50 protein-coding genes (2 of these 50 running past the window's edge) are annotated in these 57,671 nt (G+C 59.3%); 26 read left to right on the top strand and 24 right to left on the bottom strand.

Translation table 11 applies throughout. The features are described from left to right. Nucleotides 1-922: the 3' portion of a M20 aminoacylase family protein gene (locus V6R85_RS13600; protein ID WP_162695549.1), read on the top strand. 257 nt of this gene lie to the left of the window's left edge; the window shows 922 of its 1,179 coding nt (coding positions 258-1,179); its start codon lies off the left edge, out of view; the stop codon is at nt 920-922. Nucleotides 923-998: 76 nt separating this feature from the next. On the opposite strand, the gene V6R85_RS13595 is transcribed toward V6R85_RS13600, so the two are convergent. Then, the gene (locus V6R85_RS13595) at nt 999-1,142 is read right to left on the bottom strand and encodes a hypothetical protein (RefSeq protein ID WP_003505150.1); all 144 of its coding nucleotides are present in this window, start codon (nt 1,140-1,142) and stop codon (nt 999-1,001) included. A gap of 229 nt (nt 1,143-1,371) precedes the next feature. On the opposite strand from V6R85_RS13595, the gene V6R85_RS13590 reads away from it, so the two are divergent. Beyond that, the gene (locus V6R85_RS13590) at nt 1,372-2,475 is read left to right on the top strand and encodes an NAD(P)/FAD-dependent oxidoreductase (protein ID WP_003505153.1); all 1,104 of its coding nucleotides are present in this window, start codon (nt 1,372-1,374) and stop codon (nt 2,473-2,475) included. Between the two features lie 12 nt (nt 2,476-2,487). On the opposite strand, the gene V6R85_RS13585 is transcribed toward V6R85_RS13590, so the two are convergent. From V6R85_RS13585 to denD, 4 genes are all read right to left on the bottom strand, one after another. Continuing rightward, on the bottom strand, nt 2,488-3,462 hold the full coding sequence (locus V6R85_RS13585; protein ID WP_111834626.1) for a threonine ammonia-lyase: 975 nt from the start codon (nt 3,460-3,462) through the stop codon (nt 2,488-2,490). A 124-nt stretch (nt 3,463-3,586) separates the two neighbouring features. Further along, nucleotides 3,587-5,371: an IlvD/Edd family dehydratase gene (locus V6R85_RS13580; RefSeq protein WP_080864123.1), complete on the bottom strand. Its 1,785-nt coding sequence runs from the start codon at nt 5,369-5,371 to the stop codon at nt 3,587-3,589. A gap of 9 nt (nt 5,372-5,380) precedes the next feature. Beyond that, nucleotides 5,381-6,283 (bottom strand): NAD(P)-dependent oxidoreductase, encoded by a 903-nt coding sequence (locus V6R85_RS13575; protein WP_111834625.1) that lies wholly within the window; start codon nt 6,281-6,283, stop codon nt 5,381-5,383. Next, nucleotides 6,280-7,266 carry a D-erythronate dehydrogenase gene (denD, locus tag V6R85_RS13570; protein ID WP_111834624.1) on the bottom strand — a complete coding sequence of 329 codons (987 nt, stop codon included), beginning with the start codon at nt 7,264-7,266 and terminating at the stop codon, nt 6,280-6,282. Before denD ends, V6R85_RS13575 begins: the two co-directional genes overlap by 4 nt. A gap of 199 nt (nt 7,267-7,465) precedes the next feature. Between denD and V6R85_RS13565 the strand changes: the two genes are divergently transcribed. From V6R85_RS13565 to V6R85_RS13540, 6 genes are all read left to right on the top strand, one after another. Further along, nucleotides 7,466-8,911 (top strand): FAD-binding oxidoreductase, encoded by a 1,446-nt coding sequence (locus V6R85_RS13565; RefSeq protein WP_111834623.1) that lies wholly within the window; start codon nt 7,466-7,468, stop codon nt 8,909-8,911. Between the two features lie 117 nt (nt 8,912-9,028). Continuing rightward, complete coding sequence (locus V6R85_RS13560; RefSeq protein WP_003505172.1) at nt 9,029-9,745, top strand: FadR/GntR family transcriptional regulator; 717 nt, start codon at nt 9,029-9,031, stop codon at nt 9,743-9,745. Between the two features lie 203 nt (nt 9,746-9,948). Next, the gene (locus V6R85_RS13555) at nt 9,949-11,109 is read left to right on the top strand and encodes a fumarylacetoacetate hydrolase family protein (RefSeq protein ID WP_003505175.1); all 1,161 of its coding nucleotides are present in this window, start codon (nt 9,949-9,951) and stop codon (nt 11,107-11,109) included. 21 nt (nt 11,110-11,130) lie between these two features. Beyond that, nucleotides 11,131-11,661: a TRAP transporter small permease gene (locus V6R85_RS13550; protein ID WP_003505177.1), complete on the top strand. Its 531-nt coding sequence runs from the start codon at nt 11,131-11,133 to the stop codon at nt 11,659-11,661. Between the two features lie 4 nt (nt 11,662-11,665). Continuing rightward, nucleotides 11,666-12,943 carry a TRAP transporter large permease gene (locus V6R85_RS13545; RefSeq protein WP_003505178.1) on the top strand — a complete coding sequence of 426 codons (1,278 nt, stop codon included), beginning with the start codon at nt 11,666-11,668 and terminating at the stop codon, nt 12,941-12,943. Nucleotides 12,944-12,982: 39 nt separating this feature from the next. Beyond that, nucleotides 12,983-13,990 (top strand): TRAP transporter substrate-binding protein, encoded by a 1,008-nt coding sequence (locus tag V6R85_RS13540; protein ID WP_060727351.1) that lies wholly within the window; start codon nt 12,983-12,985, stop codon nt 13,988-13,990. A gap of 107 nt (nt 13,991-14,097) precedes the next feature. Here V6R85_RS13540 and acs read toward each other — a convergent pair whose 3' ends face one another. Beyond that, nucleotides 14,098-16,050 (bottom strand): acetate--CoA ligase, encoded by a 1,953-nt coding sequence (gene acs / locus V6R85_RS13535; RefSeq protein WP_111834622.1) that lies wholly within the window; start codon nt 16,048-16,050, stop codon nt 14,098-14,100. Nucleotides 16,051-16,283: 233 nt separating this feature from the next. Between acs and V6R85_RS13530 the strand changes: the two genes are divergently transcribed. Continuing rightward, a complete protein-coding gene (locus V6R85_RS13530; protein WP_026363744.1) occupies nt 16,284-16,985 on the top strand; it encodes a DUF1013 domain-containing protein in 702 nt (233 codons plus the stop codon). A 57-nt stretch (nt 16,986-17,042) separates the two neighbouring features. Here V6R85_RS13530 and V6R85_RS13525 read toward each other — a convergent pair whose 3' ends face one another. Continuing rightward, nucleotides 17,043-17,702 (bottom strand): YggS family pyridoxal phosphate-dependent enzyme, encoded by a 660-nt coding sequence (locus V6R85_RS13525; RefSeq protein ID WP_162691890.1) that lies wholly within the window; start codon nt 17,700-17,702, stop codon nt 17,043-17,045. A 193-nt stretch (nt 17,703-17,895) separates the two neighbouring features. On the opposite strand from V6R85_RS13525, the gene leuS reads away from it, so the two are divergent. Genes leuS through holA form a run of 3 tightly spaced genes read left to right on the top strand, consistent with a single transcriptional unit; the run spans nt 17,896 to nt 22,113 of the window. Further along, the gene (gene leuS, locus V6R85_RS13520; RefSeq protein WP_111834620.1) at nt 17,896-20,526 is read left to right on the top strand and encodes a leucine--tRNA ligase; all 2,631 of its coding nucleotides are present in this window, start codon (nt 17,896-17,898) and stop codon (nt 20,524-20,526) included. Beyond that, the gene (lptE, locus tag V6R85_RS13515) at nt 20,519-21,064 is read left to right on the top strand and encodes an LPS assembly lipoprotein LptE (protein WP_003505190.1); all 546 of its coding nucleotides are present in this window, start codon (nt 20,519-20,521) and stop codon (nt 21,062-21,064) included. Before leuS ends, lptE begins: the two co-directional genes overlap by 8 nt. Nucleotides 21,065-21,075: 11 nt before the next feature. Beyond that, complete coding sequence (gene holA / locus V6R85_RS13510) at nt 21,076-22,113, top strand: DNA polymerase III subunit delta (protein ID WP_111834619.1); 1,038 nt, start codon at nt 21,076-21,078, stop codon at nt 22,111-22,113. A gap of 71 nt (nt 22,114-22,184) precedes the next feature. On the opposite strand, the gene fdxA is transcribed toward holA, so the two are convergent. From fdxA to V6R85_RS13495, 3 genes are all read right to left on the bottom strand, one after another. Beyond that, complete coding sequence (gene fdxA, locus V6R85_RS13505) at nt 22,185-22,523, bottom strand: ferredoxin FdxA (RefSeq protein ID WP_003505193.1); 339 nt, start codon at nt 22,521-22,523, stop codon at nt 22,185-22,187. 158 nt (nt 22,524-22,681) lie between these two features. Beyond that, entirely contained in the window at nt 22,682-23,098 is a 417-nt protein-coding gene (locus V6R85_RS13500) for an RNA-binding S4 domain-containing protein (protein WP_003505195.1), read from the bottom strand. 4 nt (nt 23,099-23,102) lie between these two features. After that, on the bottom strand, nt 23,103-26,183 hold the full coding sequence (locus tag V6R85_RS13495; protein WP_003505197.1) for a helicase-related protein: 3,081 nt from the start codon (nt 26,181-26,183) through the stop codon (nt 23,103-23,105). Between V6R85_RS13495 and V6R85_RS13490 the strand changes: the two genes are divergently transcribed. Further along, nucleotides 26,182-26,529 (top strand): hypothetical protein, encoded by a 348-nt coding sequence (locus V6R85_RS13490; protein ID WP_020811742.1) that lies wholly within the window; start codon nt 26,182-26,184, stop codon nt 26,527-26,529. The genes V6R85_RS13495 and V6R85_RS13490 overlap by 2 nt on opposite strands. A gap of 112 nt (nt 26,530-26,641) precedes the next feature. On the opposite strand, the gene V6R85_RS13485 is transcribed toward V6R85_RS13490, so the two are convergent. Then, on the bottom strand, nt 26,642-27,967 hold the full coding sequence (locus tag V6R85_RS13485) for a ubiquinone biosynthesis hydroxylase (protein ID WP_423753527.1): 1,326 nt from the start codon (nt 27,965-27,967) through the stop codon (nt 26,642-26,644). Here V6R85_RS13485 and tesB point away from each other — a divergent pair. The 6 genes from tesB to V6R85_RS13455 all read left to right on the top strand — a co-directional run bounded on the left by tesB (nt 27,943) and on the right by V6R85_RS13455 (nt 35,389). Continuing rightward, on the top strand, nt 27,943-28,827 hold the full coding sequence (tesB, locus tag V6R85_RS13480; protein ID WP_003505201.1) for an acyl-CoA thioesterase II: 885 nt from the start codon (nt 27,943-27,945) through the stop codon (nt 28,825-28,827). The genes V6R85_RS13485 and tesB overlap by 25 nt on opposite strands. Nucleotides 28,828-29,039: 212 nt before the next feature. Continuing rightward, a complete protein-coding gene (locus tag V6R85_RS13475) occupies nt 29,040-29,390 on the top strand; it encodes a P-II family nitrogen regulator (RefSeq protein ID WP_004444057.1) in 351 nt (116 codons plus the stop codon). 29 nt (nt 29,391-29,419) lie between these two features. Further along, on the top strand, nt 29,420-30,766 hold the full coding sequence (locus V6R85_RS13470) for an ammonium transporter (RefSeq protein ID WP_020810586.1): 1,347 nt from the start codon (nt 29,420-29,422) through the stop codon (nt 30,764-30,766). Nucleotides 30,767-30,982: 216 nt separating this feature from the next. After that, complete coding sequence (locus V6R85_RS13465) at nt 30,983-33,649, top strand: FtsK/SpoIIIE family DNA translocase (RefSeq protein WP_162695548.1); 2,667 nt, start codon at nt 30,983-30,985, stop codon at nt 33,647-33,649. A gap of 50 nt (nt 33,650-33,699) precedes the next feature. After that, a complete protein-coding gene (locus V6R85_RS13460; RefSeq protein ID WP_161974148.1) occupies nt 33,700-34,425 on the top strand; it encodes an outer membrane lipoprotein carrier protein LolA in 726 nt (241 codons plus the stop codon). A 160-nt stretch (nt 34,426-34,585) separates the two neighbouring features. Beyond that, on the top strand, nt 34,586-35,389 hold the full coding sequence (locus V6R85_RS13455) for an exodeoxyribonuclease III (protein WP_003505210.1): 804 nt from the start codon (nt 34,586-34,588) through the stop codon (nt 35,387-35,389). A 21-nt stretch (nt 35,390-35,410) separates the two neighbouring features. Here V6R85_RS13455 and V6R85_RS13450 read toward each other — a convergent pair whose 3' ends face one another. Together V6R85_RS13450 and V6R85_RS13445 are read right to left on the bottom strand one after the other, a co-directional pair. Next, complete coding sequence (locus V6R85_RS13450) at nt 35,411-35,866, bottom strand: cyclic nucleotide-binding domain-containing protein (protein WP_031233965.1); 456 nt, start codon at nt 35,864-35,866, stop codon at nt 35,411-35,413. A gap of 151 nt (nt 35,867-36,017) precedes the next feature. Next, the gene (locus tag V6R85_RS13445) at nt 36,018-36,701 is read right to left on the bottom strand and encodes a response regulator transcription factor (protein WP_003505216.1); all 684 of its coding nucleotides are present in this window, start codon (nt 36,699-36,701) and stop codon (nt 36,018-36,020) included. A 286-nt stretch (nt 36,702-36,987) separates the two neighbouring features. Between V6R85_RS13445 and V6R85_RS13440 the strand changes: the two genes are divergently transcribed. Next, nucleotides 36,988-37,491 (top strand): L,D-transpeptidase family protein, encoded by a 504-nt coding sequence (locus V6R85_RS13440; RefSeq protein WP_031233964.1) that lies wholly within the window; start codon nt 36,988-36,990, stop codon nt 37,489-37,491. A 72-nt stretch (nt 37,492-37,563) separates the two neighbouring features. Here the strand turns inward: V6R85_RS13440 and V6R85_RS13435 are convergent, their stop codons facing one another. Further along, the gene (locus V6R85_RS13435; RefSeq protein WP_003505223.1) at nt 37,564-38,133 is read right to left on the bottom strand and encodes a CarD family transcriptional regulator; all 570 of its coding nucleotides are present in this window, start codon (nt 38,131-38,133) and stop codon (nt 37,564-37,566) included. 541 nt (nt 38,134-38,674) lie between these two features. Between V6R85_RS13435 and V6R85_RS13430 the strand changes: the two genes are divergently transcribed. Continuing rightward, a complete protein-coding gene (locus V6R85_RS13430) occupies nt 38,675-43,435 on the top strand; it encodes an NAD-glutamate dehydrogenase (protein ID WP_111834617.1) in 4,761 nt (1,586 codons plus the stop codon). A 109-nt stretch (nt 43,436-43,544) separates the two neighbouring features. Continuing rightward, on the top strand, nt 43,545-44,921 hold the full coding sequence (locus V6R85_RS13425; RefSeq protein WP_111834616.1) for an MFS transporter: 1,377 nt from the start codon (nt 43,545-43,547) through the stop codon (nt 44,919-44,921). A gap of 56 nt (nt 44,922-44,977) precedes the next feature. Here V6R85_RS13425 and phaR read toward each other — a convergent pair whose 3' ends face one another. Continuing rightward, complete coding sequence (gene phaR, locus V6R85_RS13420; RefSeq protein WP_003520279.1) at nt 44,978-45,553, bottom strand: polyhydroxyalkanoate synthesis repressor PhaR; 576 nt, start codon at nt 45,551-45,553, stop codon at nt 44,978-44,980. Nucleotides 45,554-45,796: 243 nt separating this feature from the next. Between phaR and V6R85_RS13415 the strand changes: the two genes are divergently transcribed. The 4 genes from V6R85_RS13415 (at nt 45,797) to bfr (ending at nt 48,906) form a co-directional block, all read left to right on the top strand. Further along, on the top strand, nt 45,797-46,978 hold the full coding sequence (locus V6R85_RS13415; protein WP_003505229.1) for an acetyl-CoA C-acetyltransferase: 1,182 nt from the start codon (nt 45,797-45,799) through the stop codon (nt 46,976-46,978). Between the two features lie 171 nt (nt 46,979-47,149). Continuing rightward, entirely contained in the window at nt 47,150-47,875 is a 726-nt protein-coding gene (phbB, locus tag V6R85_RS13410; protein ID WP_060725465.1) for an acetoacetyl-CoA reductase, read from the top strand. Nucleotides 47,876-48,143: 268 nt separating this feature from the next. Beyond that, nucleotides 48,144-48,455, top strand: coding sequence for a (2Fe-2S)-binding protein (locus V6R85_RS13405; RefSeq protein ID WP_003505234.1), 312 nt, complete (start codon nt 48,144-48,146; stop codon nt 48,453-48,455). Next, a complete protein-coding gene (gene bfr, locus V6R85_RS13400) occupies nt 48,421-48,906 on the top strand; it encodes a bacterioferritin (protein ID WP_003505236.1) in 486 nt (161 codons plus the stop codon). Before V6R85_RS13405 ends, bfr begins: the two co-directional genes overlap by 35 nt. Nucleotides 48,907-48,948: 42 nt before the next feature. On the opposite strand, the gene V6R85_RS13395 is transcribed toward bfr, so the two are convergent. The 9 genes from V6R85_RS13395 to proB all read right to left on the bottom strand — a co-directional run. Continuing rightward, on the bottom strand, nt 48,949-49,461 hold the full coding sequence (locus V6R85_RS13395) for an RNA pyrophosphohydrolase (protein ID WP_080570260.1): 513 nt from the start codon (nt 49,459-49,461) through the stop codon (nt 48,949-48,951). A gap of 46 nt (nt 49,462-49,507) precedes the next feature. Beyond that, nucleotides 49,508-50,707 carry a divergent polysaccharide deacetylase family protein gene (locus V6R85_RS13390; RefSeq protein WP_111834615.1) on the bottom strand — a complete coding sequence of 400 codons (1,200 nt, stop codon included), beginning with the start codon at nt 50,705-50,707 and terminating at the stop codon, nt 49,508-49,510. A 62-nt stretch (nt 50,708-50,769) separates the two neighbouring features. Next, the gene (locus tag V6R85_RS13385) at nt 50,770-52,098 is read right to left on the bottom strand and encodes a S41 family peptidase (RefSeq protein WP_003505242.1); all 1,329 of its coding nucleotides are present in this window, start codon (nt 52,096-52,098) and stop codon (nt 50,770-50,772) included. Further along, nucleotides 52,088-53,485, bottom strand: a complete 1,398-nt coding sequence (locus V6R85_RS13380) for a murein hydrolase activator EnvC family protein (protein WP_111834614.1) — start codon at nt 53,483-53,485, stop codon at nt 52,088-52,090. Before V6R85_RS13380 ends, V6R85_RS13385 begins: the two co-directional genes overlap by 11 nt. Nucleotides 53,486-53,644: 159 nt before the next feature. Next, nucleotides 53,645-54,127, bottom strand: a complete 483-nt coding sequence (rlmH, locus tag V6R85_RS13375) for a 23S rRNA (pseudouridine(1915)-N(3))-methyltransferase RlmH (protein WP_003505246.1) — start codon at nt 54,125-54,127, stop codon at nt 53,645-53,647. Between the two features lie 158 nt (nt 54,128-54,285). Continuing rightward, the gene (gene rsfS / locus V6R85_RS13370; RefSeq protein WP_003505248.1) at nt 54,286-54,774 is read right to left on the bottom strand and encodes a ribosome silencing factor; all 489 of its coding nucleotides are present in this window, start codon (nt 54,772-54,774) and stop codon (nt 54,286-54,288) included. A gap of 69 nt (nt 54,775-54,843) precedes the next feature. Further along, nucleotides 54,844-55,428, bottom strand: coding sequence for a nicotinate-nucleotide adenylyltransferase (locus tag V6R85_RS13365; protein WP_050816429.1), 585 nt, complete (start codon nt 55,426-55,428; stop codon nt 54,844-54,846). A 42-nt stretch (nt 55,429-55,470) separates the two neighbouring features. Then, nucleotides 55,471-56,757: a glutamate-5-semialdehyde dehydrogenase gene (locus V6R85_RS13360; protein ID WP_035212838.1), complete on the bottom strand. Its 1,287-nt coding sequence runs from the start codon at nt 56,755-56,757 to the stop codon at nt 55,471-55,473. Beyond that, nucleotides 56,750-57,671: the 3' portion of a glutamate 5-kinase gene (gene proB / locus V6R85_RS13355; RefSeq protein ID WP_060725331.1), read on the bottom strand. It continues 248 nt past the right edge of the window; only the last 922 of its 1,170 coding nucleotides appear in the window; the start codon falls outside the window, past its right edge; its stop codon occupies nt 56,750-56,752. The genes V6R85_RS13360 and proB overlap by 8 nt, the downstream gene beginning before the upstream one ends.

Genomic DNA, 57,671 nt, shown 5'->3' with positions numbered 1-57,671 from the left:
CCACGAAGAGACGGGGGCGGATTATGCAAGCGCCAATCAGGGCGTGATGCATGCCTGCGGCCACGATGGCCACACCGCCATGCTGCTCGGCGCGGCAAAGATCATCGCTGAGCGCAAGAATTTCGATGGAACCCTGCATCTGATCTTCCAGCCGGCGGAAGAAAATTTCGGCGGCGCCAGAATCATGATCGAGGACGGGCTATTCGAACGTTTTCCCTGCGATGCGGTTTTTGCCCTGCATAACGATCCCGGCCTGCCCTTCGGGCAATTCGTGCTGCGCGAGGGGCCGATTCTCGCCGCTGTCGACGAGTGCAAGATCACCGTCAACGGTTACGGCGGCCACGGCGCCGAGCCGCAGGACGCGGCCGACCCCATCGTTGCCGGCGCGAGCATCATCATGGCCTTGCAGACGGTGGTATCCCGCAATATCCATCCGCAATTGTCGGCGGTCGTCACCGTTGGCGCGTTCCATGCGGGTGCTGCCAGCAATGTGATTCCCGAGACGGCGGAAATGCTGCTGACCATCCGCTCCTTCGATCCGGGCGTGCGCGATGAGCTGGAAAAGCGCATCCGGGCGATAGCCGAAGGCCAGGCGGCCAGCTATGGCATGAGCGTCACCATCGATTACGAGCGCGGGTATAACGCAACGGTCAACCACAAGGCGGAAACGGATTATGTCGCCGATCTCGCCCGCCGCTTTGCCGGAACTGAAAGGGTGGCTGAGATGCAGCGCCCGTCGATGGGCGCGGAAGACTTCGCCTATATGCTGGAGAAGCGGCCCGGCTGTTATTTTTTCCTCGGCACCGCGCGCACCGACAACGACCCGCCGCTGCACCATCCGAAATTCGATTTCAACGACGATATCCTGCCGATCGGAACCGCTTTCTGGGTTGATCTGGCCGAGGATTACCTGAAGGCATGAATGGACATGAAAAAGGCCGGTCGGAGGAGCGACCGGCCTTTTGTTCTCAAATACCCTGATGAGAAAGTCGGGAGGATCAGGGAACGAGACCGAATATGACGGCAGCGACAAACGCCACGCAGACGCCGACAAGAGCCGCATGAACCGAATCTTTCCAGTTACGCGGCGACTGGGGCTGCGAGACAAAGTCTTTCACTTTTCCTGCCTTGGAATAAGACATTGTGCACTCCCTTCCTGCTCGGCCCTTCAAAGCGGGCATTGCTTATTTCACGTAGAGAATAGCTTTATTCCCCACTGTTTCAGTAGAGATAAAATTCCATAAGATTGGCGCATCGGGAAAAATACGGATTGCGACTTGCCCACCGGCAAGCATCAATCTACCCATTGCCCGGGATCAACGCGCTGGAGGGCATTTCCGTTCAAAACCAGCGGCGGGCACGGAAAAGACCATGACGGATATCGACGCCATCATCATCGGAGCCGGGGTGATCGGACTGGCGACAGCACGCGAGCTGGCGATGCGCGGCCTCTCCGTCATCATCCTCGAAAGCGAAAAGGAATTCGGCTCGGCCACTTCCTCCCGCAACAGCGAAGTCATTCACGCCGGGCTCTATTATCCGGCCGGAAGCCTCAAGGCCCGGCTTTGCGTGGAAGGCAAGGCGCGACTCTATGCTTTCTGTCAAAGCCACGGCGTCTCATATCGCCGCTGCGGCAAACTCATCGTCGCCGCGAGCGATGAAGAGACGGCCATGCTCACCACCCTCCGCGAAAAAGGCAAAGCCAACGGTTGCGACGACCTTGAGCTGATCGATGAGCGACAGGCAGTCTCGCTCGAACCCGCGCTCACCTGCGTCGCAGCCCTGACATCGCCCTCGACCGGTATCATCGACAGCCATGGTTATATGCTGGCGCTCCTTGGAGACGCGCAGGATCATGGCGCAGCCCTTGCCCTGAACGCACCCTTCGAAAAGGCAGAAGTGATCGGCGATGGTTTCCGGGTTCACGTCGGCGGCGCGGAGCCCACAAGCCTGACATGCCGGCTGCTCGTCAATTCCGCCGGACTTGTTGCGCCGATGGTGGCAAGAAAGATCGAAGGATTGTCGGAGGATTTGGTCCCGCAAGCGCGTTTTGCCAAAGGCAGCTATTTTTCGCTGGCCGGCAAGTCGCCCTTTTCACGGCTGATCTACCCCGCACCTCACACCCATGGCCTTGGCGTGCATCTCACTCTCGATCTTGCCGGCCAGGCCCGTTTCGGGCCGGATGTGGAATGGGTGGACACCATCGATTACGCCGTTGATCCCCGCCGCATGGAGGGTTTTGGCGACGCGATACGGCGTTATTGGCCGGGCCTTCCCGACCATGCGCTGATTCCGGCCTATTCCGGAATCCGGCCGAAGATTTCCGGTCCGGACGAACCGGCCATGGATTTCCGCATTGACGGGCCGGAAACCCACGGCGTTGCCGGCCTCGTCAATCTCTTCGGCATAGAAAGCCCCGGCCTGACCGCCTCGCTGGCGATTGCCAACGAGGTCGCGGCACGACTCGAGGCTTGATCTCAACCTCATTCAGCCGAAACGGGACAGCGCGCCCACCATGATGTCAGGATCGACATTGCCGCCGGAAGCCACTGCAATCGCCGTTTCGCTCTCCAGTTCATCGCCGTGGAAGAGGGCCGCCGCCAGCGCCACCGCACCACCGGGTTCGACGACGATCTTCAGCCGGTTGAAGGCGAGAACCATCGCCCGCAGCGCTTCCTCCTCGGTCACGGCAATGCCCTTTCCGCAAAGCTCCGCCATGATCGGGAAAGTAATGTTTCCGGGCTGTGGCGTGACGATCGCGTCGCAGATCGAACCCGAGGTCGTGGCGTTACGCTCGATCTTGCCCGAGGCAAGGGAGCGGGCCACATCGTCGAACCGCTCCGGTTCTGAAGTCCTGACCCTGTAGTTCTGAGCTTTCGCCGCAAGTGCAAGGGAGATGCCGGATGTGAGGCCACCGCCACCGCAAGGCACCAGAACCTCGGCTGCATCGATACCCAGCTCCGCGCCCTGTTCGGCAATCTCCAGCCCCACCGTCCCCTGCCCGGCAATAACCAGCGGTTCGTCATAGGGCCTGATCAGTGTCAGCCCACGCTCGCGCGAAATGCGATCTCCGATGGCATCGCGATCTTCGTTCGCCCGGTCGTAGAGCACCACGTCCGCACCATAGGCGCGGGTATTGTCGATTTTGATCTTCGGTGCATCCGACGGCATGATGATGACGGCGGGAACGCCGTGCAGGCGGGCTGCAAGGGCCACGCCCTGCGCATGGTTGCCGGAGGAAAAGGCGATAACACCCTTGCCGCGCACCTGCGCGGGCAGGCCGGAGACGGCCGACCAGCCGCCGCGAAACTTGAAGGAACCCGTCCTCTGCAGGCATTCGGCCTTTATGAACAGCTTTCGCCCGGCAATCTCATCCAGAAAAGGTGACGACAGCAATGGCGTCCGCACCGCGTGGTTGCCGATACGCTCGCGCGCGGCCTCTATCATCGAAATATCTGTCATGTCCTGCCCTCGATAATGCGGATGTAACGCGGATTCGCGGATACATTAGGAGGTCGCAATCAAATGCGAAACAGTCCGAAAGGAAAAATCCCCGGACGTGGCCGGGGATTTTTGTCAGGTGCGATCAATGATTGTGCCGGGGCATCTTCTCGGCGATCCGGCGGAAATCCGCAGCTCCTTCCAGAACCGCGCCGTCCGAAAGCTGGGTCACCGACTGACGATAAATGCGCTGCCAGGGCGTCGCATCCGCGGGAACAGCGGGAATGCCGTCAGCCTTGCGGGCCGCAAGCTCCTCATCCGGCACCAGCGCATTGCACTCGCCTTTGTTGAAGTCGATGCGGATCACATCGCCCGTGCGGAGCCATGCCAGCCCGCCGCCTGCGGCACTTTCCGGCGAGGCGTTGAGGATCGACGGGCTGTCCGCCGTTCCCGATTGCCGGCCATCGCCGATCGTCGGCAGGCTGGTGATGCCTTTTTTCAGGAGCGCATCCGGCGGCTGCATGTTCACGACCTCAGCCGAACCCGGCCAACCGAGCGGCCCCGCACCACGAATGACGAGAATGGTGCGTTCGTCGATATCGAGAGATGGATCATTGATGCGGGCGTGATAGTCTTCCGAACCATCGAACACCACACATTTGCCCTCGAAAATGCCCTCGCGGCCCGGCTCGCTCAGATAACGCTGACGGAATTCCGCCGAGATAACGCTCGTCTTCATGATGGCGAAATCAAACAGATTGCCCTTGAGGACGAGGAACCCGGCCCGTTCCTTGAGCGGCTTATCGTAAGGCAAGATCACGTCGCGGTCGGTCGATTCCCGCCCGTCCAGATTTTCCGCCACCGTTTTGCCGGTCACGGTCGGACAGCTTCCCTCGAGCTTGCCCGCTTGCAGAAGCTCCCACATGATGGCGGGCGTACCGCCGGCGCGGTGGTATTTCTCGCCCAACCATTTGCCGGCGGGCTGGACATTGGCAAGCAGCGGAATGTCGTAACCGTGGACCTGCCAGTCCTCTTCACGAAGCTCGACGCCTGCATGCTTGGCCATTGCTGCCAGATGCGGCTGGGCATTGGTCGATCCGCCGATTGCCGAATTGACGCGGATCGCGTTCAAAAACGCCTCGCGCGTCATGATGTCGGAAGGCTTGATATTCTCGACAACCAGTTCGACGGCGCGGCGGCCGGTGCGATAGGCCATCTGGCCGCGTTCGCGGTAAGCGGCCGGGATTGCGCCGCAGCCGGTCAGCGACATGCCGAGCGCTTCGGCAATGGCATTCATGGTCGAAGCCGTGCCCATGGTGTTGCAGTGACCGACCGAAGGAGCGGATTCGAGCGCCGCCTGCAGAAATTCCTCGCGGGTGATTTCACCGGCGCCGTATTTGCGGCGCATGCGCCAGATGACGGTACCGGAACCAACGAGATCACCGTCATGATACCCGTCAAGCATCGGCCCGCCAGATAGAACGATGGCCGGAATATCGACGGTGCTTGCCGCCATCAGCGCCGAAGGCGTGGTCTTGTCGCAGCCCGTGGTCAGAACGACGCCGTCGAGCGGGTAACCGTAGAGCACTTCCACGAGGCTGAGATAGGCCAGATTGCGGTCAAGCGCCGCCGTCGGGCGCTTGCAGTTCTCGAACATCGGATGGGTCGGAAACTCGATGGGAATACCGCCCGCATCGCGGATGCCGTCACGCACCCGCTTGACCAGTTCCACATGGACGCGGTTGCAGGGCGTCAGGTCACTGCCGCTCTGGGCGATGCCGATAACCGGCTTGCCGGAACGCAGTTCTTCCGGCGTCACACCGTAATTCATGAAGCGCTCCAGATAGAGCGCCGTCATGTCGAGATGGTCAGGGTTGTCGAACCAGTCCTGGGACCGCAGGCGGCGCATGGGTGTCTTGTCGTCGCTCATGAGATCGCTTCAGCCCTGTTCGCGGTTGTTGAGTTTTTCGAGGTAAAGCAGGATGCCGCTATGGTCGATATCCGCCCCGCCATCGCCGACGAAATCATCGAATTCCCGCGTCACCTGCTGGGTGAGCGGCAGGGTAAGTGACAGGTCCTTCGCCGTTGCCAGCACGCCGTTCAGATCCTTGAGCTGGAATTTGGACGGACCGCCCGGCACGAAATTGCGCTTCACCATGCGTTCGCCATGCAGTTCCAGGATCCGGCTTTCGGCGAAACCACCACGTATGGCGTTGCGGAAACCTTCACGGGATGCACCGCCCGCTTCCACCAGCATCATCGCCTCGGCAACCGCGCCAATGGTGATGGCAACGATCTGCTGGTTGGCGAGCTTGCAGAGCTGGCCGGCACCCGAGGGACCGACATAGGTAAGCCTGCCCATCGGCGCGAAGACATCCGCAAGATCCGAGATCAGCGCCTCGTCGCCACCGGCCATGATGGCGAGCGTACCGGCTGTCGCGCCCGGCACACCGCCGGAAACCGGCGCATCGATGTGATGAATGCCCAGCGCCTCAAGCCGAGATGCATGTTCACGCGCGATCGGCGGCGCAATCGAGCTGCTGTCGATGACAACAGCGCCCTTTTTCAGCGCTTCGGCCACACCAGCCTCGAACAGCACTTCGCCCACGGCCTTGCCATCGCTCAGCATGGTGATGACGATATCGGCACCCGTGGCGGCTTCGGCCGGAGATGCCGCGAGAACGGCACCATCGGCAACCAGAGCCTCGGCCTTATCAACGCTGCGGTTCCAGACTGTGACCGCAAAGCCAGCGCCCAGCAGGCGTCGGGCCATCGGCCCGCCCATCAGGCCGGTGCCGATAAAGGCAACCGACCGCTTCTTCTCCTCCCCGCCAACACTCATTTCAGTGAACCTCCCAGCTCGTCCTCGATATGAACCTGAATGATCTCTTCGAAGGAGCTTTCAGCCGTGAAGCCCAGCTCCCGGGCGCGCTTGGCCTCAAAACCGGGCGCCCAGCCCTCACACATGCGCATGATCATCTCGTTCGGCTCGCGGCGGATGAGAGCGACAGCCTTTTCGCCCGCGACCTTGCGCAGCGCTTCGATCTGTTCGCCGACGGTGGCGCTGAGACCCGGCATCGACAGGTTGCGGCGCGGACCGACCTTTTCGACGTCGATCGTGGCGCCATGGATGAGGAAACCGACAGCGGAACGCGGCGAGGCATGCCAGTGGCGAATGCTTGCCGGCACCGGCAGAACCGCTTCCTGGCCAACCAGCGGCTCGCGCAGGATATTGGAGAAGAAGCCGGAGGCAGCCGCGTTCGGCTTGCCGGGACGAATGCAGATGGTGGGCAGGCGAATGCCGATACCATCGAAGAAACCGCGACGGCTGTAATCGGAGAGCAGCAGTTCGCAAATCGCCTTTTGCGTACCGTAGCTGGTCAGCGGCGTGGTGTGGAATTCATCCGGGATCGGATAGGGGAGCGGCGCACCGAAGACGGCGATCGACGAGGTGAAGACCACGCGCGGCTTGTAACCATCCTTGCCGTTGGCAATGCGGATGGCGTCGAAGAGATAACGCGTGCCATCGAGATTGATGCGGTAGCCCTTGTCGAAATCGAGTTCGGCTTCACCGGACACGATGGCGGCAAGGTGAAAGATGACATCGGGGCGGGCTTCGACCAGCTTTTCGGCCTCGCCCGGCGCGGACAGATCGGCCGCGCGCGCATCAACCGCACCGGAGAAGCCGGCGGGCGCTTCAGGCTGAAACACGTCGATAAGCGTGAACCTGTCGATCGACTTGCCGCCAAGCGATCCGTCCTTGACGAGACGCTGCGTCAGCTTGCGGCCAACCATACCTGCGGCGCCGATGATTGCGATATGCATGTCTTCCTCCTCTTTGTCCCGGTCATTCTCCCGAGACCGAAAAATCACCATCGGCCAGTCGACCGATAAATTAGCTTGTAAGGTTGTCTGATAACCTTATATGATCGAGTTGAAAATAGTATTTTTTCACAAACCGGCAAAAGCAAGGGTGAAAGAGCCCTGTCCGGAAATTTAGGGCGGATTGGACGGAGAGGGTGGAATGACGATCGTGAGCGAACACGATATCGAGGAATTGCGGTTCTCGCTGAAGAACAGGCTGGGCGAGGCTTTGCTGCTGACATCGCAGGAAGACATGCTGCGTTATTGTCGCGACTGGCACGGCGACGTCACAAGTTCGGCCGTGGCCGTGATCCGCCCCCGATCGACCAAGGAAGTCTCCGACACCGTTCGCGCCTGCGCCGAACTCGATCTCGCCATCATTCCCCAGGGGGGCAATACCGGACTGGTGCTCGGCGGCATTCCCGATGCGCCGAAGCGTCAGGTTGTGCTGAGCCTTGAGCGCATGAACGCCATCCGCACCATAGACAGCGACGATTTTTCGGCTGTCGTCGAAGCGGGCTGCATTCTGTCGGAATTCAAGGATGCGGTGCAGGACAAGGGAATGTTCTTCCCGCTGTCGCTTGGCGCACAGGGCAGCTGCCGCATCGGCGGCAATGTTTCCACCAATGCCGGCGGCATCAACGTTCTGCGTTACGGCATGACCCGCGAGCTGGTGCTGGGTCTCGAAGTGGTATTGCCTGACGGCAACATCTGGAACGGCCTGTCGACGCTGCGCAAGGACAATCGCGGCATTGACCTGAAGCAGCTATTCATCGGCGCAGAAGGAACGCTCGGCATCATCACCGCCGTGTCCGTCAAGCTTTACCCCAATCCCGAACATGTCGAGACGGCGCTGCTCGGCCTCAATTCGCTTGACGATGCCATCAAGCTTTACCGCCGCGCCCGCCGCGAATGCTGCGACCTGATGTCCGCCTTCGAATTCATGCCGCCGGTTGCCTTCACACTGGCGATTGAGGCGATCCCCGACCTCAAAATGCCGATCGCCGGCGATTACCCGGCCTATGTGCTGATGGAAATTTCCGGCTCCGGTTTGGTGGACACAGCCGACCTTATGGGGCGTTTCCTAGAGGGCGTCATGGAAGACGGGCTGGTGCTGGACGGCGTCATCGCCTCCTCGCGGGCACAGGCGCAATCGCTGTGGCTCTTCCGCGAGGGCATGAACGAAGGTCAGGCGCTGCGCGGTTCCCATATGCGCACCGATATTTCGGTGCCGCTGTCGAAACTTGCGGCCTTCGTGGCCGAAGCCGAAGCGGAACTGGCGGAAAAACTGCCGGAGTGCCTGGCGGTTTCCTACGGCCATGTCGGAGACGGAAACGTCCACCTCAACGTGCTGCCGCCGAACGGCGCGACGCCGCAAGAGCGCGAAGCGTTCATCTATAAGTCCAAGACACTCGTTAACGAGGTCCTTGACCGCTATGTCGGCAGCATCAGCGCCGAACACGGCATCGGCCGCCTGAAGCGTTCCGATTTCGAAAGCCGGCTATCCGATGTGCAGCGCCGGATGATCACTGGCCTTAAAAACACGTTCGACCCCGATTTGCGGATGAATCCCGGTTGCCAGATAACCCTGCAACCGGATAGCTAATCGAGGAACGGCAAAGGCGGCTGAAAACGCCGCCTTTGAAAACCCCGTTGACGGCGAAGGAGGAAGTCGCCTGCCGCGGGAAAAAGAACCAATCGTTTCTGTGGAACGGGAGCAACCATGACGCTGGAGTTCAATCAGATACATCGCAACGACCATCTGCCCGGCCGGATCGCCGCGGAGATCGCGCGCGAAATCAATGATTCGAAGCTCGGCCCGGGCGACAGGCTGCCAACCGAACATGTTCTGGCGAAGACCTTCGGGGTCAGCCGCTCGGTCATCCGCGAAGCGATCGCGCAATTGCGCAACGAGGGGTTTGTCGAAACCCGGCAGGGTGTGGGCGCATTCGTCACCGATCCCCGGCAGAGACTATCCATCCGCATCGAACGCTCCCGGCTGAACGACCCGGAGAATTTCCGCGATCTTTTCCAGCTTCGCATGCCTCTGGAAATAGAGGCAGCGGGTCTGGCCGCACTGCATCGCAGCCCACAGCAACTGACGCGGCTGGCGGCCGCTTTGGAAAAGATGAAAACCGCCGATGACTGGTCAACGGAAGGCGTTGCTGCCGATCTCGACTTTCACCGCATTCTGGCGGAAGCGACGCAGAACGAATATTTTCTGATGTTCCTCGGCTTCATCGCGGAACGCATCAGTTCCGCGATCAACATCGCATTCTCCCGCGCGGTTTTTGGCGAAATTCTCGAGGTGACGATCGCCGAACATGTGGCAATCTATGAGGCCGTCGAGAAGGCAGACGCCGCTGCTGCCAAGAACGCCATGCGCAAGCATCTGATCGGCGCCGCAAGCCGGGTCAATCTCGAACTGGATATCTTCTAAGAGCAGCGAAAGACCACGCCGGCAAAGCTATAGGACAGGTTTACGGCTTTCCGGGAATTGAGACGCGAAAGACGACAAATTTGTCGGCAAGGCCGCTAGACTCGTAGCAAAAGTCATACTAAGAAGAATGGGATTAAGTTGTCAGACATCCAGACAATAAGACCGCAGGAGGCGGCCTGTCGGATGCTGAAGGGGAGGACTACATGACCGGCACAAGGTCCATCGACGCTACTGCAATTTTGCCTGAAGATTTCGAAAACGCGCTGCTCGTCGGCCGCGTCTGGTCGAAAAGCGAGGGCGGCCCCTGCCCCGTCCTGCTCAAGGGCGGCGTGCTTTATGACCTCACTTCGCTTTCCCCGACCATGTCCGAACTTCTGGAAAACACGGATCTGGTGGAGCGGCTCGCCGACACCGGTACATTCGTCGCACTCGGTGCGCTGGAGGCGTTTCTGGACGGTTCCGCCGGCGAACTTCTTGCCCCCAATGACATTCAGGCCGTCAAGGCTGCAGGCGTCACCTTTGCCGACAGCATGCTGGAACGGGTGATCGAAGAGCAGGCCAAGGGCGATCCGCTGCGCGCGCAGGAAATTCGCGGGCGGCTGGCCCCGGTTCTCGGCGACAATCTCAAGGGACTTGAGGCCGGCTCGGAAAAAGCCGCCGAAGTCAAGAAACTGCTCCAGGAAATGGGCCTGTGGTCGCAATATCTGGAAGTAGGTATCGGCCCCGATGCGGAGATCTTCTCCAAGGCGCAGGCCATGGCCTCGGTGGGCTGCGGCGCCCTGATCGGCGTTCACCCGAAATCGCAGTGGAACAACCCGGAACCGGAAGTGGTGCTGGCCATTACCTCCGATGGCCGCATCATCGGCGCAACGCTTGGCAACGACGTCAACCTGCGCGATTTCGAAGGCCGTTCCGCCCTGCTGCTCAGCAAGGCCAAGGACAACAACGCCTCCTGCGCGATCGGTCCTTTCATCCGCCTGTTCGACGGCAACTTCACCATTGAAGATGTGAAGAAGTCGCAGATCTCGCTTCTGGTCGAAGGCGAAGACGGTTTCACCATGACGGGCGCCAGCCCCATGGAGGCGATCAGCCGCACGCCGGAAAACCTTGCGTCGCAGCTTTTGAACCGCAACCATCAATATCCTGACGGTGCCGTCTTTTTCCTTGGCACGATGTTCGCGCCGGTAAAGGACCGCCATGGACCAGGTCTCGGTTTCACCCATTCAAAGGGGGACCGTGTCGAAATCTCCACGCCCAAGCTCGGTAAGCTGATCAACTGGGTCACGACGACTGACGAATGCCCGGAATGGACATTCGGCACCGCGGCCCTGATGCGCAACCTGGCGAAACGAGGGCTGCTCTAGATATTTCTTCGGGAGGGGAAAATGCAAAAGACCATCAATCTCTTTTACCGGATTCTCGAAATCATTCTCGTCCTGCTGCTCGCCGGCATGTCGATCATGGTCTTCGTCAACGTCGTCATGCGTTACTCGATGAATTCCGGCATCAACGTCTCGGAAGAACTGTCGCGCTATTTCTTCGTGTGGCTGACCTTCCTCGGCGCCGTGCTCACCTTCCGTGAGAACAGCCACATGGGCATTGAAACGCTGGTGATGTTCCTGTCGCGCCGTGCCCGCATCGTCTGCATGATCGCGTCGAACATCATCATTCTGGCCTGTTCCGCCATCTTCTTCTGGGGAACCTGGAAGCAGTCAGGCATCAACGCCAGCATGCATGCCCCCGTCACCAAGCTTTCGATGATCTGGGTCTATGGCATCGGCATGTTCACCGGCGGCCTGATGTTCATCATCGCGCTGGAACGCCTCTACCGTCTTTTGACGGGCCGCGTGACAGAGGACGAAATCGCCCAGTTTGCGGGCGAGAACCTGACGATCGAACAGCTTTCGGAGCGCTGATACCATGACACTTCTCGTTTTTGTCGGCTCTCTCCTGGGAGCCATGGCGATTGGCGTTCCCGTCGCTTTCTCGCTGATGTTCTGCGGCGTCGTGCTCATGTGGTACATGGGCATGTTCAACACTGCGATCATCGCCCAGAACATGATTTCGGGCGCGGATACCTTCACGCTGCTGGCCATCCCGTTCTTCATTCTGGCTGGCGAATTGATGAATTCGGGCGGCCTGTCGCGCCGCATCATTGATTTCGCCATCGCCTGCGTTGGTCATATCAGGGGCGGTCTCGGCATCGTTGCCATCGTGGCGGCCATCATCATGGCCAGCATCTCGGGTTCGGCGGCAGCCGATACCGCAGCCCTTGCCGCAATCCTCATCCCGATGATGGCGAAGGCCGGTTACAATATTCCGCGCTCCGGCGGCCTCATCGCTGCAGGTGGCATCATCGCACCGGTGATCCCCCCGTCCATGGCCTTCATCGTTTTCGGCGTCGCCGCAAACGTCTCGATCACCCAGCTCTTCCTGGCAGGTATCGTTCCCGGCATTCTGATGGGCATTTCGCTGATCGTCGCCTGGCTGATCGTCGTTCGCAAGGATGACATCAAGCCGCTGCCGAGAACCACAGCCAAGGAACGTCTCGTCGCAACCGCCCGCGCCGGCTGGGCGCTCGGCATGCCCGTCATCATCCTCGGCGGCATCAAGGCCGGCATCATGACACCGACGGAGGCCGCCGTCGTCGCTGCCGCTTACGCGCTGTTCGTCGGCATGGTGATTTACCGCGAACTGAAGCCGGCGGACCTGTTCCACGTGCTTCTGCGCGCCGCCAAGAGCACCTCGATCATCATGTTCCTCGTCTGCGCTGCACTCGTCTCCGCGTGGCTCATCACGGCGGCGAACATTCCGAACGAAGTCGCAGGCTATATCGAGCCGCTGATCGACCGTCCGATGCTTCTGATGATCGTCATCATGGTGTTGGTCTTCATCGTCGGAACCGCGCTCGACCTGACCCCGACCATCCTGATCCTGACGCCTGTTCTGATGCCCATCATCAAGCAGGCAGGCATCGACCCGGTCTATTTCGGTGTACTCTTCATCATCAACAACGCCATCGGCCTGATTACCCCTCCGGTTGGCGTCGTGCTGAACGTCGTCAGTGGTGTCGGCCGCATCCCGCTCGGCAAGGTCACAATCGGCGTCTGGCCGTTCCTCGTCGCCGAAACCATCGTGCTGGCGCTGCTGGTGATATTCCCTGACATCGTCATGGTTCCGCTGCAGTACCTTCGTTAATCGATACTTTTTCTCGACCACAATCCAAGGGAGGATATTATGAGAAAGCTTCTTCTGACCACTACAGCGATTGCCTTCGCCGTTGGCGCCGCTGCCCCGGCAATGGCCGAATTCAACAGCCGTAACATCCGCGTTTCGAACGGCATCAACCAGGACCACCCGGTTGGCAACGGCATCAAGGCCATGCAGGCCTGCCTCGATGACAAATCCGGCGGCAAGCTGAAGCTCACGGCATTCTGGGGCGGCGCGCTTGGCGGCGACCTTCAGGCAACGCAGGCCCTGCGCTCCGGCGTTCAGGAAGCTGTCGTAACTTCGTCCTCGCCGCTCGTCGGCCTCATCCCGTCGCTCGGCGTCTTCGACCTGCCGTTCCTCTTTGCGAACGACAAGGAAGCCGATGCCGTCATGGACGGCGCCTTCGGCGACATGATGAACAAGAAGCTGGAAGAGCAGGGTCTCGTGAACCTCGCCTACTGGGAAAACGGTTTCCGCAACCTGTCCAACTCCAAGCATGCCGTGAACAAGTGGGAAGATTTCTCGGGCCTCAAGGTCCGCGTGATGCAGAACAACATCTTCCTCGACACCTTCCAGAACCTCGGCGCCAACGCAACGCCGATGGCCTTCGGTGAGGTGTTCTCGGCGCTTGAAACCAACGCGATCGACGCACAGGAAAACCCCTATGTTACGATCGACACCTCCAAGTTCTACGAGGTGCAGAAGTACATCACCGAGACGAACCACGCCTATACGCCGTTCCTCTTCCTCTTCTCCAAGCCGATCTTCGACAGCTACACGCCCGAAGAGCAGACGGCCCTGCGTGAATGCGCAGTCGTCGGCCGTGACGAAGAACGCAAGGTCATCCGCGAACTGAACCAGAAGTCGCTGGAAAAGATCAAGGCTGCCGGTCTCGAAGTGAACACGCTGTCTCCGGAAGAGCAGACCCGTATTCGCGAAAAGTCGATGGTCGTGTACGAAAAGCACAAGGCTGAAATCGGCGCTGACGTCGTTGACGCCGTTCTGGCGGACCTGAAGAAGATCCGCGGCCAGTAATCCTTACCGGATAAAATTGAAAACACCCGGAGGTTCCACCTCCGGGTGTTTTTGTTTGTGAAAATGGCCGACAGAAAAAAGGCTGCCGAAGCAGCCTTTTCAAAAGATCACGCCGTGCGGTTCTGCCGGTTGGCGATGAGGTCTTCGACCACCGCCGGATCGGCGAGCGTCGATGTATCCCCCAGCGCACCAAAGTCGTCCTCGGCGATCTTGCGCAGGATACGCCGCATGATCTTGCCGGAACGGGTCTTGGGCAGGCCCGGCGCGAACTGGATCTTGTCAGGTGTCGCAACCGGCCCGATCTCGTTGCGCACGTGTTTCACCAGCTCCTCGCGCAGCGCATAGTCGCCATTCTGGCCCGCCATCAACGTGACATAACAATAAATGCCCTGTCCCTTGATGGGATGCGGATAACCGACCACGGCCGCTTCCGAAACCTGATGATGCGACACCAGCGCCGATTCCACTTCGGCCGTGCCAAGGCGATGACCGGAAACGTTCAGCACGTCATCGACGCGGCCGGTGATCCAGTAATAACCGTCCTCATCACGACGGCAGCCGTCACCGGTGAAGTATTTGCCCTTGTAGGTCGAGAAATACGTATCGATGAAGCGCTGATGATCGCCATAGACGGAGCGCGACTGGCCCGGCCAGCTGTCGATGATGCAGAGATTGCCGTCAGCCGGCCCTTCCAGCACGTTGCCTTCGGCATCGACAAGTTGCGGCTGCACGCCGAAGAACGGCCTCGTCGCCGAGCCGGGCTTCAGATCGGTCGCGCCCGGCAGCGGCGAGATGAGAATGCCGCCGGTCTCCGTCTGCCACCAGGTGTCGACGATCGGGCTCTTGTCTTCGCCGACCACATGGTAATACCACTCCCATGCTTCCGGGTTGATCGGCTCACCCACCGTGCCGAGAAGACGGATGCTGGAGCGCGACGAGCGCTGAACGAACTGGTCGCCCGCCCCCATCAGCGATCTGAGCGCCGTCGGCGCCGTGTAGAAGATATTGACCTTGTGCTTGTCGATGACTTCCCAGAACCGGCCCTGATCGGGGAAGTTGGGAACGCCTTCGAACATCAGCGTCGTCGCGCAATTCGCTAGCGGCCCATAGACAATATAAGAGTGTCCGGTGACCCAGCCGACATCGGCGGTACACCAAAAGACCTCTCCATCCTTGTAGTCGAAGACATATTCATGCGTCATCGACGTATAGACGAGATAACCACCAGTCGTGTGCAGCACGCCCTTCGGCTTGCCGGTAGAGCCGGAGGTATAAAGGATGAACAGCGGGTCTTCAGCGCGCATCTTCACCGGCGGGCAATCCGGCTTAACGGTGGCGATTTCCTGATGGTACCAGATGTCGCGGCCGGGAGCCCAGCCGGTCTTGCCGCCGGTGCGGCGCACCACCAGAACCTTGTTGACGATGACATATTGCTTGGCGGCGATATCGATCGCCTTGTCGGTGTTTTCCTTGAGCGGGATAGGCTTGCCGCCGCGCACGCCCTCATCGCAGGTGATGACGAAGGTGGACTGGCAATCGACGATGCGGCCCGCCAGCGCTTCGGGCGAAAAGCCGCCAAAGACGACCGAATGGATGGCGCCGATGCGGGCGCAGGCGAGCATCGCATAAGCCGCTTCGGGTATCATCGGCATATAGATGGTGACGCGGTCACCCTTCTTGACGCCGTGCTTCTTCAGCACATTCGCAAGACGGCAGACATAATCATAGAGCTGGTTATAGGTGATCTTCTTGTCGATATAGGGGTTATCGCCTTCCCAGATGATCGCCGTGCGCTCGCCATGCGTCTTCAGGTGACGGTCGATACAGTTATAGGAGACGTTGGTGAGGCCGTCCTCGAACCACCTGATCGGCACCCTACCCTTGAAGGACGTATTCTTGACCTTGGTATAGGGCTTGAACCAGTCGATCCGCCGGCCGTGCTTGTCCCAGAACTTTTCCGGATCCTCGACGCTCTCCTGATACCATTTCTGGTAACGCTCATTGTCGATGAGCGTGCGGGCCTTCGCCGATTTGAGCACCGGGTAGATTTTGGCAGACATGAACTCCTCCTGGAACCAGATATGGCTAGATATGCGTGACCTTGAGACTCCCACCTCAGGCATGTGTTGAATTCATAGCAGTTCAAATGCGCACGGCAATTAGACAAAGGTCATTTGTTTCGCAAAGAATTGCAATTATGATGCAATCCGGTTATAGAGCGCCAATATCCCGGAAATCAGTGGTTGATACCACGCCCGCGACACCGGCGCGGACGGACAGAAGGACTGTATCTATGGCTCAACAATTGCTCATGCCAAAAGCTACGGCTGTATGGCTGGTTGACAACACCGCGCTGTCGTTCGATCAGATCGCCACGTTCTGCAAACTGCATCCGCTTGAAGTCAAGGCAATTGCCGACGGTGAAGCCGCGCAGGGCATCAAGGGCCTCGATCCGATCGCGACCGGACAGCTTTCCCGCGACGAGATCGCCCGTGCCGAAGCCAATCCGAACCATAAGCTGAAGCTTTCCGAGCCGAAGGTCCGCGTGCCGGAATCCAAGCGCCGTGGCCCGCGCTACACGCCGGTTTCCAAGCGTCAGGACCGTCCGAACGCTATTCTCTGGCTCGTTCGCAACCACCCGGAACTGAAGGATGCGCAGATTTCGCGTCTCGTCGGCACCACGAAATCGACGATCGAGCAGATTCGCGACCGTACCCACTGGAACTCGGCAAACCTGACGCCGATGGATCCGGTAACGCTCGGCCTCTGCAGCCAGATCGATCTCGACCTTGAAGTCGAACGCGCCTCGCGCGGCCGCCCGCTGCCGACAGCCGAAGAGCTGGACAACACACTGCAGCCGGCAACCGTGACGGAAGGTCTGGATTACAACTTCCAGCGCGAAGAAGACGAACAGATCGACGCCGATGCGGTCTTCAAGAAGCTCTCCTCGCTGAAATCCACGCAGAAGGACGAAGACGAGGACGATCAGTACTGATCGTCGTTTTCGAATGCTTGAAACCCGGCCTCAGCGCCGGGTTTTTTGTTTATGGCCTTATCGCGTACCGAAGATGGCCGAACCCACACGCACACTGGTCGCGCCGAATTCGACGGCCGTTTCGAAATCCCCGGACATGCCCATGGAAAGCTTCTCAAGGCCGCACTCCCTGGCAAGCTTCGCCAGCAGCGCAAAATGCGGACCGGGATTTTCATCAGCCGGCGGAATGCACATCAATCCCTCAACCTGCAATTTCAGCTCATCCCGGCAAAAGGCCACGAAAGCAACTGTCTCACGCGGATCGATGCCCGCCTTTTGCGGCTCAAGCCCGGTATTGACCTGAACATAAAACCGGAGGCTGCGGCCCTGTTTGGCGCATTCCTCGGCAAGCGCGCGGGCGATCTTTTCGCGGTCGACGCTCTCGACGACATCAAACAGCGCCACGGCATCCGCCGTCTTGTTGGATTGCAACGGGCCGATCAGACGCAACTCTATGCCGTCAGTCTTCTCTTTGAGTTTCGGCCACTTGCCCTGCGCTTCCTGCACGCGGTTCTCGCCGAATACGCGCTGGCCGGCATCGATGACCGGCTGGATCGCCTCCGCATCGAAGGTCTTCGAGACCGCGACAAGGGCAACATCCGCAGGCTTGCGGCCGGATTTTTCCGCGACATCACCAATGCGCTGCCTGACATCCTCAAGACGTGCTTCGATTTCCATCACAAGACCTTCATTTGAACCATTCGCAACGCTAACTAGACGCCGATTGCCTTGATGCCAAGCGGGTTTAGCACCATTTGAGGCACGCTGGCCAAGATTGAACGCCCGAATGCCCCGCCAAACTTGACGCCCCGGTCGTTTCATGGTGAAGGTCAGCGCAAATTTTTCCCCTCGATACCCGGAATTCTAAACAATGGCCATCGAACGTTACAATCCTCGCGACGCCGAGCCGCGCTGGCAGCAGAAATGGAACGAAGACAAGGTTTTCGTCACCGACAACAGCGATCCGCGTGAGAAGTATTACGTTCTAGAGATGTTTCCCTATCCGTCGGGACGCATCCATATGGGCCATGTCCGCAACTACGCCATGGGCGACGTCGTCGCCCGCTACAAGCGTGCCCGTGGTTTCAACGTCCTGCATCCGATGGGCTGGGACGCCTTCGGCATGCCTGCCGAAAATGCCGCCATGCAGAACAAGGTTCATCCGAAGGATTGGACCTACCAGAACATCGCGACCATGCGCGGCCAGCTGAAATCCATGGGCCTGTCGCTGGACTGGACCCGCGAATTCGCCACCTGTGACGTGGAATATTACCATCGCCAGCAGGCGCTATTCGTCGATTTCATGGAAAAGGGTCTCGTCTATCGCAAGCAGTCCAAGGTCAACTGGGACCCGGTCGACCACACCGTGCTGGCCAACGAGCAGGTGATCGACGGTCGCGGCTGGCGCTCCGGCGCGCTGGTGGAACAGCGCGAACTGACGCAATGGTTCTTCCGCATCACCGATTTCAGCCAGGACCTGCTGGACGAGCTGGATACGCTGGATCAATGGCCGGAAAAAGTGCGCCTGATGCAGAAGAACTGGATCGGCCGCTCTGAAGGCCTGTCGCTGCGCTGGCAAACCGTCACTGACACGGCGCCGGAAGGTTTCTCCGACATCACCGTCTATACGACGCGCCCGGACACGCTGTTCGGCGCATCCTTCCTGGCGATCGCCGCCGACCATCCGCTGGCGCGGGAACTGTCTGCGCAGAATCTTGCGATTGCCGAGTTCTGCGACGAATGCCGTCGCCATGGCACCTCCTTGGCAGCGCTGGAAACCGCGGAAAAGAAGGGTATCGATACCGGCGTCAAGGTCGTGCACCCGCTGGACCCGACATGGGAACTGCCGGTCTATGTCGCCAACTTCGTATTGATGGACTATGGCACCGGCGCGATCTTCGGCTGCCCCTCCGGCGACCAGCGCGATCTGGATTTCGCCCGCAAATACGGCCTGCCGGTCGTCGCCGTCGTCGCACCGGAAGGTCCGGATGCCGCAAGCTTCACCATCGAAGACACCGCCTTCACCGATGATGGCGTGATGATCAATTCCGGCTTCCTGAACGGCATGAATACGACGGACGCTTTTGAGGCGGTCGTGCAGAAGCTCTCTGCTGAGATGCTGGGCAACACGCCGCAGGCCGAGCGCAAGGTCAATTTCCGCCTGCGCGACTGGGGCATTTCCCGCCAGCGTTACTGGGGTTGCCCTATCCCGGTCATCCATTGCGAAGTCTGCGGCGTGGTGCCGGTTCCGAAAAAGGATCTGCCGGTCAAACTGCCCGACGACGTGACTTTCGATGTGCCCGGCAACCCGCTGGACCGGCACCCCACATGGCGCCATGTCTCCTGCCCGCAATGCGGCCATGACGCACGCCGCGAAACGGATACGATGGATACATTCGTCGATTCCAGCTGGTATTACACGCGCTTCACCGCGCCGTGGGAAGACGCACCGACCGACCCGAAGGTCGCCAACCACTGGCTGCCGGTGGATCAATATATCGGCGGTATCGAGCATGCCATCCTGCACCTGCTCTATTCGCGCTTCTTCACCCGTGCGATGCGCGAAACAGGGCATGTGGATGTCAAGGAACCCTTCAAGGGCCTGTTCACCCAGGGCATGGTGGTCCACGAGACTTACAGCCGCGGTGAAGGCACAACGCGTGAATGGGTGCCGCCTGCCGAACTGCGGATCGAGGAAAACGACGGCGCGCGCCGCGCCTTCCTGCTCTCTTCCGGCGAAGAGGTGAAGATCGGCTCCATCGAGAAGATGTCGAAGTCTAAGAAGAACGTGGTCGACCCTGACGATATCATCGCATCCTACGGGGCGGATACCGCGCGCTTCTTCGTTCTCTCCGATTCGCCACCTGATCGCGACGTCATCTGGTCTGAAGCCGGTGTGGAAGGTGCAAACCGATTCGTTCAGCGCGTCTGGCGGATCATTGGCGAAGCAGCCGAACAGTTGAAGGACGTGAAGCCGAAGCCGGCAACCGAAGGCGAAGGGCTGGCAGCCTCCAAGGCGGCTCACAAGACGCTGAAGGCTGTTCAGGAAGATCTGGACAAGCTCGCCTTCAACAAGGCCATCGCCCGCATCTACGAACTGGTCAATGCGCTGGCCGGTCCGCTCGCCGATGTTGCTTCTGGCGGAAAGCCTGACGACGTCAAGGCAGCGGCGCGCGACGCCGTCGAAATCCTCATCCGCATCATTGCCCCGATGACACCGCATCTGGCGGAAGAATGCTGGTCGGCGCTGGGCAATACGGGCCTCGTGGCCCAGACACCATGGCCAAGCTTCGTCGCTTCGCTGGTCGAGGAAAACGACGTGGTCATGCCCGTGCAGGTCAATGGCAAGAAGCGTGGCGAATTGACAATCGCGCGCGATGCGGATCAAGATGCGGTCCGAACGGCCGCCCTTGCCCTGGATGCCGTCAAATCGATTCTTGCCGGTGGCGAGCCCAAAAAAGTCATCGTGGTTCCGCAGAGGATTGTGAACATTGTTGTCTGACGTTTTTTCAAGATGGAGCCGCGTCGCGGCAGCGATTTCCGTCGTGACGATGGCTGGTCTTCTGGCGGGCTGCCAGGTGCGCCCGCTTTATGGTGAGGCTTCCGGAACCAAGGAGAGGCTGGCGGCCGTCAGCGTCTCCGAGACCGGTGGCAGGGTCGGGCAGGAAGTCCGCAATCAGCTGATCTTTCTGATGGCCGGCGGCGCGGGCCAACCGGCCACGGCGCAATATAACGTCAAAGTTTTTGTAAGCTCGAGCGCCACGTCAACGGAAGTGCAGAACTACGACCTGACGACCCGGGCGAACAACAATTACGACGGCCCCTATCCCGGCCGTGTCGTGATGAGCGGTCAATATGTGCTGACGCGCGTTTCCGACGGTCAGATTCTGCGCTCTGCACGCCGCAGCGTGACGGCGCAGGTGGACTTGCCGCAGCAGGAATTCGCCAAGATCCGTGCAACTCGCGACGCCGAGAATCGTGCCGCCCGGGAACTGGCTGAAATCATCCGCACCGATATCGCCGCCACACTCGGCCGCTGAGAGCGGCGGCCGTGACGGAGATAAAGTCCCATGAATTCGAGCGCTTCGCCGAAAATCCGGCGGAGCGCTTTCGCATTTTCGTGCTCTACGGCCCGGATCGCGGCCTCGTGTCGGAACGGGCGACCCTCATCGCCAAAAAGACCGGTATCGATCCCGACGACGCTTTCGCATCGCTAAAGCTGACCGCATCCGATCTGCAGGGCGACCCTGGCCGCCTGCTCGATGAAGTGAACGCCATCGGTCTTTTCGGCGGTGAAAAACTCGTCTGGGTCAAAGGTGCCTCAGCCGAAAAGGCGCTGGTGGATGCCCTCCAGATTCTGGCGGAAACGCCGCCGGAAGCGAGCTTCCTGATCATCGAAGCGGGCGATGTCAAAAAAGGTACCGGACTGCGCAAGATCGCGGAGCCTGCGCGCTCCATCGCCGCGATCCCCTGTTATGCCGACGATGCCCGCTCGCTGAATGCACTGATCGATCAGGAACTATCCGCAGACAATCTCCGCATCGCGCCTGCTGCGCGGCAGAGGCTGATAGAATCGCTCGGCGGCGACCGTATCGCTTCGCGCAATGAAATCCGTAAGCTCGCGCTCTATTGCCGTGGCGCGGACGTGGTCGAAGAAGACGACGTTCTCTCCATTATCGGCGATGCCAGCACGGTCTCCGCCGACGATGCCGTTGACGCCATCCTGAAAGGCGACAGAAACGCCTTTTTCCATGCGACGCAGAAGATCGTCTCTTCGAAGACGCCGATCTTCCTTGTGCTCCAGGGATGCCTCAAGCAATTCCAGCTGCTCGACCAGATGCGGGCCGAAATGGATGAGAAAAAACTGCAGGCCGGCCAGGTCATGCAGACGCTTGGACGCCACATCCACTTCCGCAGAAAACCCGTCATCGAAAGAGCGCTGCGAACGTGGCAGCCAGCGGCGATTGCCCGCGAGATGAACCGTCTGCAGGCCGCCATCCTGCAAAGCCGCCAGCGGCAAAGCCTGGAGGAAAGCGTGGCCCTTCTGACATTGCTCTCCACCACGCTCCAATCCGGCCGCGGCGGATAAACAAAAAGCCCTCGTGCTGGGTGCAACGAGGGCTTTTCAAATATTTGTACAGGACCTTCGTAAATCCGAGGTCAGTCGCCCTTACCGGGCTCGGCAGAGAAATAAAGCTCCAGCTTGCCTTCAACTCCGTCCATTTCCTTGGCTTCCGCCATCGGGTCGCGCTTGATTGTGATGTTCGGCCAGATTGCCGCATATTCGGCATTGAGCTTCAGCCACTTGTCGAGACCCGGCTCCGTATCGGGCTTAATAGCCTCGGCGGGACATTCCGGTTCGCACACACCACAATCGATGCATTCATCGGGATTGATCGCGAGGAAATTTTCACCCTCGTAAAAGCAGTCGACGGGGCAGACCTCAACGCAATCGGTATATTTGCAGCGGATGCAATTGTCGGTCACGACATATGTCATGATGAACTCCAGAATATGCAGGCCGGGTCTTTGGGCTTCGGAACACAAGCCGTCGCCCGGAATTCAGACAGGGCAATTTCGCAAGTGACGTAATGCCTTTGACTACAGATAGCAAGGATAAACAATTCTGAAAAACGGGTGCGACTTGGAGGTTTATTCTAATCTTTGCTTCCGTCGCTATCAGACAGAAACCTGTCGAGCGCCCTGCGCTCTTTTTTAGTCGGACGCCCGCTGCCCGGCTGGCGCAACGCCTGCTCGAGAGGCGTCAGCCTGTCGGAAGGTTCCCGTGGCGGTGTCTGGTCGTCATAGAGAAGTCTGGCTTCCTCATAGGGCCCACGCCGTGTTCCGCCGGACTTGACGACGAGCAACTTGTCCATGCGCTCGAAACCGATATCGAGCCTGTCACCCGCCTTCACCGCATGGCTGGGCTGGCGGATGGTAACCCCGTTGACCTTGACGTGGCCCGACTGAATGTAGCCTTGGGCAAGCGAACGGGACTTGGCCATACGGGCAAAGAACAGCCACTTGTCCAGACGCTGTCGCGTGCTTTCCAGTGGCTGTTCGCTGCTTCCCATAGGCTTACTTCTTCAGCTGCTCCTTGAGAGCAGCGAGCTTTGCGAAAGGTGAATCCGGATCGAGCGGCTTCTCCTTGCGCGGCGGCTTGGCTTCGAAGCGCTGCTGCCCCTGCGGCTTTCCGCCACGGTCATTGCGTTCCGGCCGGTCCTTGCGCTCCCCGCGATCATGACGATCATTGTTGCGGTTGTTGCCACGGTCGGGACGTCCGCCATCACGCTTGCGCTCGCCGTCGCCACTGCGATTGGCAGCTTCGCGGTTTGCACCGTCACGATTGCCGGGACGGCCTTCACCGCGACGCTCACCCTGTTCGCGGGCTCCCTCACCACGGCCTTGACCGCGATTGCCGGGACGACGGTTTTCGCCACGCTGATTTTCGTTGCGACCACCCGGACGCCACAGAAGGACAGGCTTGGGCTCGGCGGCCTCGGCGTTTTCCGACGCAGCCTCGGCTGCAGCAGCCTCTTCGCTGGCAGCTTCCGCAACCGGCGCCTCGGCAGCTTCGCCTTCCGCAACAGTCGCCGTTTCGGACACCTGCTCTTCGGAAGCCGGCTCGTGCTCCTCGGTCTCGATGCTTTCCTCTTCTGCCGTCGCCGCTTCTGCAGCAACCGGGGCAGAGGCACCGGCGTGACTGGCGAGGAAGGCCTGCGCCTCTTCCGCCGTCACCTGGTCGGCGCGGTAACCGAGACCCTTCAGAATTTCTTCCATGTCGTCGAGCGTCGCGCCGAGAATGGAAAGCATGGCTGTCGTGGTCGTGAAACGGCGACCGTCATAGGCGCCTTCCGGACGCGGCTGCTGGCCGGGCTTCCATTGCAGGAGCGGACGGATGAGATCAGCCAGACGCTCGAGAATGTCGATACGCACGGCGCGCTTTCCGAGGAAACGGAAACCGGCGAGCTTATAGAACATGCGCTCGAAGCTGGCATCGGTGACGACCGATGTACGGCCGGCGGCAAGCACCGGAATGAGATCGCCGTAACCCGGCTTGCCAAGGCCATCATTCTTCAAAGCCCAGAGCAGCGTGACGAGCTCCGCCGGAGCGGGCTTGAGAAGCGCGGGCAGGAAAACATGGTAGGCGCCGAAACGCACGCCGTAACGGCGCATGGAGGCGCGCGCGTCCTGGTCGAGAGACTTCACGTCTTCGGCAACGTCGCGGCGGAACAGCACGCCAAGATTTTCGACCAGCTGGAACGCCAGGCCCTTCGCCAGACCCTGAAGGTCTTCGGCGCGGGAAATATCGTCCAGCGGCTTCAGCACGGTCGCAATCTGATGATTGACGAAACGCTCGACGCGCGCCAGCGCGTGATCACGGGCATTGCCGCTCAACTGCTCGTCGGCAAGCAGGATCACCCGCGGCTTCATGATGTTGTCGCCGGCCGAAAGGCGGGCTACCGGCTCGCCCAACCAGCGAACCAGACCATCGGAGCTCAAAGCGAGATCGCCATTTCCACTGGCATGCAGACGCGCAGCACGCGCCTCGTATTCGAGCGCGAGCGCCTTCTGCGCCGCAGCCTGCACGGCCTTCTGATCCGGCCCTTCCATTCCCGGCACCGGCGTGAACCGGAACCCGGCCAACTGGCCGACGTGATGTCCTTCTACAAAGACATCACCATTTACACTGATTTCAGCTTCAAGCATCGCATTCTCTCTCAGGCGCCTCATGAGCACAGATGTCCTGCGATCAACAAAGCGTTTCGTCAACCTTTCATGTAGCGCATCGGACAATCGATCCTCGATTTCCCGAGTCTTTTCTTGCCAGTGTGTCGGATCGGCAAGCCATCCTGGGCGGTTCGATACATAAGTCCATGTTCTGATCTGCGCAATCCTCGCAGACAAGGTATCGATCTCTCCATCCGTCCGGTCGGCGCGGCGCACCTGCTCGGCCATGAAATCCTCATTCACCGCCCCCCGTTTGACGAGGTCGAAATAGAGCGTGGAGATCAGGTCGGCATGCTGTGCGGGGGCGATGCGGCGATAATCGGGCAGCGCGCAGGCCTCCCAGAGCTTTTCCACCCGCGAATCGGTGGTCGTCACATCAATGATCTCAGGATAACGCGACAGATATTCCAGCGCCTGCTGGTCAATTGCCGGCAGAGCGCGCGAAAGTCCCTGGATCGCCGGTGCGGCGTCGAGGCTCAGGCGCAGATTGGCGATGGAGGAAAAATCGAAATTTTTCGTCCGCCATTGCAGCACCTTCACCGCGTCGAACTGATGGGTTTCGATCCGCTCCACCAATTCGTCATCGAACGGATCGACACGCCCCGTCACACCGAATGTACCGTCGCGAAGGTGGCGACCGGCGCGGCCGGCAATCTGGCCGATCTCGCCGGGATTGAGATTGCGGAACTGATAACCGTCGAATTTGCGGTCCTGTGCGAAGGCGACATGATCGACATCGAGGTTGAGACCCATGCCGATGGCGTCCGTCGCGACAAGATATTCGACATCGCCGGACTGGTAGAGACCCACCTGCGCATTGCGCGTGCGTGGCGAAAGCGCACCCAGCACCACGGCTGCGCCACCGCGCTGGCGGCGCACCAGTTCGGCAATGGCATAGACCTCATCGGCGGAAAAAGCGACGATCGCCGTGCGCTGTGGCAGACGGGTTATCTTCTTCTGACCCGCATAAAAAAGCTGCGACAGGCGCGGACGTTCCACCACGGTAATTCCGGGCAGCAGCTTTTCGAGGATAGGGCGCATCGTGCCCGCGCCGAGCAGCAGCGTTTCCTCCCGCCCGCGCAGATGCAGCACCCGGTCGGTGAAGATATGCCCGCGCTCGAGATCACCCGCCAGCTGCACCTCGTCGATCGCGACGAAGGCGGCCGTCGTCTCGCGCGGCATGGCTTCAACCGTGCAGACGGAATATTTGGCTTTGGGAGGTGAAATCTTTTCTTCGCCGGTAATCAGCGCCACATTCGGCGCCCCAACCTTTTCAACGAGGCGGGTATAGACCTCCCGCGCCAGAAGACGCAGCGGTAGGCCGATGACACCGCTGCCATGCGCGACCATCCGCTCGATCGCGTAATGGGTCTTGCCGGTATTGGTGGGGCCGAGAACGGCCGTGACACCGCGGCCGCTCAGGATCATGGGGCGAAAATTCAACGTACTATCCGCGAATCGACTTCATCTGCTTGCCGTGCCGCTCACCATTGCTGATGCGGGCCGCACGCACCACACATGGCAACGCCCGCTGACAAAGGCAATAGGCCTTGCCCGCAAAGTGGCGCAAGGCGACCGATCCACGGAATTTTCCGTGCAGATTCAGCAAGTTGAAGAAACAAAAAGAATCCGGCGAAAATCGAATCGATTCGGCTACGGAACAGTCTGCGAACGAATCGAATACGAATCGCTGACTCCGCATGATTCAGCTTTTGTTCTCCGCAATATCTGGTTGGCGAGCGCGCGGCCCATACCAGATTATGAATCCGGATAAGTCCTTGGCCGGATTCATCTTTACGGAAGGGCGTCGGGGCAGAAAATACCGGGATAGGCTGTCAAGCGGCAATCCCGGAAAAGCCGATCCGAAATATATGCGAAGGGCTGGATCAAAGCGCCTCGCCGACAAGCAGACGCGGCGCATTCGCATCCGTCGTGCCGGCGGCCTGACCGATGAAATAGGATTTCAGACCCGGCAAACGATCCACGACGCCGAGACCGAAATCACGCATGACACGGATAGGACCAATATCATTGGAGAAAAGCCGGTTCAGCACATCGGTCGTCACGCCCATCCGCAACGTATCGAAACGCCGCCAGGACTGGTAACGCTCCAGAACATTGAGAGAGCCAATATCGAGGCCCAGACGGTCGGCCTCGACCACCGTTTCCGCGAGCGCCGCCACATCCTTGAAGCCAAGATTGAGACCCTGCCCGGAAATCGGGTGAATGCCATGCGCCGCGTCACCCGCAAGCGCAAACCGTGGCGCGACGAAGGAGCGCGCCAGCGTCAGCCCCAGCGGGAAGGCGCGGCGGGGACCGACGGGACGCAGAGGACCGAGCTTGTGACCGAACCGGCGCTCCAGCTCTTCTTCAAACACCAGATCGTCGGAGGCCACCAGCCTGTCGGCATCGGCCGTGCGTTCGGTCCAGACGAGCGAAGACCGGTTTCCCTTCAAGGGCAGGATGGCGAAGGGGCCCGATGGCAGAAAATGCTCCTCCGCACAACCCTCATGCGGCCGCTCATGCTCAACGGTCGTCACGATACCGGACTGATCATAAGCCCAGTGCACGGTCTTGATGCCAGCCATGTCCCTGAGTGCCGAGCGAACCCCGTCACAGGCAATCAGCAATCGCGATTCGAGCATTGACCCGTCGGAAAGGCTGATGGCCGTCGACTGCGGCCCCGCGGCGAAATCGGAAACACTGAGACCGTGGCGGATTTCTATGCCAAGGCGTTCGCACAGGCCCCGCAACGCCCCCACCAGAGCGACGTTCGGAACCATATGGGCAAACGGCCTGCCCTCTTCTACGGCACCGTCGAACGTCAGGAACACGGGACGCACCGGATCGGCGGTCTTCGAATCGGTGACGATCATCTTGTGGATCGGCTGGGCTTCCGGCTCAATCTCGCTCCAGATGCCGAAAACATCGAGCATCCGGGTGGCCGCCGCGATGATGGCGGACGCACGGACGTCCTTTACCCAGACATCCTCGGGAGCGGCCTCGACCACCTGCACATTAAGATGCCGGGCCGCCTGCTTGATTGCAACAGCAACGGAAAGACCGACATATCCGCCGCCTGCCACCACTACGTCCAGCATCACGCTTCTCCTCAAATCTTGTGCACGCATCATCGGCGCACTATAGACCATGTGACGTCTTCCTACAGCCGGAGCAGGCCGAAAAAATGTCGCATCCCTCGCAAACGTCAGACCCGATGGCCAATCTCATCGCCACGCTCGATCTCGAGAAGCTGGAGGAGAACCTGTTCCGGGGCGAAAGCCCGCAAATCGGCTGGCAGCGGGTTTTCGGCGGTCAGGTCATCGCGCAGGCCCTGATTGCCGCCCAAAGGACCGTGGATGACGACCGTTTCGTGCACTCGCTGCATGCCTATTTCATGCGCCCGGGCGATCCGCTGGTGCCCATCGTATACCAGGTAGAGCGCATCCGCGATGGCGCGAGTTTCTGCACCCGCCGTGTCGTCGCCATTCAGCATGGCAAAGCGATTTTTTCCATGTCTGCTTCGTTTCAGATTTTCGAGGATGGTTTCGACCATCAGATCAAGATGCCTGATGTGACGCCGCCCGAAAAGCTGATGAGCGAAGAGCAGATGCAGGCGGCCTTCCTCGCCAAGGCGCCCGCTTCAATTCGCAAATACTGGAGCAACAAGCGGCCGATCGAGATAAGGCCGGTTTCGCTGACCCACTATATCTCGAAAGAAAAGCTGGAACCGCAGCAGGATATCTGGGTCCGCGCCGTCGGCGACGTGCCGGATGATCCGCGTCTGCAGTCGGCCATTCTCGCTTATCTCTCAGATATGACCCTGCTCGACACCTCGCTCTACGCCCATGGAACAACGATCTTCGATCCCTCCATTCAGGTGGCGAGCCTCGATCACGCCATGTGGTTCCACCGCCCCTGCCGTCTGGACGACTGGCTGCTTTACACACAGGATAGCCCCAGCGCTTCCGGCGCTCGTGGTTTGACCCGTGGCAATATTTTCACCAGACAGGGTGAACTGGTCGCTTCCGTGGCGCAGGAGGGTTTGATCCGCAAAAGGGCAAATGATTAAATAATGTGCTTTTTCTGAAAATCGCACATTTAATAGACGCAAATTTTGGCGACAAATGCCCCTTTTTCAGACGCCTTTCATATAAGTTTTATATTTCAATACGTTAGATACACACTCAAAACTGGCACGCCCTTTGAATGTATGTCCTCAGTCGCTGTTACTGATCTGCCAGCGGCAGGAGAGTCGGCTCCGTGCCGAGGACAAAACAAAGGATGGGAAACCAGATGAAAATTGTGATGGCCATTATCAAGCCGTTCAAGCTGGATGAAGTGCGCGAAGCGCTCACCGGCGTCGGCATCCAGGGCCTGACCGTGACCGAGGTAAAGGGTTACGGACGCCAGAAGGGGCATACCGAGATTTATCGCGGCACGGAATATGCGGTGAGCTTCCTTCCCAAGCTGAAGATCGAGATCGCAGTTCCATCCGACGTCGTCGACAAGGCCGTCGAGGCGATCGCGTCTGCGGCAAAGACCGGGCAGATCGGTGACGGCAAGATCTTCGTCTACTCTATCGAACAGGCCGTGCGCATCCGTACCGGCGAAACCAACACAGAAGCGCTTTGAAGCACGGCTGACAGGGGAGTTTTCTAACTATGCAACTCAACAAATTTTCCACGCTCGGCAAGCTGGGCGCCGCAGCGGCGGCCCTGATGGCGCCGGCCATCGCCTTTGCCCAGGATGCCGCGCCGGCAGCAGCCGCAGCGCCCGTTCCTGAAAAAGCCGACACCGCATTCATGTATGTCGCGACGATCCTCGTGCTGTTCATGATCCTTCCGGGTCTGGCGCTGTTTTACGGCGGCCTCGTCCGCACGAAGAACATGCTCTCCGTTCTCATGCAGTGCACCGTCATCACCGCGGTCATGATGCTCATCTGGGTCATCTACGGCTATTCTTTTGCCTTTGGCGGCGGCACCGGCCCCTATTTCGGCGGTTTCGGCAAGCTGTTCCTGTCGGGCGTTTCGCTTGACAGCACCTCGGCAACCTTCTCCCAGGGCGTCGTGATCTACGAATACACCTTCATCGCCTTCCAGATGACCTTTGCGGCCATCACCCCGGCGCTGATCATCGGTGCCTTCGCAGAACGCGTGAAGTTCTCCGCCGTCATTCTCTTCACCATCCTGTGGGCCACCTTCGTTTACTTCCCGATCGCTCACATGGTCTGGGATGCGAACGGCCTGATCTTCGGCATGGGCGCTCTCGACTTCGCCGGCGGCACGGTCGTTCACATCAATGCCGGTGTAGCGGGCCTGATCGGCGCGATCATGGTTGGCAAGCGTACCGGCTTCGGCAAGGACATGATGGCCCCGCACTCCATGACGCTGACGCTGGTTGGCGCAGCCATGCTGTGGTTCGGCTGGTTCGGCTTCAACGCCGGCTCCAACCTCGAAGCATCTGGCGGTGCGGTTCTTGCAACCATGAACACCTTCCTCGCCACTGCAGCAGCCATCGTTTCCTGGTCGCTGGTTGAAAGCTTCACCCGCGGCAAGGCTTCCATGCTGGGCGCAGCTTCGGGCATGATCGCCGGCCTCGTCGCCGTAACGCCTGCGGCCGGTTCCGTCGGACCCATGGGCGCTATCGTTCTCGGCCTCATCGTCTCGCCGATCTGCTACTTCTTCGTCTCGGTTGTGAAGAACAAGTTCGGCTACGACGACACAGCTGACGTCTTCGGTGTCCACGGCATCGGCGGCATCATCGGCGCCCTCGGCACCGGCATCTTCACGTCTCCGCTGCTTGGCGGCACGGGCAAGGCCGATTTCTCCATCGCCTCGCAGGTCTGGACGCAGTTCGTCGCCGTCGCCATCACCATCGTCTGGTGCGCCATCGTCTCGGCGATCCTCTACAAGATCGTCGACGTGATCGTTGGTCTCAGGGTTCCGGTCGAAGCCGAACGCGAAGGTCTCGACCTCGCGACCCACGGCGAAGCCGCCTACCACTCCTGATATCACGGAAGAGGGGTTCTCCATCCCCTCTTCCAAAAGAAGGCCCGCTTCGGCGGGCCTTTTTCTTTGACGCAAATCCGTGAACGCTCAAAAAACCGCATGGTTAATACGACATTAACCAGCAAGCGGTTAGTTTTCCCTGTCAATCCGGGATTTGGTCACCAGCCGAATCTTGCCGAAACCAAGAAAAGCGACGGGTTCAGGGACATGGGCAGAATGCATTCTCCGACATTCGATGGTCGTCACACACGCTTCGTGCTGACGGCGTTTTTCGTGCGTCAGATCATGGCTCTGGCCGGTTTCGCTATGCTGGCCACGATCGCGCTGGGCATTGCCGCACTCGCCACATGGAATGTGGCGGATCCGAGCCTCTCCTATGCGACAGGAAACCAGCCTACCAATCTTCTGGGTTACGGTGGTGCGATTTTCGCCGATATCGTGATGCAGTTCCTCGGGCTTTCCGCAATCATCTCGCTTCTCCCGGTCATCGCCTGGGCGATCGCGCTGATCGCCAATCGTAAATTCCACCGCATACCCGTCCGCCTCGTGGCCTGGATCGCTGGCGCCATTGTCTGCGCCGCCTCGCTCGGCTGTTTTCCTGCCCCCGTCACCTGGCCGCTTCCGAACGGCATCGGCGGTGTCATCGGTGACATGATCCTGCGTTTTCCCGCCCTTTTTATCGGCGCTTACCCCACCGGCACGATCGCCACGGTACTGGGTGTCATATTCGCGGCACCGGCTGCCTGGCTGATGCTGTTTGCCGCCGGTATTGTGGGCGGCCTGGACGATGAACTGGAGCGGGAAGAAGCCGCTCCGGTCACCACCAGCAAGGCCCGCGCAGCCCGTGAAGTCGAAGAGGATGACGAAGACGACGGCGAAGGCTTCTTCGCCAATATGCTCGCCTTCGGCGCGCTTACGCATTATTGGTACATCACCCAGGCGCGCTTGCGCCGCCTGTTCGGCCTGAAGTCGAAGTCCCTGCACGATGAGTTCGAACATCCCTATGACTTCAACGAATATGAGTTCGGCACGCTGAACGAACCTTCTCGCCTCAAGACCGCAATCAACCGCCTCGACCAGCGCGCAGAGCCGTCTTTCGAAGAACGCGCCGCATCGCGTCGCCAGATGTCACCTCCATCCATCGCGCTCGATCATGACGAGGACATGGATAACGAACCGCCCTTCGACGCGGACGAACGCCGTCTGCCGGACGGCATTCTCTCCGACGACGAGGCCGACCAGAAATTCACCGCCAGACAGGTGCCGGGACGCGGACAGCCCAGAATAACAGCACCTTCCGCACGACCGAAGCCCAGCGAGCGCGTGGCAAGGGAGGCGCAGGCCTCCTTCATCGCCGCAGACGGTTTCCAGCTGCCAACCGTCCATCTTCTGGCAGAACCGAAGAATGTCGTTCGCGACAATATGCTGAGCGAGGAAGTGCTGGAACAGAACGCCCGCCTTCTGGAAGGCGTTCTCGAGGATTTCGGGGTCAAGGGCGAAATCATCCATGTCCGCCCCGGCCCGGTCGTCACGCTTTACGAACTGGAACCGGCGCCCGGCATCAAATCCTCGCGCGTCATCGGTCTTGCTGATGACATCGCCCGCTCCATGAGCGCGATTGCCGCCCGTGTCGCCGTCGTTCCCGGTCGCAACGCCATCGGCATAGAACTGCCGAACCAGACGCGCGAAACCGTGTTCCTGCGCGAACTGATCGGCAGCCGCGATTTCGAAAACAGCAAGGCGAAGCTCGCCATGGCGCTCGGCAAGACCATCGGCGGTGAACCCGTCATCGCCGATCTTGCCAAGATGCCTCATCTGCTGGTCGCCGGCACCACCGGCTCGGGCAAGTCGGTTGCCATCAACACCATGATCCTGTCACTGCTCTACCGCATGTCACCGGAGCAGTGCCGCCTGATCATGATCGATCCGAAAATGCTCGAACTGTCGATCTATGACGGCATTCCGCATCTGCTTTCTCCGGTCGTTACCGATCCCAAAAAGGCCGTGGTGGCTTTGAAGTGGACGGTGCGCGAGATGGAAGAGCGCTACAAGAAAATGTCGAAGATCGGCGTGCGCAATATTGACGGCTTCAACAGCCGCGTGCAGCAGGCGCTCGACAAGGGTGAAATCCTTACCCGCACGGTCCAGACCGGCTTCGACCGCCAGACTGGTGAGGCGATCTACGAAACGGAAGAGTTCGACCTGAAGCCACTGCCTTATATCGTCGTCATCATCGACGAGATGGCAGACCTGATGATGGTTGCCGGCAAGGACATCGAAGGCGCGGTGCAGCGCCTGGCGCAGATGGCGCGTGCCGCCGGCATCCACGTCATCATGGCCACCCAGCGTCCGTCCGTCGATGTCATCACCGGTACGATCAAGGCAAACTTCCCAACCCGCATCTCCTTCCAGGTGACGTCGAAGATCGACAGCCGCACCATCCTTGGAGAACAGGGCGCCGAACAGCTGCTCGGCATGGGTGACATGCTCTATATGGCGGGCGGCGGGCGCATCCAGCGCGTGCACGGCCCCTTCGTTTCCGACAATGAAGTCGAAGAAATCGTCGCCTATCTGAAGACACAAGGGTCGCCGGAATATCTGGAAGCGATTACCGAGGAAGACGACGAGGAAGGCAATGCCGGCGGCCCGGCCGGCGCAGGCAACTTCTCCGATTCCGAAGACCCCTACGATCAGGCCGTGGCCGTCGTGCTTCGCGATGGCAAAGCCTCCACCTCCTATGTGCAACGGCGTCTCGGCATCGGTTACAACCGCGCCGCCTCGCTGATCGAACGCATGGAGCAGGAAGGCATCATCGGTCCCGCCAATCACGCCGGAAAACGCGAAATCCTCGTGCCAACGGAAGCAGACATCATCGAGCGGTAACGTCCGCAACCAAGCGGGGCGGAGAAGCGTTATTCCACGCTTTCAACGTCATGAAGCCGCCGCCTTTTATGCGGACAATCGCTGCGATGAAGGAGAATAGAATGAACGACCTCACCACCGGCGAAACGGCCACCGCAAACGCAACGCAAAACGGCGTGACGCGACGTGGCGTGCTGACGGCATTTTCCATGGCCGCGGTGATCGCCGGCCTATCGCCGCTTGACGCCTTTGCCCAGGCGGCCGGCAATAGCGCGACCGCACAGAAAATCGCCAATCACTTCTCGTCGGTCAAAACCATGATGGGGGAATTCGTCCAGTTCGGCCCGCGTGGTGAGCAGACCGGCGGCAAGTTTTACATCGAACGGCCCGGCAAGCTTCGTTTCAATTACGAGGACCCATCGCCCATGCGCGTCATTGCCGACGGCAGGAACGTCGTCATTGGCAATATGAAGCTGAAGACATGGGATCTTTATCCGCTCTCCAAAACGCCGCTCAGCCTGCTTCTGTCCGACAAGATCGATCTCGGCAACCAGAAGGTCCGGAACGTGAAGGAAGAATCGGATCTGACCACAATCGTGCTGGGCGACAAGAGCGTCTTCGGCGATTCCACCATTACCCTGATGTTCGATCCGAAGACCTTCGACCTGAGGCAATGGACGACGACCGACGCCCAGAACAAGGACACGACCGTCATGATCTTCAACGTCCAGACCGGCGTAAACCTTGATGAACGCGTCTTCAGCATCAATTATGAGGAAGTCCGTAAAGGCGGCTGAGGCATCAAGCCCACGGAAACTTTTGAAAGGCGGCCCTGCGGTCGCCTTTTTCATTTTAGCGCTAAAATAAATTCCCGTTTTCATCGCGATGTTATAAGCCTGCGCCCCGGAAACATGTCACGGGCCATGCGGTTCGCGGCAATAAAAGCGGAGCACATGCATGTCGTTTTCGATAACCACCTGGAACATCAACTCGGTCAGGCTCAGAATGCCGATCGTTGAGCAGTTTCTGGTGCGTTACAAGCCCGACATTCTCTGCCTGCAGGAAACGAAATGCCCGAATGGCGAGTTTCCGATGAAGCCGCTGAAGGCGCTGGGTTATGAGCACGTCATCATCCATGGCCAGAAGGGCTATCACGGCGTCGCCATCGCCTCGAAGATTCCGCTGACCGAAGATCATCGACAGGACTATTGCGGAATCGGTGACGCGCGGCACATTTCCGCGATTTTCCAGGTTGGATCGCGCCGTGTGCGGCTGCATAATTTTTATGTGCCGGCGGGCGGTGACGAGCCGGATCGCTCAATCAATCCGAAATTCGGCCACAAGCTCGATTTCATCGAGGAAATGAAGGCGCTGCGTGCCGATGGCGTGCCCGGCACCTCGTCCATTCTCGTCGGCGATCTCAACATCGCACCGCTCGAAAATGACGTCTGGTCCCACAAGCAGCTTCTGAAGATCGTCAGCCACACGCCTGTTGAAACCGAGGGGATGCTTGACATCATGAAGCAGGGCAACTGGCTTGATCTGATGCGTCTGAACGTGCCTGAGACTGAAAAGATCTATACTTGGTGGAGCTACCGCGCCAAGGATTGGGAGGCGGCTGATCGCGGCCGCCGTCTTGACCATATCTGGTCTTCGCAGGATCTCGGCCCCTCGCTTGAAAAAATCGACATATTGCGCGAGGCCCGTGGCTGGAACCGGCCATCGGACCACGTTCCGGTCACCGCCCAGTTCCGGTTTTGAGCCGGCGCGTTTGACTTGACGTCAGACGAAGCGGTTCTGCAACCGGGCCGCACCCGCCGCCAAAGACGCGATATTGTCGCGAATACGCGCCGATACGATATCGGCCACTTCCGGAAACTCCTCCACTAGCCGGTGAAAGAGGATGCGCGTTATCCGAATGACTTCGGAATCCTCAGCCGCGACCGCAGTGAACTTTCTTTCGCAAAGCGTGAAAAGCGCCAGCTCCGAAAGCAGCGCCCCTTTTCCGGGCGTCGCCTGCAGCACGGGCTTGCCATCCCGCCCGGCCGTGAAAAGCTCGAAATGGCCCGATGTCACCGCAAAGGCGCATTCGGCCGGTGAGTGCTCCCGGAACAATGTCTGCCCGGCAGATACACGGCGGCGTTCCGCACCGAAGGCGATGAGCCGCAGCTGGTCATCGCTGAACCCTGCAAACAACGGCACTTGCCCCAGCAGCATGATATCGTCCGTCAAGGCCATGTCGATCGTTACTCCGGAAAACGCCTGCATCACTATAGCGGTTTTCCAATATCAGTCCTCAAAATACAAGGTGTTAGAACGCCGCGCGCCTTTTCGGACGCGCGGCGTGAGCTTCAACGACGACATATGAAAGGCGCAACAAGGTCCCTGCTCAGGGAACGATCTTGTATCCGCCGTTCTCGGTGACCAGAATTTCAGCGTTGGACGGGTCGCGTTCAATCTTCTGGCGCAGACGATAGACATGCGTTTCGAGCGTGTGTGTCGTCACCCCGGAATTGTAACCCCAGACCTCTTCGAGCAGGACGTCGCGTGTCACGACGGTGCTGCCGGCGCGGTAGAGATAACGGATGATCGCCGCTTCCTTTTCCGTCAGCCGGATTTTCTTGCCATCCTCCGTCGTCAACAGCTTCTGGCTGGGTTTGAACTGATAGGGGCCGACAGTGAAAACCGCATCTTCACTCTGCTCGTATTGGCGCAGCTGCGCCCGGATACGCGCCAGAAGCACGGCGAAACGGAAAGGTTTCGTCACATAGTCGTTGGCACCAGCTTCCAACCCAAGGATAGTATCGGAATCAGTGTCGTGCCCAGTCAGCATGATGATCGGCGCCTTGAAGCCGCCCTTGCGCAACAGCTTCACCGCCTCACGGCCGTCCATGTCCGGAAGGCCGACATCCATGATCAAAAGATCGACCTGAGCGGTCTTGGCGGTCTGCATCGCCTGTGCGGCGTTTGCGCCGCTCAAAAGCGAGAATTCCTCATAGGGAGACAATTGCTCGGTCAGCGTCTCCCGAAGATCGTCGTCATCGTCCACCAGAAGGATAGTGCGAGCCGTCATTCGGATTCTCAGCCTTTCTTACTTTAGCGCACCAGCCCAAAAATCAGGTTCGATTTTCGAGAAGCACGATGCGTAGTTTAAAAGAGTTAGAGCGTCCCTTGGGCGTCCGAAAAGACGCCTGGCGCTCCAATTATCAGCCAATTCAGCGGTTTGCCGATAAAAGGTCAACCCATTGCCTTGATATAACGAAGTGCTATGACTTCACGTTAAATAACCTGCAAAGCAAAATCTCGTGAAAAACATGAGCATACAGCCCGCAAGACAACGTAAACGCGCATCGACGCTCATGGTTCGGCCAGCCCCTTCGAAAATCAGCCGCGCCATCGTCCAGCTCGGACACCTCACTTTTCCAGCCGCGATCGGTCGAAATGGCCGCACCGCACTGAAACGCGAGGGAGACGGAAAATCCCCCATTTCCACCACGCGCCTCCTGCACGGGTTCTATCGCGGCGACCGCCTTCCCGGCATCGCCACGGCGTTGCCGATGCAGCGAACACGGAAGTCCATGTTATGGTGCGACGAGCCACGCAACGCCAATTATAACAGGCTGGTCAAGGCGCCCTTCGCCCTGAGCCATGAAGAAATGATGCGCAAGGACGGCCTCTACGACGTCTGCCTGGTGCTTGACTGGAACATCACCGCGAGAAGCCGCAACCGGGGCTCGGCGATCTTCATGCATCTGATCCGACCGGGATATGAGCCGACCGCAGGCTGCGTCGCCCTGCACCCCCGAGACATGCGCCGCATTCTACCGTATCTGCGCAAGGACACAAAGATCCGCATCCTGTGACGTTGAGCCTGCAAGCAGCCAACAAAAAACCCGCCATTAAGGCGGGTTTTTTTAGAAGGAAAAAGCCTGATATTAAGCGGCTTCGTCCTGAGAATCGTCCTCTTCAACGGTCTTGCCACGCTTGGGGCCCTTGGCAAGGTTGACTTCCACCAGGCGAACAGCCTCGGTTTCCGACATCTTGTTGACGGCGGCGATTTCGCGCGCCATGCGATCGAGCGCAGCCTCATAAAGCTGACGCTCGGAATAGGACTGCTCCGGCTGGTTTTCCGCACGGTAGAGATCGCGCACAACTTCCGCAATTGCGATGAGATCGCCGGAATTGATCTTCGCATCATATTCCTGCGCGCGGCGCGACCACATGGTACGCTTCACACGCGCCTTGCCCTGCACCACTTTCAGCGCCCGCTCGACAAAATCGCCTTCGGAAAGCTTGCGCATGCCGATGCTGACGGCTTTTGCGACGGGAACTTTAAGACGCATCTTGTCTTTTTCGAAATCGATGACAAAAAGCTCAAGCTTCATGCCGGCAACTTCTTGTTCCTCGATTGCAGAAATGGTACCGACACCATGAGCGGGATACACAATCGCTTCACCGGTCTTGAAACCGTGATGTGCTGGAGATTTCTTCTGCTGGGTCGTCATTCGTTCTAAAAACTCCCTGTTACATACCCGGGGATGCCGGGGTTGGGTCGGTCAGGCCCTGATGAGACGGGGGAACCGTCAGGTGACTCCGCACTGGTCCAGCCGTGCACGCAAAAACACACCTTCCCGTCTTGCGGGGTTCGATAACGTAAACGCTCGATATGTCACGGAAACCGCGTGCAAAAGAGGTGTTGCTTTCGTGGTGTTTTTGGGCACACAAATGCCACGCTGTGGATCAGTGTCGTTGGTGTACCACAAAAATAGGCGCAAATCAATAATTTGCTTCGACCGTGGCCGCAACATCACATGGCGGCCAAAGAACCGCCTAAAAATTAGCCGCAGAAATACTGTCAAAATGCTTCGTGACAGGCCTCATGGCAAAAGGAGCAAAAAAATTTCGTTTCCAAACTGCAGAAACACGAAAGCCTCTTAAACTCTTCGTAATTCCACGCCAATATCCGATTCGACTGAAAAGGCAAAATCCGCAAATTGGCGATGCTTTTTTATATTAAAGTGTGATTTTTGGAGGAATCCACGTCAAATGGGCTATAGAAACAATCCAAAACGCGAAAAACAGATCGAAAAAGCGCGCCAGCAGGCAATTGCCGAAAATGTCCAATTTCTTGATCCAGGTATTCTTTATGGAAGGGCAAGTGCGGACGATATAGAATATTATTCCGCAGAGATGCTGGCGGCGAGCGCGGCCCACAGTTTCCAGGCACTTTCGCACTGGACGGGAGAGGTTCCGTACATCGGCATCTCCCAGGTGGAGGGCGTTTCACCGCGGGACATTCCGGTAACGGTTCTGACCATTATCGGCCGCAATATGCCTTTCCTTTATGATTCCGTCATGGGCGAGGTCACCAGCAGCTATCGCGGCCTTTATCTCGCCGTGCACCCGATACTGGTGCGCGACGAAAGCGCGCAGGCAGGCTATCGTCTTGCGGAACCGGAGGATGATCCCGCTGAAAATATCAGCCTCATCCAGCTGCATATCGCGCCGCTCACGCAGCAGGCCGCCGCAGCGCTGGAAGAGAAGCTGCGCTTCGTACTGACGCAGGTCCAGTCAGCCTATCGCGACTGGCGGCCCATGCTGGCGAAACTCGACGAGGCGCTGGACGAATTGTCCAAGCGCGGCTCATCGCGGCGCAAGACGGAGCGAACGGAAGCGGTCGAATTCCTCAACTGGCTTCGCAATGACAATTTCACCTTCCTCGGCATGCGTGACTATACCTATTCCGGCAAGGGAAAGAACGCGAAGATCGAACGCGGTGACGGCGTCGGCCTCGGCAGTCTCAGCGATCCGGATGTGCGCGTGCTGCGTCTCGGCAAGAACGCCGTGACGACGACCCCGGAAATCCTTGCCTTCCTCGACGGCCCGGATTTCCTCATCGTCACCAAGGCCAATGTGAAATCCATCGTGCACCGCCGCGCCTATATGGATTATATCGGCATCAAACGCTTCGACGAGGACGGCAATGTCATCGGCGAATTGCGCATCGTCGGCCTCTTCACCGCCACCGCCTACACGCGCTCGGTCAAACAGATACCCTTGCTGCGCGCCAAGGTCGCGGAAGTCGAACGGCATTTCGGCTTCGATCCGAACAGCCACTCCGGCCGCATCCTGCAGAACACGCTGGAAGCCTACCCGCGCGACGATCTCTTCCAGATCGAAACGGATCTTCTGATCCGCTTCGTCGAGCAGATCATGGAACTGAGCGACCGGCCACGCGTGCGCGTGCTTGCGCGTATCGACCGTTTCGACCGCTTCGTTTCGGCCATCATCTTCGTTCCGCGTGAGGAATATAATTCCTATGTGCGTGAGAAGATCGGCGATTATCTGAGCAGGGTCTATGACGGGCATATTTCCGCCTATTATCCCGCCTTCCCCGAAGGCGCCGTCGCCCGCGTGCACTTCATCGTCGGGCGCACGGAAGGCAAAACCCCACGCATTGCCCAGGACAAGCTCGAAGATGCCGTCAGCGATATTGCAGCGCGCTGGATAGACCACTTCATTGCGCTGTCGGAGCCCGGTGCGCCGGTGCTGGAGGTGGATCAGGCGTATCAGGAGGCCTTCACGCCGGAAGAGGCGATCGGCGACATGCCCGATATTCTGGGTGCCGCGAAGGGTGAGCCGGTCCGCATCGAATTTTACCAGCAGGAAGGCCAGTCGGCCGACACGCTGTCCTTGAAAATCTTCCACCGCGACGGTCACCTGCCGCTTTCGCGCCGCGTACCGCTGCTCGAAAATCTCGGCTTCAACGTCATCAGTGAGCGCACCTTCGACATCGGTGTGGTTTCAGATGGCGAGAAGCGCGATATCGTTCTGCACGATATGGAACTCTCTGTCGCAGCCGGCACGACGCTCGATCTGCCGCATTACGGACCGAAGCTCGAAGAAGCCTTCCTTGCCGCCTTCTCCGGCAAGGTCGATAACGACAACTTCAACCGCCTGATCCTCACCAGCGGTTTGACAGTGCGCGAAGTTTCCGTCCTGCGCGCCTATGCCCGTTATCTGCGCCAGACCGGCATCGTTTATTCACAGGAGCATATTTCCGAAACGCTCTATAAATATCCTGACATTTCGCGGAATATTTTCGCGCTGTTCAAGGCCGGCTTCGATCCGTCTGTTGAGGAAAAGAAGCGGGTGAAGAAACTCGCCGAGATACACAAGGCAATCGAAGCGGCATTGAGCGGCGTTCCCAATCTCGATGAGGACCGCACCCTCCGACGTTACGTCAACGCCATCGACGCGACGCTGCGCACCAACTACTTCCAGAAAAACGCCGATGGCACGCCGCGTGACATTCTGGCGTTCAAGTTCGATCCCAAACATCTTGATGGCCTGCCCGACCCGCGCCCCTTCCGCGAAATCTTCGTTTATGGAACCGAGGTCGAAGGTGTGCATCTGCGCTTCGGCAAGGTCGCACGTGGTGGTCTGCGCTGGTCGGATCGCGGCCAGGATTACCGCACGGAAGTGCTCGGTCTCGTCAAGGCGCAGCAGGTCAAGAATGCGGTGATCGTTCCTGTTGGCGCCAAGGGCGGCTTCTTCCCGAAGAGCCTGCCCGCCGGCGGCTCCCGCGATGAGGTCTTTAATGCCGGCCGCGAAGCCTACAAGACCTATATCCGCACCCTGCTGTCCATCACCGACAATATCGTTGATGACGCTATCGTGCCGCCGGCCGATACGCTGCGGCTCGATGGCGACGATCCCTATTTCGTTGTCGCCGCCGACAAGGGAACAGCAACCTTCTCCGATACGGCGAATGGCCTTGCCCACGACGCCGGCTTCTGGCTGGACGATGCCTTCGCATCGGGTGGCTCGGCCGGTTACGACCACAAGAAGATGGGCATCACCGCGCGTGGCGCCTGGGAAACCGTAAAACGCCATTTCCGTGAAATGGGCACCGACATACAGACCACGCCCTTCACCGTGGCAGGCGTGGGCGACATGTCCGGCGACGTTTTCGGCAACGGCATGCTGCTGTCGGAAAAGATCAGGCTGATTGCGGCCTTCGATCACCGCGACATCTTCATCGACCCGGACCCCGATACCGACAAGTCCTTTGCCGAGCGCAAGCGGCTTTTCGAACTGCCCCGTTCCAGCTGGCAGGATTACGACCGTTCAACGCTCTCCGGCGGCGCGATGATCATTTCGCGCTCCGAAAAATCGGTGACGCTGACGCCAGAAGCCGTGGCTGCCATTGGCATCGACAAATCCGTCGCCACGCCCTTCGAGATCATGACCGCCATCCTGAAGGCGCCGACCGATCTTCTGTGGTTCGGTGGCATCGGCACCTACATCAAGGCGGCGGTGGAAACCAATGCCGAGGTGGGCGACAGGGCGAATGACCCCATCCGCGTCAACGCAACGGAGTTGCGTGCGAAGGTCATCGGCGAAGGCGCCAATCTGGGCATCACCCAGAAGGGCCGCATCGCCTATTCGCTCTCGGGCGGGCGTTGCAATTCCGACGCGATCGACAATTCGGCGGGCGTGAATTCCTCCGACGTCGAGGTCAACATCAAGATCGCACTGGCCTCCGCCGTTAATAGTGGTCGCCTGACGATGCCGAAACGCAACCAGCTTCTCGCTTCCATGACGCCGGAAGTGGCGCAGCTCGTGCTGCGCAACAACTACCTGCAATCCCTGGCGATCTCGTTGACGGAGCGGCTGGGGCTCGCCAACCGGGAAGAGCTCGGCCGCCTGATGAGCGCATTGGAGGCAACCGGACAGCTGAACCGCAAGGTGGAAACCCTGCCGAACAATGCCGAACTCAGCGAAAGATATGCCTCCGGCAAACCGCTGACCCGGCCGGAAATCGGCGTGCTTCTGTCTTATGCCAAGCTGACCCTGTTCGACGCATTGGTGGCAAGCCCGCTTCCGGACGAGCCCTATCTCCAGCATCTGCTGGTCGATTATTTCCCGGCCAAGATGCAGAAGAACTATGCCGACGATATCAAGGCGCATCGTCTGCACCGCGAAATCGTCGCGACCGCACTCGCCAATGCCGTGGTTAATCGCGGTGGCCCGGGCTTCGTACAGAAACTTGCCGATGCGAGCGGTCTTCTGGCCGCTGATGTCGTCAAGGCGGCGGTGATCGTCGAGGACGGTTTTGGTCTCAAACGTCTTTGGAGCGAAGTCGACGCGCTTGACGGCAAGATCGGAGGTGAAGTCCAGAACGGGCTTTATGCGACGATCACGCGTATCTTCTCGGATGCGAGCAGACTTTACCTGCAAACCGGGAGTGCGGGCGCGGCGACGGGCGACATGGCGACCGAGATCGAGCGCCTGAAAACCGCGATCAAGACGCTGTCGCCAGCGGCAGCGAAATATCGCCGGGAGCTTGGCGTCACGGAAATCGACGGCGTTCCCCCAGCTCTTCTGGAGGAACTCGATACGCTTTCGCTGCTGATCTATGTGCCTGAAATCATGCGCATCGCCGAAAGTGCGGGCACGACGCTCGCCCGCGCCGCCGAAAGCTATGCCACCGTCTCCTCGACTTTCCGTGTCGCGCGTCTGCTGGATGCCAGCCAGCGCATCACGCCGGCGGATCATTACGAGAGTCTGGCTCTCCTGCGCAGCCAGGATCAGATCTCCTCGTCGAGACGACGGATCGTCATCTCCGCGCTGACGGAATATGCCAAGGAAAAGGATCCGGTTCAGGCCTGGTATGCGGCAGACCGCGTGCGCGTCAACCGTATCGTCTCTGAACTCGGCGCACTCAGCGACAGCGGCGATACCAACCTTGCCCGTCTGACGGTCGCGGCGGGGCTGCTTGGCGATATCGTTCAGGCACGCTGATCGGCAGCCTAGAAAAATGCCATCCGGGTCACTGCCCCGGATGGTGTCAGACAAGTCGGATGCACCCGCATCGCGCATTTTATTTCCCGATTTTCCGATAGGACGATGAATGACTGCCCCTTCCCCAAATGCGGAAACAGTGGTTGCCAAACGCGGCATCTGGGGCTGGGTGATGTTCGACTGGGCGGCGCAGCCGTTTTTCACGGTCGTCACAACCTTCGTTTTCGGACCCTATTTCGTCGCACGGCTCACCGACGATCCGATTTCGGCGCAGGCGACATGGAGCAACATGGCGACGGTGTCGTCGATCATCATCGCCCTCTTCTCCCCCATTCTCGGCTCCATCGCCGACCAGTCCGGCGCACGCAAGCCGTGGATCGCCTTTTTTGCCGCCATCAAGATCGTCAGTCTTTTCTTCCTGTGGTTCGCAACACCGGGATCGCCGCTCATCCTGCCGATTATCTGTATTATCCTCGCTTCCATCGCGGCCGAATTCTCGATTGTCTTCAACGATTCCATGATGCCGCGGCTGACCAATCCGCAAAATGTCGGGCGCATTTCCAATCTCGCCTGGGGGCTTGGTTATCTCGGCGGGATGGTGGTGCTGACCGCCGTGGTGACGCTTCTGGCCGTAAGCCCTAAAACCGGGCTGACATTGGCCGGAATTACGCCGCTCTTAGGACTGGACCCCGCCAGCGGTGCGGATGCGCGAGTAACCGGGCCAATTGCCGCAATCTGGTATCTCGTCTTCATTCTACCAATGTTCCTGTTCACGCCCGATGCGAGAAGGGGCCTGCCCTTCGGCGTGGCGATCCGCTCAGGGCTTTCTGAACTTAACAACACGTTGCGTGAGCTGCGCAGCCGCCCGCTTCTGCTACGATTTTTCATCGCCCGGATGCTGTATCAGGATGGCGTGAATGGGCTCATCATCCTCGGAGGAACGTTTGCTGCCGGAATGTTCGGCTGGGAAACTATGGAAATAGGCCTTTTTGGCATTTTGCTTAATATAGTTGCCATCGCAGGCTGTTTCACGGCCGGGCGCGTCGATCAGACACTCGGTTCTCGTATCACCATTCTGATTAGCCTGTCGCTCCTGCTGCTCGCGACGCTCGGACTCGTCTCGACGGACAAAGACTCCACCCTTTTCGGCCTGCTACAATTATCGACCGCAGATAATGGCGGCATCTTCGCCACCGGCGCGGAAAAGGCCTATCTGCTTTATGGTGTGTTGATCGGCCTTGCCTTCGGCCCCGTTCAGGCCTCGTCACGATCTTATCTCGCCCGCAACATCACCGTGGCGGAGGCGGGCCGTTATTTCGGTATTTATGCGCTCTCCGGACGCGCCACCAGCTTCATGGCGACGCTGTCGTTTTCCATAGCAACCACAATAAGCGGCTCGGCCCATATCGGCATGGCGACGCTCATCGTATTTCTGGGATCAGGGTTCCTACTATTGCTGCGCGTGCCGGAAAGAACGGCAGGCTGAAAGTCTGAAGCAAAATCCGATGCGGTTTGCTGAAACCGGGCATCGGCCCGACAGGATCAGAGCTGATCGAGCTTTTGCTGCAATGCGCGCAACTGCGCCTTCAGCTCATCGATTTCGGATGCATTCGGCTTGCGGGTTTCCTTGGGCGCCTGCGGCATTGCGAAAGGCGTGAAGCCCTGCATCGCCTGGCGGAAGAGTTCAGTGTTGCGGCGGATCTGCTCTTCCATCATCTGCAGCGGCGCCTGGAAATTGCGCGCCAGCGAACCGTCGCCGAAGGCCTTGGCCATGTGCTCCTGCATCTGGCTCTGCTGATCGGAGAAGGTCTTCATCGAATGTTCGAGAAATGTCGGCACCACCATCTGCATCTGGTCGCCGTAATAGGAGATCAATTGCCGCAGAAACGCCGTCGGTAGCAGCGTATTGCCGGTTTTGGCCTCCTGTTCGACGATGATCTGCGTCAGGACCGCGTGGGTAATATCCTCTGATGATTTGGCATCCTGAACCTTGAAGTCCTCGCCGCGTTTGACCATCTGCGCCAGATCATCAAGCGTCACATAGGTACTGGTGCCGGTATTATAGAGCCGCCTGTTGGCGTATTTTTTAATGATTGTTTCGCCGTCGTGTTTCGCCATGCCCGCCTCCTCGCGATGATGGTATTTTCTTGTTTTTTGGTGTTATTGCTCTTCCCACCGCAAAGTGTATGCGCAAAACAAGCCCTCTGACAAATGTTTTGTGCATCGCAACAGTTTGTTTTTTGCGCAGCAATTTTCCGCAAGATTCCAGCGTGATTTAGCAACATCTTTTAAAGCAACTTTCGCCATTTGACTTGTATTGAAAGCTTTGCCAGTCTCCGCCCGCAAGTGAGGAGAAAACTAATGACCCTGCCTTCAATCGTAATTGCCAGCGCCGCGCGCACCGCAGTCGGCTCTTTCAATGGCCACTTTGCCAATACGCCAGCCCATGAACTGGGGGCGACCGTCATCAGCGCCGTGCTGGAACGCGCCGGCGTCGCGGCTGGCGAAATCGATGAAGTCATTCTCGGTCAGGTCCTGACGGCGGGCGAAGGGCAGAACCCGGCGCGGCAGGCGGCGATGAAGGCCGGAATTCCCCAGGAAGCAACCGCCTTCGGTCTCAATCAGCTCTGTGGTTCCGGCCTGCGCGCCGTGGCCCTTGGCATGCAGCAGATCGTTACCGGCGATGCGGCCATCGTTATTGCCGGCGGCCAGGAATCCATGTCCATGGCGCCCCACTGCGCCCATTTGCGCGGCGGCGTGAAGATGGGCGATTTCAAGATGATCGACACCATGCTGAAAGACGGCCTGACTGACGCCTTTTACGGCTATCACATGGGCATCACTGCTGAAAACATCGCACGCCAATGGCAGCTTTCCCGCGATGAACAGGACCAATTTGCGGTCGCATCGCAAAATAAGGCCGAAGCCGCGCAGAATGCCGGTCGTTTCACTGACGAGATCGTTGCCTTCACGGTCAAAGGCCGCAAGGCCGATATCGTCATCGATGCGGATGAACATATCCGCGCTGGCGCTTCACTGGAAACGATGGCCAAGCTGCGCCCCGCCTTTGACAAGGAAGGCACCGTGACGGCGGGCAACGCCTCCGGTCTGAATGATGGTGCCGCCGCCACGCTTTTGATGTCGGAACAGGAGGCGGGAAAGCGCGGTATCAAGCCGCTGGCCCGTATCGCCTCCTGGGCGACGGCAGGTGTCGATCCGCAGATCATGGGCACCGGCCCCATCCCCGCCTCCCGCAAGGCGCTGGCCAAGGCTGGCTGGTCGATCAGCGATATTGGCCTTGTGGAAGCCAACGAAGCCTTTGCGGCCCAGTCCTGCGCGGTGGTGCGCGAACTTGGTCTTGATCCTGATATCGTCAACGTCAATGGCGGGGCGATTGCCATCGGCCATCCGATCGGCGCCTCCGGTGCGCGCGTCCTTAACACCCTGATTTTCGAAATGCGCCGCCGCAACGTGTCGAAGGGTCTCGCAACGCTCTGCATCGGCGGCGGCATGGGTGTCGCCATGTGCATCGAAGCACTCTGAAACCACCGCCTGACTTGTCAAAAAGCAATTCCGGTTCGGCGTGCAATAGGTTAGAAGCGGCCTCCCATTGGCCGCATTTCTGTGGCCGGTGAGCGCGACGAAAAACTTCTGCAAGATATGGAAGCATCCTCGCATATGCAGGCGCTTCAATGACAGGTCATGGAGGCCGATATGAGCCGGGTTGCTTTGATTTCCGGCGGGACGAGCGGCATAGGCGCCGCAATCGCCCGCGCCCTGCAGGCGGCCGGCTACCGCGTGGCCGTCAATTACGCTTTCACGACGGACAGGGCGGAAGCATTCCAGAAAGAAACCGGCATCCCTGCATTCCAGTGGGATGTGCGCGACTATGACGCCTGCGTCAGTGGCATTGCGAAGGTGGAAGAGACTTTGGGGCCTGTCGAAGTCCTCGTCAACAATGCCGGCATCACCCGCGATGCGATGTTCCACAAGATGACACCGCAGCAATGGCGCGAGGTGATCGACACCAACCTCACCGGCGTGTTCAACATGACGCACCCCGTCTGGCCGGGCATGCGCGACCGCGGCTTCGGTCGCATCGTCAATATTTCCTCCATCAATGGCCAGAAGGGACAGGCAGGGCAGGCCAACTACTCCGCCTCGAAGGCAGGCGATATCGGCTTCACCAAGGCGCTCGCCCAGGAGGGCGCCAGCCGCAACATCACCGTCAACGCCATCTGCCCCGGCTATATCGGCACGGAGATGGTAAGAGCGATCCCGGAAAAGGTTCTGGCCGAACGGATCGTGCCGCAAATTCCCGTAGGACGGTTGGGTGAACCCGAGGAAATCGCGCGCTGCGTTCTGTTTCTGGTTTCCGACGAGGCCGGCTTCATCACCGGCTCGACCATGACGGCCAATGGCGGACAATATTTCGCCTGAGGCCATCCATCGCCGCCCTGCCGGCCGCCTAAACTCAGTAAACTTTCCGTGATCTCGGCTTCGATAAATTTGCGGCGCACAAAAACTTGAAGATGAAAGACAGGAAAGACAGGCCGCCTAAACCAATGAAAATACGATAGTTTTTGTATAGTTTAGAATGAGTCTAGAAAACCCTTGGCGACTCATTTAATAGGTTTTTCTTGACATTGGCTGTCCTGTTTTGGTTTAAGAATGAAAACAACGTGTTGCGTCATACAGGCAGTCCATCATGCTGGTTTGCAGCTGCAATTACATCACTGATCACGATATCCGGGACGTCATTAACGAGCTCCTCGACGAGGACTGTTGGCAGCTCATCGTTCCTGCAAAAGTGTATCACGCCATGGAAAAACGCGGCCGCTGCTGCGGCTGTTTCCCGACCGTTGTCGACCTGATCATCAAAACGACTGAAGAATATCATGCCCGTCGCCACTCGACTGAGGCCGATGTTTTTGATTTTATGTCCCGCCTGAAGCAATTCCATGAAGAGAACAGGAGAGCGGACATTGAAAGGCGACAAAAAAGTCATCGAGCGGCTTAACGAGGCCCTTTTTCTCGAACTCGGTGCGGTAAACCAGTACTGGCTTCACTATCGTTTGCTGGAAGACTGGGGCTACACGAAGCTCGCCAAAAAGGAACGTGCTGAATCCATCGAGGAAATGCAGCACGCCGACAAGCTGGTCGCACGCATCATCTTCCTTGAAGGCCATCCCAACCTTCAGACGGTTTCGCCCCTGCGCATCGGCCAGAACGTCAAGGAAGTTCTGGAAGCTGACCTTGCCGGCGAATATGACGCCCGCACCTCCTACAAGAAATCGCGCGATATCTGTTATGAGGCCGGAGACTACGTCTCCATGAAGCTTTTCGAAGAACTGCTGATCGACGAGGAAGGCCATATCGACTTTCTCGAAACCCAGCTCGAACTGCTCGGCAAGATCGGCGAAGAGAAATACGGCCAGCTCAATGCCGATTCCGCCAACGAAGCGGAATAAGCACTGGCGACAGGACAGAAAAGGCGGCCCAGGCCGCCTTTTTTATTTGCCGGAAAGGTGCTGGAACTCCGCCACAACCTTCTCGTATACCGCCCGCTTGAAAGGCACGATGAGCTCCGGCAGGATTTCCATCGGCTTCCAGTCCCATGCGTCGAATTCGGCCGTGTGCCCGGTTGGCGGCGGATCGATCTGGATTTCGCTTTCATCGCCCTCGAAGCGGAACGCAAACCAGCGCTGCGCCTGCCCGCGATATTTGCCCCTGAGGCCGATACCAATCAGTTCGGGCGGCAGATCATAGTGAATCCAGTCGCTCGCTTCCGCAAGCAGGCTCACCGTTTTCATGCCCGTCTCTTCGTAGAGTTCGCGAATGGCGGCCGTCAAAGGCCGTTCGCCGTCATCGATGCCGCCCTGCGGCATCTGCCACAATTGCGGTGAACCGTCATATTCGGAATTGCCTTCCTTGATACGCCGACCGGCCCAGACGAGGCCCCGAGCGTTCAGAACCATTATTCCCGCACAGGGACGGTAAGGCAAATCTTCTGCTTTGATTGTCATGGGAAACCCGCACTGTCTCAACGCCGGAAATGGTCGCAGGCAAGGTTTACTGCCCCGCCTGCCCGGAAACAAGCGCGGAAACACCGACGATCTCAATACCGCGCCCGCCGGCCTCACGCGACCATTTCGAGATCGCCGCAACGCTTTCATCGAAGGCCGACGCAACGCCGATCGCCTGGCCATTACGCCGCGCAATCCGCTCCAGCTCGTCCAGCTTGCGCAGAATGGAAGCTTCGGTGACTTCGCCGTCGAGCAAAATATCGGCAAAGCCCTGCGGCGCGGAAATAGCCTTCGCGATCCCCCCGCTCAACGACTGCGCCGAGGAGCCATCATCCAGAAACAGCAGGCCACGCTTGCCGATGTCGCGCATGACAGGCTCCAAGGCCGCCTGCTCGGCAAGAAAGCGCCCGCCGAGATAATTCATGATGCCGGTGTAATTGGTGATTTTTGTCATGGAGCGATGCAGCCGGTCGATATTGACCTTGGCAGGGTCACCCGCCAGCAGCGTGTCCGGGCCGGGATTAGTACCCGGATAACCGAAGGGTTCCAGCGGTATCTGAAGAAGAATTTCATGTCCTTGCCGGCGCGCTTCCTGCATCCAGCGCTGCAGGCTGTTGCCGCTGGCGGCAAAACCAAGCGTGACCTCCGGCGGTAGGTCTCGGATCGCTTTTTGCGACCCCGTCTGGCTGAGACCCAGCCCGCCGACCACGATCGCCACCCGTGTGCCCCGTGCGCCCGACCAGGGCCGTGCATATTGCTCCATCGGCCGCAAACCGTCCGCGCCAACGACCGGCAATCTGCCGAATGCGGTTTCTTCCAGCAGCTCCTCATTGGGCCGCGTCGCCATGCGCGGATCCTGACCATAGGTCTGGCCGCTCATCAGCACCGGCCCGTCACCCTCGCGCGGGCGGGGGGAGTACACCGATACGACATTGCCATCAGGCATTGTCTCGCGATTGATATTGGCGCCGGAGCGCCCGCTTTGCGGCTGCAGAACGGCAGCATCACCGGGAGCCGTTACCTCGGCCAGTGCGGTTTCAGGTGTCTTGTCGGCAAGCTGAGGCTGTGCATCCGGCCCGCTCGCCGTCTTCTGCAAATTGCCGGGCGAAAGCGCCGTATAGACGGACAGGCCGACGATCGAAAAAAACGCAAGCACCGACAGAGCCATAATGACGGAAAAGCGCCGGTTAATACCGGCGCTTTTTTTCTGACGACCTAGAAGCGGTTTTCGCAGGTCCGAAGGCAATGAACGATCCGTCCAAACGGTTGGGCAATCGAGACAATGCGCCGGCTGACCGGCGCACTATCTTACTGCTTGTTGACCACAGCCTTGTCCGGGTTCGGCGGGAAAGACGGATCCGTCTTGGCGCCGCGCAACAGGTCCAGCGCGTAGTTGAGCTGGATGTCGTCCTTTGCTTCCGGCGGCACGTAGGCGGAGGAACCAGAACCTTCGTCCGTTTCACTCTGGCCCTTGATATGGCCGGTCAGACTGGATTCGCCTTCGGTCGTGACGCGACCCTGCAATTCCGGCGGCAAAGGCTGTTCAACCTTGATGTCAGGCGTAATGCCCGTGCCCTGGATCGATTTGCCCGACGGCGTGTAATAAAGCGCCGTGGTCAGACGCAACGCACCGGCCTCGCCGAGCGGGATGATCGTCTGGACCGAGCCCTTGCCGAAGGAGCGCGTGCCGACGACGGTCGCACGACGCAGATCCTGCAGGGCACCGGCAACGATTTCCGAAGCCGAAGCCGAACCGCCGTTGACGAGCACGATTACCGGCTTGCCATCGGTCAGATCACCGGCCGTCGCGTTGAAGCGGCGGGTCTCGTCGGGATTGCGGCCACGGGTCGAAACGACCTCACCGCGCTCGAGGAAGGCGTCGGAAACATTGATCGCCTGATCAAGCAGACCACCCGGGTTGAGGCGCAGATCGAGCACATAACCCTTCAGCTTGTCGGCAGGCACATCAGCCTTGATCTTCTTGATCGCCTTTTCGAGATCATCATAGGTCTTCTCGGTAAAGGAGATGACGCGCAGATAACCGACATTGTCACCCTCGACGCGGGACTTGACGGCCCGCACGGCAATGACATCGCGCATGACGGTGAATTCAAGCGGCTTGTCAGCGCCCTGGCGGATGATCGTCAGCTTGATCGGCGTCTTGACCGCGCCGCGCATCTTTTCAACCGCCTGTTCCAGCTTCAGGCCACGAACCGGCGTACCGTCAATTTCTGAAATGAAGTCGCCGGCGAGAATGCCTGCGCGGGAAGCCGGCGTGTCGTCGATCGGCGTGATGACCTTGACCAGCTCGTTCTCCATGGTCACTTCGATGCCGAGACCGCCGAATTCACCCTTGGTCTGGGTGCGCATATCGTTGGCATCCTTGGCATTCATGAAGCTCGAATGCGGATCGAGCGAGCTGAGCATGCCGTTAATGGCATTTTCCACCAGCTTCTCGTCATCCGGCGGCGTCACATATTGTGCGCGCACGCGCTCGAACACGTCACCAAAGATCGACAGTTCCTTATAGGTCGAAGGCCCGGCCGCCTGTGCCGGCATGCTCGCCGAATAAATCACACTCATCGCCGTGGCGCCCATAAGCCCACCGATAAGGAGAAGCGAAACCTTACGAATCATTGTGCGCCCTTCCGGTATTTTTTGCGGTCCACCACGGTTGGGAATCAACCGGTACACCATCTTTCCTGAACTCAATGTAGAGCGTTGGCCTGTCGGTTTCCAGCGCCAATGCTGCTGCACTCGCTACTCTTTTTGCACCCATGGAGGCGATGGGCTCTCCGGAGAACACGAACATGCCCTGCCGCGTCCTCACATTGTCCATGCCCGTCATCACCACATGATATCCGTTACCCGTATTGAGGATGATCATCCGGCCGTAACTGCGAAAATCTCCAGCAAACACCACGAAGCCGTCTGCAGGCGCCGTCACGATGGCTTCCGGTCCGCTCGCGACAACAATTCCCTTGGAAAAGTGGCCCGTTCCGTCCGCATCGCCGAAGCGCCGCAGCACCTCGCCGGCCACCGGCAACTCCAGCTTTCCCTTCAAACTCGCGAAGGGATATGCGGGCGCAATGCGGTTTTTATCGGGCATTCCCGCCTCGGCCGCGGCGCGTTCCTTCTCGCGTTCCGCCTCCGAAAGACGAGCAAGACGCTGCTCTTCCGCCCGCGCCTTTTCCATCGCTTCCCGCACCGAGGTAATCTCGCCTTCGAGCGAACTGACCAGCCCCTCAAGGCTCGTCGCCTTGCTCGCAAGCTCTTCAGATCGCTTGCGTTCCGCCTCCAGTTCGGCCGCCGTCTGGGAATTCTTGCGGTCATTTTCGGCAATCAGGAGGTCGAGGCGTTTTTCCTCTTCCAGACTTGCCGTCATCATACCCGTAAGATCACCCTTTTCGCGAGCGATTGCCTGCCTGACGTCGGTCAATTCTTTGAGAGCGGCGACGAGCTTGTCGGTTTCACCGCGAATGCCGGGCACGACGGCGCCGAGAAGAATGGCGCTGCGCACGGAAGCCAGTGCATCTTCAGGTGAAACGAGGAGAGCCGGTGGCGGGTTTCTGCCCATGCGCTGCAATGCGGCCAGAACCTCCGCCAGCACGCCGCGTCTTTCCCGCAATGATGCCTTGACGCCATCCTCACGGACCGAAAGCTTGGCCAGGCGATCCTCGCCGTCGCTGATCTTGGCTTCCAGCGCCTTGCGTCGGGCAGCCGATGCGATCAGTTCCTCGCGAATGCGCGCGCTGTCCTGATTGAGGGAGGCGATGCTTTCTTCGAGCGTCCTTGTCTTGTCTTCCGAAAGGCCGATGCTGTCGACCAGCTCCTCCAGATCCTGCCGGTTCTGGTCGCGGCGCTTCTCCAGCGTCTGCAGCGCATCCGGCGAGGAAGCATCGGTTGCCGCCGGGGCAGCGCCCGCATCGTCACGCGAATGGGTCGGACCGCCCCCCATGACGAAAGCAGCAATAACCGCGCCCGCAAGGGCAGCGTGCCGTTTTCGTTGAGGCGTGGTGTCCATTTGAGCTTTCTTTGATGCCGAAGCAGGAGCGCCGATATTAGGGATTTTGCCGCGATCTTCCAAGAGGCCTGAGAAAGGCCGCCGCCAAAGTCGTCCGCAGTCAGCGGTGTCGCGGAGCTTCATGTTGAAATTGAGACAATTCCCCGAAAGGAAACCCGTTCAGGCGCGGTGATAGGGATGGCCGGAGAGGATCGTGACAGCCCGATAGAGCTGCTCGGCAATCAGGATACGAACGATCTGATGCGGCCATGTCAGCTTGCCGAGATTGAGAACGGCCGCCGCCCTGTCGTAAAGCGCGGGGTCAAGCCCATCTGCCCCGCCAATGGCGATCACAAGGTCACGTTTGCCGCTATCACGCAGATCGCCAAAAAATGAAGCAAAGGCGGGACTATCAAGTGCCTTTCCGCGCTCGTCCAACAGGACGAGGACAGCGCCATCGGCCAGATGTTTCTCCAGCATCGCGGCTTCTTCGCGTTTGCGGGTCTCGGCATTGGAAGCACGGCTTTCACCCACCTCGATCACCCGCGAAAACTCCAGCCCGATCGCCGGGCCGGTCTTTGCCAGACGCTCGATATAACGGGCCGCAAGATCCTTTTCAGGGCCGGATTTCAGCCGTCCCACCGCAAAAATTGAAATCCGCATCGCAAACCTGCATTCGTCGTGACCCAACAGGGTCCCGCTCTTAACAGCATAGCCTGCGGATTCCTATGCGGCCGGTCTGATTTCCGGCCAGAGGCACCGTTTCCGAAGTCAGATTGATCTTCGGCAGAAACGATGCACTCGCTCAAAGGCTCACCGCATCAATGCAGCGTCTCTTCCGGCATATCCGGCGTCGCCCACATTTTTTCAATGTTGTAGAAGGCGCGGATTTCCGGGCGGAACACATGAACGATGATGTCGCCGGTATCGATCAGCACCCAGTCTCCGGTCTCAAGACCTTCGACGCGGGCGTTTCCGAACCCTTCATCCTTCATGTCTTTCAGAAGATGCTCGCAAATCGCCGAGACATGCCTGTTCGATCGCCCGGAGACCACAACCATGTAGTCCGCAAGCGCCGATTTTCCGGCAATGTTGAGAGAGACGATATCTTCAGCCTTGGAGTCCTCGAGGCTCGCGAGGACGGTTTCGAGGGCATGGCCGGCGGCATCGGCGCCACTGTCCTGACCCTTCGGGATAGCAACAAATGCTTTTCCCTTGGCGTGTACTGTTGTCAGAGGTTTTCCTTTCCAAGAATGACAAAACAGGCACTGCGCGACGCGATTCTCTGCGTCACACAATGAAGGTGGCATCAAAGCATTAACTTTTCAAGATATGGGCACTTCAACATCAGCCGCATACATCATTTGTGATCGGAGCTGTCATTTACGGCCGTTGCGCAGCGCCGTGGAACTGAGCGTAGAACGCGGTCCGTGAATGAAAACCCAGGCGGGAGCGCGTTTTTTCCACAGAACCCCGGCATCGTCCTCATCTATCCGCGCCTGGCTGAAGGCCTGCGCCATGGTGGAGGAGAGGTAGGACAGGGTCGAACCCGGTCGATCGATCACCGCGATTGGAAAAGTCTCGGCTATGGTGCGCCATTTCTGCCAATGGTGAAAACTCTTCAGATTGTCGGCACCCATGACCCAGATGAAGCGGACGTGCGGATTTTTTGCCTTCACCTTCGCGAGTGTATTGGCCGTATAGCTCATCCCCAGCGTTTTCTCGAAAGCCGTCACCTTGATGCGTGGATCGTGGACCAGCTTTTCGCAGGCCGCGATGCGATCTTCCAGGGACGCCAGCTCCGAACGGCTTTTCAGCGGGTTGCCCGGCGTGACGATCCACCAGAGCTGATCGAGACCCAGCCTGCGCAGCGCAATCTCGGCCACAAGCGCATGGCCTGCATGGGGGGGATTGAAGGAGCCGCCGAAAAGCCCGACGACCATGCCGCGTTCGACATGCGGCATGGTGAGATAACGTCTGTCGAGGCGCTTATCAGCGGGCAAATATCAGGTCCGTGTCTGGCCGGTGCCATGCACCCGGTATTTGAACGAGGTGAGCTGCTCGACACCAACCGGGCCCCGCGCATGCATCTTGCCGGTGGCGATGCCGATTTCCGCACCCATGCCGAATTCGCCGCCATCGGCAAATTGCGTCGAGGCATTGTGCAGCAGAATGGCCGAATCGAGTTCGTTGAAGAACCGCTCAACCACGTCAGAGTCCTCGGCGATCACCGCCTCGGTATGGTTGGACGAATAGGTGCCGATATGCTCTATCGCACCGGAAATGCCCTCCACCACAGCAACCGAAATGATTGCGTCGAGATATTCGGTGCGCCAGTCCTCTTCCGTTGCCGGCACCAGACCCGCCACCACATCACGAACAGCTTGCGAACCGCGCACTTCGCAGCCAGCTTCGATCAAGGCTTTGACGAGCGGCTCGAGATGCGTGGAAACGGCAGCGGCATCCACCAGCAATGTCTCAGCCGCGCCGCAAATGCCGGTGCGTCTCATCTTGGCGTTAACGACGATACGTTTTGCCATGTCGAGATCGGCGGATTTGTCGACATAGATGTGGCAGATGCCTTCCAGATGCGCAAAGACCGGCACGCGGGCTTCCGACTGCACCCTAGCCACGAGGCTCTTGCCGCCGCGCGGCACGATGACATCAACAGTGCCGTTCAGGCCGCTGAGAAGTGCGCCGACGGCCGCACGGTCGGTCACCGGCACCAGCTGAATGGCATGCTCGGGAAGACCGGCAATCTTCAGCCCCTCCACGAGGCAGGCATGAATAGCACGCGATGAATGTTGCGAATCCGAGCCGCCGCGCAGGATGACGGCATTGCCCGCCTTGAGGCACAAAGCACCGGCGTCCGCCGTCACATTCGGGCGGCTTTCGTAGATCACGCCGATGACGCCAAGCGGCGTACGCACGCGCTCAATCTTCAGCCCGTTGGGGCGATCCCAGGCGGCAATGACTTCGGCGACCGGATCGGACAGCGCCGCAACCGAGCGAATACCTTCAGCAATGCCGGCGATGCGGGCATCGTTGAGCGTGAGCCTGTCAACGAAAGAAGCAGCAAGACCGGCGCTCTCGGCTGCGGTCAGATCCTTCCTGTTGGCGGCAAGGATCGCCTCCTTCGACGCCTCGATGGCGGAGGCCATGGCGAGCAGCGCACGGTTCTTCTGGTCCGTGCCGGCGATGGACAACGGTCGTGAAGCAGCTTTCGCCTGAGCGCCGATGGTGATCATCAGCGCATCGATGTCATGGCTCTGCTTCACGGCCTGTTCAGGCATGGACCTCATCCTTCTTTGCATGTTTAATTTTGACGGCGGCGCCGGTCATCACGAGATCGTCGCGATGGATCATGGCCGCGCGCCCGACATAACCGAGGATCGCCTCGATCTCGTTGGACTTGTGACCGATGATAAGGCGCGCCTCTTCCGCATCGTAGCCCGCAAGACCACGAGCGACTTCCCGGCCTTCCGCACCGATAATGGCGATTGCATCCCCACGGCCGAAATTGCCCTTCACCAGTCTCACACCCGCGGGAAGCAGGCTTTTTCCGGCATAGAGCGCCTTTTCCGCGCCGGCATCCACATGGATTTCACCGGCCGGCTGCAATTGCCCGGCAATCCAGGTCTTGCGTGCCGTCACCGGCGTGCCTGATGGTGCAAACCACGAGGAGCGCGCGCCGTTTTCGATGGCCTTCAGCGGATTGAACGTTTTGCCTGACGCAATGATCATGCCGCAACCGGCAGCGGTTGCAATCTTGCCCGCATCGATCTTGGTGCGCATGCCACCGCGCGACAACTCGGAGGCCGCACCACCTGCCATGGCTTCTATCTCGGGGGTGATATCAGCGATCGTCTCAAGGAATTTCGCGTCCGGATCGAGATGCGGCGGAGCCGTATAAAGTCCGTCAATATCCGAAAGCAGCACCAGAAGATCGGCACCCGTCATGGTCGCCACACGCGCTGCCAGACGGTCATTGTCGCCATAACGGATTTCGGTGGTCGCAACCGTATCGTTTTCATTGATGATCGGGATAGCGCCGATCTTCAGCAACTGGTTGATGGTGGCGCGCGCATTGAGATAACGGCGACGCTCCTCGGTATCGGACAGCGTCAGCAGAATCTGGCCTGCAACGATTTCATGCCGCGACAGGCTTTCCGACCACGCCCGCGCCAGCGCGATCTGACCAACCGCC

This window comes from Agrobacterium sp. CCNWLW32, from assembly GCF_037083425.1.
GTDB lineage: Bacteria > Pseudomonadota > Alphaproteobacteria > Rhizobiales > Rhizobiaceae > Agrobacterium > Agrobacterium radiobacter.
This window is presented reverse-complemented; position numbering and strand designations above follow the sequence as displayed.

Coding starts and splice junctions, on each gene's coding strand:
- V6R85_RS13495 (WP_003505197.1), bottom strand. CDS start 26,183: ATGATCCTGAGCGGCCGCGGTGTCACGGCCGTTCTCGGCCCCACCAAT.
- V6R85_RS13405 (WP_003505234.1), top strand. CDS start 48,144: ATGCTGGTTTGCAGCTGCAATTACATCACTGATCACGATATCCGGGAC.
- V6R85_RS13550 (WP_003505177.1), top strand. CDS start 11,131: ATGCAAAAGACCATCAATCTCTTTTACCGGATTCTCGAAATCATTCTC.
- V6R85_RS13435 (WP_003505223.1), bottom strand. CDS start 38,133: ATGACGACCCAGCAGAAGAAATCTCCAGCACATCACGGTTTCAAGACC.
- V6R85_RS13555 (WP_003505175.1), top strand. CDS start 9,949: ATGACCGGCACAAGGTCCATCGACGCTACTGCAATTTTGCCTGAAGAT.
- V6R85_RS13425 (WP_111834616.1), top strand. CDS start 43,545: ATGACTGCCCCTTCCCCAAATGCGGAAACAGTGGTTGCCAAACGCGGC.
- V6R85_RS13530 (WP_026363744.1), top strand. CDS start 16,284: ATGGCTCAACAATTGCTCATGCCAAAAGCTACGGCTGTATGGCTGGTT.
- V6R85_RS13475 (WP_004444057.1), top strand. CDS start 29,040: ATGGGAAACCAGATGAAAATTGTGATGGCCATTATCAAGCCGTTCAAG.
- rsfS (WP_003505248.1), bottom strand. CDS start 54,774: ATGCCACCTTCATTGTGTGACGCAGAGAATCGCGTCGCGCAGTGCCTG.
- V6R85_RS13455 (WP_003505210.1), top strand. CDS start 34,586: ATGTCGTTTTCGATAACCACCTGGAACATCAACTCGGTCAGGCTCAGA.
- V6R85_RS13595 (WP_003505150.1), bottom strand. CDS start 1,142: ATGTCTTATTCCAAGGCAGGAAAAGTGAAAGACTTTGTCTCGCAGCCC.
- phbB (WP_060725465.1), top strand. CDS start 47,150: ATGAGCCGGGTTGCTTTGATTTCCGGCGGGACGAGCGGCATAGGCGCC.
- V6R85_RS13365 (WP_050816429.1), bottom strand. CDS start 55,428: ATGCCGCATGTCGAACGCGGCATGGTCGTCGGGCTTTTCGGCGGCTCC.
- V6R85_RS13430 (WP_111834617.1), top strand. CDS start 38,675: ATGGGCTATAGAAACAATCCAAAACGCGAAAAACAGATCGAAAAAGCG.
- V6R85_RS13525 (WP_162691890.1), bottom strand. CDS start 17,702: ATGGAAATCGAAGCACGTCTTGAGGATGTCAGGCAGCGCATTGGTGAT.
- V6R85_RS13395 (WP_080570260.1), bottom strand. CDS start 49,461: ATGACAATCAAAGCAGAAGATTTGCCTTACCGTCCCTGTGCGGGAATA.
- V6R85_RS13465 (WP_162695548.1), top strand. CDS start 30,983: ATGCATTCTCCGACATTCGATGGTCGTCACACACGCTTCGTGCTGACG.
- V6R85_RS13415 (WP_003505229.1), top strand. CDS start 45,797: ATGACCCTGCCTTCAATCGTAATTGCCAGCGCCGCGCGCACCGCAGTC.
- V6R85_RS13470 (WP_020810586.1), top strand. CDS start 29,420: ATGCAACTCAACAAATTTTCCACGCTCGGCAAGCTGGGCGCCGCAGCG.
- V6R85_RS13360 (WP_035212838.1), bottom strand. CDS start 56,757: ATGCCTGAACAGGCCGTGAAGCAGAGCCATGACATCGATGCGCTGATG.
- V6R85_RS13460 (WP_161974148.1), top strand. CDS start 33,700: ATGAAGCCGCCGCCTTTTATGCGGACAATCGCTGCGATGAAGGAGAAT.
- V6R85_RS13440 (WP_031233964.1), top strand. CDS start 36,988: ATGGTTCGGCCAGCCCCTTCGAAAATCAGCCGCGCCATCGTCCAGCTC.
- acs (WP_111834622.1), bottom strand. CDS start 16,050: ATGTCTGCCAAAATCTACCCGGTGCTCAAATCGGCGAAGGCCCGCACG.
- rlmH (WP_003505246.1), bottom strand. CDS start 54,127: ATGCGGATTTCAATTTTTGCGGTGGGACGGCTGAAATCCGGCCCTGAA.
- V6R85_RS13580 (WP_080864123.1), bottom strand. CDS start 5,371: ATGAGCGACGACAAGACACCCATGCGCCGCCTGCGGTCCCAGGACTGG.
- V6R85_RS13385 (WP_003505242.1), bottom strand. CDS start 52,098: ATGATTCGTAAGGTTTCGCTTCTCCTTATCGGTGGGCTTATGGGCGCC.
- V6R85_RS13565 (WP_111834623.1), top strand. CDS start 7,466: ATGACGATCGTGAGCGAACACGATATCGAGGAATTGCGGTTCTCGCTG.
- leuS (WP_111834620.1), top strand. CDS start 17,896: ATGGCCATCGAACGTTACAATCCTCGCGACGCCGAGCCGCGCTGGCAG.
- denD (WP_111834624.1), bottom strand. CDS start 7,266: ATGCATATCGCAATCATCGGCGCCGCAGGTATGGTTGGCCGCAAGCTG.
- V6R85_RS13590 (WP_003505153.1), top strand. CDS start 1,372: ATGACGGATATCGACGCCATCATCATCGGAGCCGGGGTGATCGGACTG.
- phaR (WP_003520279.1), bottom strand. CDS start 45,553: ATGGCGAAACACGACGGCGAAACAATCATTAAAAAATACGCCAACAGG.
- V6R85_RS13540 (WP_060727351.1), top strand. CDS start 12,983: ATGAGAAAGCTTCTTCTGACCACTACAGCGATTGCCTTCGCCGTTGGC.
- V6R85_RS13450 (WP_031233965.1), bottom strand. CDS start 35,866: ATGGCCTTGACGGACGATATCATGCTGCTGGGGCAAGTGCCGTTGTTT.
- V6R85_RS13585 (WP_111834626.1), bottom strand. CDS start 3,462: ATGACAGATATTTCGATGATAGAGGCCGCGCGCGAGCGTATCGGCAAC.
- V6R85_RS13575 (WP_111834625.1), bottom strand. CDS start 6,283: ATGAGTGTTGGCGGGGAGGAGAAGAAGCGGTCGGTTGCCTTTATCGGC.
- V6R85_RS13560 (WP_003505172.1), top strand. CDS start 9,029: ATGACGCTGGAGTTCAATCAGATACATCGCAACGACCATCTGCCCGGC.
- V6R85_RS13490 (WP_020811742.1), top strand. CDS start 26,182: ATGGGGCGAAAATTCAACGTACTATCCGCGAATCGACTTCATCTGCTT.
- tesB (WP_003505201.1), top strand. CDS start 27,943: ATGTCGCATCCCTCGCAAACGTCAGACCCGATGGCCAATCTCATCGCC.
- fdxA (WP_003505193.1), bottom strand. CDS start 22,523: ATGACATATGTCGTGACCGACAATTGCATCCGCTGCAAATATACCGAT.
- V6R85_RS13380 (WP_111834614.1), bottom strand. CDS start 53,485: ATGGACACCACGCCTCAACGAAAACGGCACGCTGCCCTTGCGGGCGCG.
- V6R85_RS13445 (WP_003505216.1), bottom strand. CDS start 36,701: ATGACGGCTCGCACTATCCTTCTGGTGGACGATGACGACGATCTTCGG.
- V6R85_RS13500 (WP_003505195.1), bottom strand. CDS start 23,098: ATGGGAAGCAGCGAACAGCCACTGGAAAGCACGCGACAGCGTCTGGAC.
- V6R85_RS13545 (WP_003505178.1), top strand. CDS start 11,666: ATGACACTTCTCGTTTTTGTCGGCTCTCTCCTGGGAGCCATGGCGATT.